This window comes from Metallosphaera javensis (ex Hofmann et al. 2022) (assembly GCF_022064045.1).
Lineage (GTDB): Archaea > Thermoproteota > Thermoprotei_A > Sulfolobales > Sulfolobaceae > Metallosphaera > Metallosphaera javensis.
On record NZ_JAKNCW010000002.1, the window covers coordinates 166,211 to 221,900 of the forward strand.

Here is a 55,690-nt window from a genome sequence, read left to right on the forward strand (position 1 = left end):
GAGGCAACCAGAGGCGATATAGAGGGGGTTTACAGGCTGTATCAGTCTCTCACTCCAGAGGACCTGTACATGCGCTTTTTCTCATTTCACAGGGTCTCTCACGAGGAGATAGAACAGCTCTTCAGCAGGCAGGATCATATCACGCTATTGGCAGAGATAGACGGTGAGGTGGTTGGAGAGGCCACCCTCTATGACGACGGAGAGTTCTCTGTTGCGGTCAAGCCCAATCAGAGGAGAGGGGGTATTGGGACTGAGCTGGTAGCTGAGCTGATAAGGAGGGCAAAGAAAATGGGTATCCATAGGGTTAGATTTTACACCCTTCCCGAGAACTATCCAATGATAAGGATAGGGAAAAAGCTGGGTTTCAAGCTGGAGTACGACGAGGATCAGGTTAAGGGAGTTCTGGAATTGAATTAAAGGAGTAGGTTTTCCCGTATGGGAAGTTTAATCTATTCTCCACAACCATTATGGGAAACCGCTACATTCTCGAGACCTTGTCGGCTAGTTGTGTATTTCAGGTTAAAGGCTCCCTAAATCCTAACAACATGGGTAGCCGTTCTAGAGAACGGTCCTAGCTTGATAATTCATCCTGAAGAACTACCAGTCATACGGACAGGAGTAGTCCATTATCCCTAACTTCTTTCTGGCCAGACTACAAAGGGGACAAATATTCACCTGGTCGGCCTCATGAAGCTTGTTTGTGTAATGCCTCACCATTTCCATGAACTCCTCGTCCTTCTCTAAGATCGCCTTGCATTCTCCCTCAGCCCTCTTTCCCTTCAGGTAGTAACTAACTTCAGCGGGAGTTAAACCCAAGAGTGAGGCTGCATGGGACTGGGACTCGCCTTGGTTAACCAGTTCCTTAACCAGAAGTGCCTTGATTGCTGGGATCACATCCCTCATAGCAGTCTCGCAGGGAATCACGAGTTTTCTTGACTCATTTTTCATTATGATAATATATCTTTAACACTCTTTAAAGTTTTGAGCTAACCTGAGAGAAGATCACAGGACGCAAGTTGGCTCAATGATAAGGTGAAGGTTTTCAATTTTTAAGAATAAAATTCAAAGAAAAGTTTAATTCTCTTTACCTTCTTTAGATCATTCAAAATCTAGATTACCATATCCTCAATCTTTTAAAACTGGTAATGTCTTTCTCTAAAAAGAGTTCATTTCCTTATCGAAGTGATCAAAATACCTTTAGACCAAAAAGAAAATTTTATATAGATTTTCTAGAAAATATACTTGAATTATATGGCTCAAAATCCAGATCCGAGATTTAATTACTTCAGATATGCAACGATTGTATCGTACTTCTTTTCCTCGACAGCTGCTGTCGTCTTCATGACGTTAGCCATTATCAGAGCTACTTTCGAGGCCAGCTTACGTCTATGACGTATCGGGTTCCTTTGAGGTACCAAATATCCTGTTGCTGGCACTGTAAGTTGGGACTCCCATATTTTCAGTAATGTTTGATGCAGTTGTAATCTTGGGAATTCAGCTCATGCTTAACAGAATCTATGCGATGAATATTGTGAAGTCAGTGTTGGTCATCGTTCTAATGGGAGTAATCTTTGCCTCAGTTCTTGGGCATAAACCAGATAACCCGTTTGATGCAGCAACAGAATTGCCCTTTATGGGGAGTGGAGTTGTGGCCATGATTTTCAATGCTGTTGCCATTGTGACCTCTTTGGGAATGAGAAATATTGAGAGGAAGATGTATGGATGATTATCAGGCCCACAATTCAGTGGAGTTACACGCCTTCCCTGAAAGCCCCTTACATTTACTGGAAAGATGTAATAGTGGTGCTTGAGAATCCTGCTAAGGTTTTTGTGGTTGACGCTTGGAGAGATCAGCTGGGGAGATATAAGCCCCCATCCCAAGTGTCTATCTTTAAGTTTTCATATAGAATTGGTCAAGTAGATGATGAGAACACTAAGTACCTTGAATGTATTGCAGGAACCCTTCAGACGAAGTTGAAGCCTCTGATTCAACGTAAATATGACTGTAAGGACGTGGTGGTAATGCTATGATAGATATCGAGGATTTTTTGAAGTGCATGGGAAAGATCGTGGAAATGAGAAAGATCTCAGATCTAGAATGGGCCTTCAAGTTAAGGGAAGCCATAATGTTATCCGGGACCCTCAAGGTTAATCCTGGGATAGTTACGGAAATAGAGTTTAGATTTAGGAGCCCGGACGGAATAGGCAGGATAAAGATAACCAAGGGCACTATTCTAGAGGCAAGTTATGAGGGAATCCTTTCCCTACAGCTTAAGCCAAGAATCAGGGAGTGTTCCAAGATTCTCGTGGGGAAAGAGACCGTTTAAAACTTTAAGACTGATCTTAACTCATTCACTTTCCTTGTGACAAGTTCAACCATTTCGTTGAATACCCTTTCTCCCAGCTCCCTGCTGGGCTCAACCCTGTCTGCCACAACTCCGTCGCTTCCTCCCTTTTCGGAGGTGAATAACGTGAACGTGAGCGGAGAGAAGACGGTTTTTGTGGGAATCCTGTCCTGTCTCACCAGTTCAGGTCTGAGAAACATCAGCAAGGAGCTCTCTACGTTCCCCGCGTGAAGGTCTTGATATCTGGAGAAGAGGTCGATTTCGCGAAGATCAGCCAGCATCACCAGGGGTTGAGATTGCCTGAAGTTAATTCTTCTGACCGCGACCTTAAGCAGTTGAGTGTTACCTCCGTGACCGTTTACCAGAATAATTCCCTTCACGTTCAGCCTCACAGCAGATTCTAGGATATCGCTGATCATGTTGATGAAGTTCACGTCGTCAAGGGATACATGGGGAAGACTACCATGTTCTATGGAACAGCCGTAATAGACGGTGGGAAATAGAAGGAGTCCTTCCACCTGGGCTACCCTCTGCGCCACCGCTTCAGCTATTATGGAGTCTGTTCCCAAGGGAAGATGGGGACCATGTTGTTCTAGGCTTCCCACAGGTATTATTCCCAGGTTAGGTGAGAGATCATCCTTTGTGAGCTCTAGGACGTTCATGGGGAAATATTAGGAGTGAAGAAAATAATATTTAGTTGACGATATCATGAATGATGATGAGCTTCCAGGCTCAGTGAACTGTGATGCTTTGGTTGCAAGAGCTGAGGTTTACACTTTTGTTCCTGGTCCGAAGTTATCTCCTTTCAATCAACCTTCTTATCATTTCCCTGACGTCTCCTCTAGTTTCCGCGTATATTAGTTTCTCATACCTTATTCCAAATCCATTTCCGTTGCTCTCAAATCTGTAGCCTGTACAACTCTCGCAGTAACCCCTCACTATCTTCACAAACTCAAGGTCACTTACACTGAACCTTACGTCCCCTAAACTTTCAATCGTGCTAGGTTCAGTGGTGAAGCCCAATCTCTCAAGGAACTCATGAATTGCTGCCCTGACCAGCCTGTGGCTATCTATTCCGTGATCTCTCAGGAATAGTGGAAACTCCCAATCCCTCTTTACCATCTCAGCTACCCTAGCCAACTCCTCCTTCAGTGCAGGCTCCTCAAATTGCTTGAGACATTCCCTCCTTACCCTTTCCACGTACCCCCTGTCACCAACCCACGACAGGAAGTACGCCTTCCCAATTTCTTCCATACAGTTCAAGGTCTTATCACCACCATCATCATTTTCCATTCTTCATCCCTGTACAGGTACGTAAGCATGGCGAAATTGTCCGGGTATCTGACCTTCTCCACCTGTATAAGGTCTCTCTTCAGATTCCTCATGAGCCAGGCCTGAGACCACTTGTAGGACCCCCTCGCGTTCAGGAATAGTAGGCCCTTTCCTCCCAGGAATGAGAGGAGCTTAGGATATTTGTTTACATCTATCATGGCATCGGGAGAAAAACCCAGGTACTTCACCTGCCTCAGGGGAATAACGTCAAGGAACTTAACGTCGAATTTTTTCTCCAGAACTGCATAGGCCATGGTCTCTCCCAGGGTCGCCGATACGTCACCCGAATAGTACTTTCCTCCCCATCTTCTCCCTTCCAGGTAATCTATAATCCCCGACACGAGTCTGCTGGAAAGGAGAGATGCCATAATGATTCTTCCGGGATCAAGCTCCACTATTTCGCTTGGCATGTTCTGAATCAGCGTATCTATCAGGGCTGAGGACACCACGTCCATATCTTCATCGCTATCGTTGCTGGAGTGAGGGATGACCTCGGAGGGGAGATCAGCCCATGATATTTTCAACTGCATATGATTTAATTTAGAAGTCATTTTTAAGCTATAGAACAGGGTAGAAGGGGAGAAGTCATTTTAATTTCCACGAGGATCATACCCCATGAAGGAAATAATTTATTCCGAGAACTCTCCAAAACCCATAGGTCCCTATTCTCAGGCTGTCCTAACTGATAGGATTCTTTTCGTATCAGGTCAGATTCCTCTGGATCCAAAGACAAATGAGCTGGTTAAGGGAGGAATTGAGGAACAGACCAGGCAGGTCATGGAGAACCTCAAGGGAATCCTCTCCTCCGCCGGAATGACCCTAGATAACGTAACCATGAGTTTCGTTTTCCTCAAGAATCTTCAGGATTTCCCTAAGTTCAACGAGGTGTACGCCAAATATTTCAAGGAAAAACCTCCAGCGAGGGTAACTGTTCAGGTAGGAGATCTACCCAGGGGATCCCTAGTAGAAATAGCAGTTATTGCGTACAAATTTTAGTTCAAGAAAAAACTTTCTTTAGTAGCTGTTCCATGTGGGGACAATTTACATCAAACAGCTCGTGGTTCCCGTGTTCTATGCAGGAGCCCGCAACGGGCTTACCCTCCAAGAACACGATGGACGCTTCGTCGTCCTCCACTATGGAATAGGCAATACCTTCAAAGACCTTTCTGTATAGCATTTGCCATCACTTAAAATAGATAGTGTGAATTACACCTTTTTAAGCATTTCTACAATAAGCTCACTCCTCCTCGCTTACCAAGTTGAGCTGTATGGCCTGTTCTGTCATCTCAGCCAGTCTTTCAATTCCTGGAAGGTTCGAATCCAACTGAAGCCCTTTATAGAACATATCCCTGTGGAACGGGATAATCACTTTCCTCTCAACCGGGACTTCCTCTACCTCTCCCTTGACCATGTTTATGACTAGGGCAGTTAGTCTGAAGTAACGTGTATCAGGAACCCACGTTTTCAAAAGAGCAGGAACCTCATTCATGTGTTTAAGGGTAAGTCTGAGGGCAACTCCCGGGGTTGTGACGAAAATGCTGTTACAATGGGCGTCTCCAGTAGCTAACCAGAAAGCCTTATACTCGAGTTCACACAGCTCATCCAAGTTGGGAGGATTATCGGTTATCACAATGTCACTACCCTTGAGTATATCCCTGTATAGGGGAGCTATCTGTTCGGGGGTAGGAATAGTTCTGGGAAAGAATCTTGTCAGGCTCAATACTTGAAGATTTCCTCGTCTAGTCAGGAAATTACCCTCCCTACCTTCGGTCAGGGCATTTATCAGACCATCGTTGAGTCCATGAAGTCTTCCTATAGTATTTGTATTATCCCTGTCGACAAGGGTTACTTTATACCTTTCAGCCAACTTTTTAGCTAGCAGATAAGCAATAGTCGATTTTCCAACTCCACCTTTAAATCCCAAAACTGAAAATCGGATCATAAACAACTAGCCAAGTCTTTTTCTATCTTATCTTCATTCTTTTTCTAGTTTATAAGATTGCATAATGATTAACGTTGTTAATTTTTCTTTGGAGTTTATAAAGGAGACACAGTTATTATTCGTGAATTTTATTTAAAATAAATTAGCTTGACGATCTCGTGTTTAAATAACCTTGAGTCCATTACCTGTAAGCACTATCACTGGATCGGATACCTCATATTTCCTAGCTCCTGCCAAAGCTACGGCGGAGCTATATTCTGCCAGTATACCCTTCTTGGAGAGGTACTTCCACGAGTCAATTATTTCGTTTTCTTTCACAATAACGCAATCTCCTGTCTCACGAAGAACCCTAATCATCTCGTCCAGAAGCACAGGATTTGTTGATACTAAAGCGTCAGCGATGGAGGTTACCCTGCTCGGTGGAGTATAACTTATTCCCTTAAACTTGGAGCACACCGGGCTAACCTCTTCTGTCTGAACGGCAATCAACTTGGGCATCTTGTCAATCATCCCTTCCCCCAAGAGGTGTCTGAACCCCTCATATACACCCAGCAGAAGGGTACCGGCGGAAGTGGGTAGAAACACTTCTCCGGGAGCCTTCCATCCTCTATCCCTGGCTATCTCATATGCTAGCGATCTAATTCCATCTCTAAACTCAGGCTGAAGTACATGGGACGCGTAATAGGCTCCAGAGTTCTCTGCAGCCTTGGATACGTCGTCTCTTGTGCCCTCCACCCTTATCACTTCAGCTCCGTAGGATTCGATCTGTTTTAGCTTTCCTCCCCTTGCGGTTGAAGGCACGAAAACCTTTACCTTCATTCCAGCCATGGCTCCATATGCAGCTATGGAAGCTCCGGCATTACCTGAGGAATCCTCGGAGATCTCCCTTATCCCTAGTTGAGAGAGGTAGGAAACTAGGGTAACTGATCCCCTGTCCTTATACGAGCCCGTGGGGTTAAGGAAGTCCAGCTTGTACGTGAATCCATCCACAGAGATGGAGGGCGTGTTCCACTCTCCCAGGGAAACCCATCTCTCGACATAAGGGAAGTTCTCCCTGAGATTCTTGGAGAAAGGGATGTCCACTTCAACCTTGAAAACTCCACCACACTTGCATCTTACCTCTGTGCCTTCTCTTTCTCTTCCACATCTCGTGCATCTAACTTTCATGGTGTTATTGGAGTTCTCCAAAGTTTAATGACTTATCTACGCACATGGTCGGACCGCACTCGTTATTAACCGTGAAGACCAGATTGTTTCATGGATCTAGATTATCTTTTCAGGCCGAGGACCATTGCAGTGGTGGGGGCTTCACGAAATAGGGAGAAGGTCGGAAATGTGATCTTTAGAAACGTATCCTCCACTTTCCGCGGTAAGGTCTATCCTGTTAACAACAAATCTGAGACCATAGAGGGAGTTCAGTCTTACAAATCATTAAAGGATATTCAGGATGATGTAGATCTTGCCATCATTTCCGTTCCCAGGGAGTCAGTTCCAGAGGTTATGGAGGAGGCTGGGGAAAAGGGTGTCAAGGCTGGAATTGTCATAACCTCAGGGTTTAGGGAAGTGGGGCCAGAAGGAGAGAAACTGGAAAGGGAAGTGACATCCATTGCGAGTAAGTATGGGATAAGATTTCTTGGACCAAACACGATGGGACTTCTAACTCCCGATTATAACGGCACGTTTGCCTTCGCTGATGTTAGACGAGGCGAGATCGCGCTTGTGGTACAAAGCGGTGGTATAGGCGCCTACATGCTTAACTGGGCGCAGAAATCCCGGACAGGGGTAAGTTTTCTGGTAAGTTTAGGAAACCAGACAGACGTGAAGGAGTACGAGGTCATTGATTATCTATCCAGGGATCCCGAGACCAAGGCCATTTTCGTGTATATTGAGGGTGTATCCGATGGCGAAAAGTTCCTCGAGATCATACCAGAGGCCACATCTAGGAAACCGGTTATCTTCATAAAGGGCGGAGCCTCGGCTCAGAGTGCGGAGGCAGTTAAGACCCACACGGGAAGCTTGGCCGGTTCCTACGACGTTTTCAAAGCCGCAATCAGGACCGTGGGCGGAATTTTCGTTGAGAACCTCAAGGACTTCCTGAACCTCTCCAAGTTGGTCAATTCCTCCGAACCCATCAGGGATGAGATCCTTGTGGTGACCAACTCAGGTGGTCACGGCGTATTAACCTCGGACGCCATGGGGAGAGCAGGACTTTCACTGGTGAGGATCCCCGAAAGGCTCAGCGCAGAGTTGAGGAAGGTCCTTCCGCCCCAAAGCATTCCCAAGAATCCTCTGGACCTGTCCGGAGATGCTGGTAGGGATAGGTACCTCAACTCCCTTAAGATAGTCTCAGACCTAGACTGTACTAAACTGGTGATAGTGGAGTCCCTACCTTTCATCAGTTGTACTGAAGTGGCCAAGGTTCTCCTTAATTTCAAGGGGAAGGGAATCATAGGAGTGACAATGGGCTATGACGAGGATTCAGCCTCAAGGATACTGGAATCTGCCTCCATTCCTGTGTTTACTTTCCCTGAGGAGGCCGTTAATGCCATAAGCAAGCTGGTCAGGAGACCCTCTCCCAGGAAGAAGGTCAGGGTAACCCAACCCATAAACTCGGCTCAGGAACTTAGCAAAGGGAAAAGCTTCCTGAGCGATTACGAGGGTCTAAAACTCATGGAACTTTATGGTGTGAAGACACCCAGATGGGGTATTGCAAGCACAGCGGAGGAGGCACAAAGGTATGCTGACTCGATCGGTTACCCGGTGGTCATGAAGATTTCCACGGACCAGCCTGTGCATAAGACAGAACTGAAGGGAGTTTACATGAATGTGGAGAAAGACATGGTTAAGGAAAAGTTCGAACTCCTTTCCAAGATTTCCAAGAGAGTCATGATACAGGAGCAACTAACGGGACTGGAAGCCTATGTGGGTGGAATTAGAGACCCAGTGTTTGGTCACACGGTGTTAGTAGGAGTGGGAGGGATATACGTTGAGGTCCTCAAGAGCGTCAGTTACGGCATAGCACCTGTGTACGAAGACGAGGCCCTTGAAATGCTACGAGAAAGTAGGCTTCTTGACATGATAAGGGCAAGGAAAAGGGGTTACGATGAGGGTTCAGTTATAAGGACAGTATCCAACGTGTCGAGGCTAATTCTGGACCTGAACGTGAAGGAGATGGACATTAACCCTCTCATAGTGAACGAAAAGGGCGCATTTGCGGTGGATGTGAGGGTAACGTTTTAGATCAATTCACACTTCACGCATAGGCTAACTTGAAAATCGGATCGGGTTAGTTTTCTCACTAGATCATGCAGGGAGGTAACCCGAATATCTCCCTAGACCTGGAACAGAGGAGGCAAAATGTGGTCTCTTCCACTCTCTCCCCTGAAATTATTCTGCTCGCAACCCCATCTATCATGTCTGATATCTCTGGATCACTGAGAAGAGTTTTTAGCTTCATCTCATCCTTCACCCTTTTCTCGTAGGAGGTGGCGGACAAACCAATGAGCTTTGCGGCTCTCTTAACTGGAACCTTTCTGTCCACTAACCTCCTCATAATTGCGACCCTGAGGTAAGGAACCACAGTGTTAAATGCCTGTTCACATGGCGTTTCCCACTTCATGAATTCAATTATCTCTTTCAGCAAAGTTATACATTTGGTATATGATATTCAGGTTGATAGTATTAACCCTGTTAATATACTGCTCATTCTAAGTTCAGGACATCTCAGAGTAAGGGGTTAACTTTCCTAAGGAAAATTCCTATCAAGGTGATCTCTTTCTTGGCAATAGAGTTCTTCCGATCCGCTGAAAAAAAAAGCGCCCTTCAAATTCATAACTTTAACTTTAACAACCTTTACCACTTTTGTCTAAAGCTCTAGACAAAGATGTACATTTTTATATATAAGTGCATATTTTCATATTGTTCTGAACATTAACATATATACATTTTTTAATCAAGTTATCCCATAAGGATTTTAGTGAGAAAGAAATGAACAAGATAGCAAATAAAATAAGATTCCCAGACGGAAGGGAAGTTGATATTCAAGACGTCATTGGGTTTCTGTATGGGCTTTCAAGAAGCGATGTCGAGGTTTTGCACGTGTTAACATGCAAGGGAGAAAAAATGTCCACTGAGGAATTAGCAGAGACCTTGAAAGTAACTAAGGCCTCCATAAGCAAGTCCATCAATAACCTGCTTTACAAAGGATTAATAAATAGGGAGAAAGTGACGGAGGACGAGAAGAGAAAGGGAAGGCCAGCGTATATGTATTGGGTGAACAGGGAAGAACTATACGAAAGAGTTATTGCCGATATGATAAGCTTGGCCAATGCCATGAAAAACGACTTTAAGGCACACGTTCAGCTAGCAGTAGTACCAGCCTGAGATTGACCTGAACTCTTTTCCTCTGTCTTCTCCTCTTTCTTCTCTTCTTTTGTCTGCTTTTCCTCCTTCTTTTCTTGTTTCTCCTTCTTGGGCTTAATTATCCTGTTTTTCCTGATCTCGAACTGATAGGAGATTCCCTGCCCCTTATACTCGGCAAGTATCTTATCCCTGTCTTCACTCCATTTGACCTCTGTACCGGTTAATGATCTGATGTAGTCCTTCGCGAATTTGAGATGTCTATATTTTCGTTTAAATGTGGTTATCTTTCCATTGATCTCAATTTTTCCCTCGAGTTCATATTTTACGACTTTCATGGATTCAGTTTATTGTCACAAACATTAAAAGTCACCTTTTCGGATAGAGATTATGACACCAATTTCTGGAATTACTGAAACAGGAATCATATCACTGATAGTGGCATTTGTGCTCGGATTACTTATAGGGTTCCTTATAAAGAATGTTATCAAGGTTGGAATAATTATCCTGGCAATCATCATCATATTAATAGCCGTCGGGGCAATAACTCCCACGTCTGTGGAACATGCGCTGATGAGTCTTGGTCAAACGGCAACTCAGGCAGAGTCCAAAGTATCCGCATATCTGGATCTGCTTCCTTACAATTCCATCGCGTTCATTATAGGTTTGGTAATTGGTTTGGTAAAAGGTTGATTGTTTTCTTTTAAAGCTCAGAGATAGATAATATCTGAAATTATGCAAAGTTTATTTAAAAATGACATCAAAAATACTCAAATTTAATACCGACGGCCATTCTCCCCTGCCTCGAGATCAATCAAGAGCGTAATCTTTAAAATTACATTTTGCAAAGAAGTCAGTAAGCGGGGGTCTTTCAACACTCATGATTATTTTCTCGCTGTTGGTGAAGGACGATGATGGCTGATATCAAGGCCAAGGGGGGAAATGAGCAGGTTGAGCCGGAGCTGTTAGAGGTGATAATATCCTCTTTCGGCGTTAATTCGACCCCCAAGAAGATCCCCATGAAAGCGGTTTCGAATCTAGGGAAAATGCTTTCGCTGATTTTACCTAAGAATGTTCAGAAAATTGTGATAGTAGTGTCGAGAGAATATCTGGGCTCAGAGAAGGGCTTTCTTGAATCGGGTAAGAAAGCCCTTCCTAACGCAAGTATTAACGTGTTATTTAGTTATAAGCTGGATAACGATTCCTTGCTGATCTATTTTAAGTAACTCGGTATGTCATGATACTTTTGTGCAAGAACTTTAGGCTTTGGATTCGAGCAAGAAAGTTAGGCTAGGAGTGGATTGACCGTCTATTTCCATGGAGGTGAGCACATATACCAATCCGGATAAAGGTGAACTGTGATATCAGAACATCAATTCAAGGAGATCTGCGGGAGAGTTAGGGCACTTCTGTACTTTGGATCCTACACTAGGGAGGATTACGTAGAGGGGGTTTCGGACATCAACGTAATTGCCATCACTGATGATAAGAGTGTTCTCATGGAGCTTGCATCCATGGACCTTTCTCCTGTGGTAATGAATGAGGAGACTCTACACGTGCTATGCCGTGAAGGAGATCCATTATGTTACTATGTTCTGAATGACTCCAAGTTAATATGTGGTTCCCTTCCCAATTTCACCTTTAATTTCACCAAAGAGACATGCAGTAAGCTCCTCCGTTACTCGAGGACACAGGTGAAGCTGAGCCTTGAGGGTGTAGCGAGAGGAGACGAGATATCATCTGTTAATAATCTCTACAGAGGTATAAGGTCCTTCATAAGGTCCAAGTGTTGTGCGAAAGGGAATATTCCCCTATCCGATGGGGAGGTGATGGAGTGCTGTAAAACAATCAGGAACGATGAGCTTTGCGAGCTTTTCAGCAGAGTTAGAGACCTTCGGAAGAATAGGGAACCAGTAACGTATTGGACGATCAGAAGGTTCATGAGAGTGGTGGAGGGAGAGATAGGAAGCAGAGAAGATTGATTATTCCCCATGGTCTACAGTTGTCCATGGAATTGGCCGAGAGAATATTCAGAATGGGCGAGGCAGTTCACGGCGGACCTGTAGAGTCCAGAATAATGGAAACCCTTGAGGAGTTGTTTCCAGATAGCAGGTCTATTCCCGTTAACACCAAGTTCTGGGATGTTAGATATACGGAGGCCCTTGTGAACGGTGAGAGGATACCTTCTGTGGCTATGCCCTATACCTCAGGATGCGTTAAGGGGAGAGTGGGGAGGGAGGTGGGTCTATTTTCAATGACTCCACATCCCTTCGAGCTGAAGGACTTACCACTTTCTCAGTATGAGGGGGTAATAATTGTGGAGGATGGTAAGCTGAGAAGAATAACCCTCCCGCAGGGCTCACCTCCCACCCTTTTCACGTCGAGAAAGGTAGAGGGTTTTGTTGAATTCTGTTCTGATACCAGGCTGGTGGAGGTCAGTTCCAGAAATATTGAGGTCACAGTGAGTCAAGGAGATTCCTTCTTGGTTCTAGGCGCCCATGTGGATCATTGGTTGACAGGATTTCACGATAATATTTTATCCGTTCAGCTCTTGGTGGAGCTTAAGAGGGATCTGGAGAGACTGGACCTGAAACACGGGGTTAAGCTGGTTTTCTTCAGTTCAGAGGAGGGACCCAGATGCTGTACCGGTTCGTCCCAATATCCCGTGGATGACGTGTTTGCCATGATCTCACTTGATGCGATCTATCCTTCCAGGGTTGTATTCTCTGGAACACCTGACCTTTGGTTTTTGTCTAGACATTTTCCTGTAAAGAGGGTGGAAATGCCCACCCCCTTTTCCGATCATTATCCCTTTGTGCAGAGAGGAATTCCGGGTCTGGTCCTTTACAACGACGATATGATAGGGGTGTATCACTCAGACGCCGATATTCCAACTCCCTTGGATTCCAAGTACCTAGAGGTGCTGAGGAAGAGCTTGGTTAACGCGTTGAGGGAACTGGATTCCATGCCTACCGAGAAGCTCAATGAAGAGTTTTTCAGACATGCTAGGCAAGCTGGTTACACAGGAGATAGAAGAGAAGGAGCATTGATCCCAGATCCTCAGACCCTCACCACTAGGTTTAGACGAGTCTAGCCATATTCCATTACATTTTCCAAAAAGGTTGATTATCTTTATAAGTCAGAAATTTCATATATGATTATCAATGAGTATAGCGGTTTTCAAAGATTTATCTATGTACAAGAGAAGAGCAGAACACTATCTAGGATTCAGGGAGTACCTGGAGGATATACCGCTTAATACCAGTGATGATGTTTTCGGCACGGTGATATATCTTAAGGTTCCCGAAGCCGAGGACGTGATCAGGGCAAGTGAGTTAGCTAGGTCAGAGATAACGGATATGTTAGCAAAGAGATTGCAGGATTTCATGAAAGAAGGAAAACTGGAATTGGCTGAACAGGTGTCTCAAGTGCTGGAATCGGCTAGGGAGATAGATAGGCTAGAGGAGGTATTCAAGACGGTAACAGTTGCGTATGTATTATCTCTGATTCGGAACGAAAAAGTGAATCTAGAGGTTGATCTGAAATCTTCAGCCCTGGACTTGATGGAGGCTGTGGAGAAGCTATTCCTTATGTCAATTCCGTTCCTCTCGGAAGTAGGAGATCTGGGAAAAGCAGTGGATAATTTGAGGTCCAGTGTGGAGATGTTAAAGGCTAAGGTCAGGAAGATCAATTTCCAAGAGTGGAGTATCTGAGGCTGTATTCCTTAAAAGTCCTTTAACATAAAGAACATTTCGTGATTTACGCTCACCAGTCCATTCTCAAGTCCCTGGGAAGCATGATACTTAACTACTCACGGGAGAACGTCAAGGAGAATGGTTATGATCTGAGGATTTGTGGGGAAAGGTATTGGAGGGTGAAGGGAGGATCCCAGTTACCTGAGGTTAAGTCGGAGCTTGAGGAGATTAACTTCTTGGACTATGCTGACCTGGAAGCCGGTAACACTTACCTCTTTGAGAGCTGTGAGGAGGTGAACATGCCCTCCGACACCATTGCCATAATGACCTTGAGAAGCACGCTGGCAAGAAATGGCTTCATTGCGCCCCCAACGGTAATCGATGCAGGTTATCAAGGAAAGATTATCATAGCGATAAGCACCTTGAGAGGAGGAAAGTTAAGGAAGGGTATGGGTGTCATTCACCTCATTTTCTCCAGGCTGGATTCACCTACGGAAAAGGTATATCAGGGTAAATATCAAGGTGGAAAGCTCATTTAGTCGGAAAACCCCCTCACTTTCCGTCTAGCCATTCACGCTTCTGAAAATCCTTAACTCTCACTTAACTTGCAGTTGATCCTGTCAAGTCCATACATGAGGGGACCCATTGTGGGGTCCTTATCTATCTTTACCGTCTTAATTCTCCACTTCAGCAAGGCCTTCTCAAATTCCTTGGCGTAAGTTTTAGATCTGAACATTCCTCCCACCACATACACGGAGCTGGATCCAACTTCCCTGGCAACCCGTGAGGCTATCTCACCCAATTCGCTGGCAGCCCTGCTCAGAATGGAGCTGGCCACGCTATCTCCCTTCCTTGAAGCCTTATCCACTATCTTGGATACAGAGGCAACCCTCTCCACCCTATGACCCTTGTGATAGACCCAGTAAATCAGGTCATCCACATCCCTTATCCTCAGTGATTTTGTCAGAGCCTTGGTCATTTCCGTTTCCTTTTCCACTCCCTGGAGAACCTTTGTGAGGTATCTCAACGCCTCCCTTCCAACCCAGTACGCTGACCCTGTGTCCGAGAGGAACCATCCCGCACCCTCCGCTCTAACCTTTTTATTCCCATCGATTCCGAGGATCACGCTACCTGTTCCAGAGATAGTTATGACCCCTTTTCCACCCCTCGTCTCGCTGTATAACAAGAAGAAGGAATCGTTATCCATTATGACCTCTTTTCCCAACCCGTGAAGGTTTTCCCAGAGTACCTCATAGTCGTACTTGGAATCTAGACCCGCCAGTCCCATTACAACGAGGTCAGGTCTAGCCCCCCTTGTACTCTCCATGATTGCCTCCCTTATTCTCTGGGTTGCTTTCCTTATTCCTACGTTGTGAAAGTTGGATCCCTCAGTTTCATGTTCCGCTATTATCTTTCCGGCACCGTTCACACATTCCACGGCAATGGCCTTTGTCTTTGTCCCTCCACCATCAACTCCTACAACTATCATGAGTATAACAGAGTTTTCCAGGTTTAAACTTTAAGGGATAACACATTCTTCAACATCATTGATCGAGGTTGTAAGATGACATTAATCTTGAGAACATTTTTCAATTGATGGTCTTAAATATCTACCATGAAAATCAGCCTCCATCACGAGTCCGTAATTAAGGAGAGAAGGGGTAACACATCGGTCACCTATGACAAGGGCTCCACCTGGAGTGTAACGAGGTACTTAACGGACTCTGGATGGAGCAACACTGGAAAGGATCGAAAACCCGATCCCATCTGCGGTTCCTTTGTTCACCCCTCAGTTGCCAAGTGGGATAGGGCAAGGGAATTACTTGACAGGATCCAGCTGGGAGATAGAATAGAAATCAGGAAGGTGAGGAGGGAGATAATCTGGGATGACTACTCCTGCATCGAGGAAAAGCTGGTGAACTACGTCACGGTTAACGGAAGGGATTTCGCGTTCACAGGCGATCCAATGGATATACCCAGCGTCCTGGAATTTCTTAAGGAAGAGAGTGGGTTCAGGCACACTGTGTTCTTCGCGGAAAAGGGGAGAGTTCTCCTAGATCCAGAGGCCACCTCCCATCTGCTGAAATCTTTAATGGCCATGCTCATGGCAGACTCGCCTCTTCTGAACAAGGATGAGAGAGGCCTTCCTGACATAACCCTGTATGATGATCCCCTAATTGCGTACTCTCACGCCTATTATACCTTTGATGACGAGGGAGTGAAGACAGAGAGAAAGGAACTCGTGGGAAATGGACAGGTGTTAAACTACCTGGGAACTCTTTACACGGGCGCGCCAGGTAACGGTAGAGGAATGTACCCCAAGCCCGACTTTTTTAACGCCGTGCTGAAACCGGGCGACTGGAAACTCAGGGAATTGATGGAGGAGTCAAAAAATGCCTTGATGGTACTCGGTGCTACCCAATCGGAGATTGTGAAGAAGAGCATAAGGATCAGGCCCAGAAGGGTTATTCAGCTGGGTGGTGGAGAGATACTTGTTAGAGAAATTGCAATTCCCTTCTCAGAACTCAGCACCCTTGATGCTATCACATCCGATACCAGGCTCGTGTACCTGGATGAGGATCACGGGGCAGTGGCGCCATTCGTGAGGATGACCGCCAGATTGCTCATCTAGCTACTGTACCTGATGCCAACCGGGAACCTGCGGGTTAATCACGGAATCCCATCTATCATACGGCTTGATATCCAGAACAGGGGTCCCGTTAAAGGCATTGAGTCCCCTAACCTTGACCCTGTTCCCCTTGACCTCCAGGATCTCCACAACCGATATACCAATGGGATTGGGTCTATTGGGACTCCTCGTTGCAAATACTCCCACCTTCACTCCTCCCCGAACCTTAATGAGACCATTGAAATGAGAAAGGTGAAGATGATATATAATTATCCCGTGAGAAAACTGCTCTAGTCCAGTCAGACCCTCAGCTAGTTCAGGTCGCACAACCACAAAACACTCCTTTCCTCTGGAGGGTTCACCCTCCACCTCTACGAAACCTATGGGTTCGTATGTTATCAAAGTTCCTCCACTACTTTAGCCAGTCCCTTCTTATCCCTCAATGGAATGCCTGTTCCTCCTCTAGAAACAGCCACAATTTCTGCTACAATGCTCAGCGCGATCTCATTCTCCTCCTCACCATTAAGATCCAGGCCAGCGGGTATCCTCAAGGTGAGGAGTTTCTCCTTTGGAATCCCTGCCTGCAACAATCTCTTCAGGATTACCTTTGCTCTCCTCACGCTCATCACTGCGGACACTTCCTTAGCGCCTCCCAGGATGGCCTTCATTAATGCCCAGGTATCATAAACGTGTTTTGTCGCGACCAAAACGTACTTGTCCTTCACGAGCTCGTCTGGGATCTGGAACGTGTTTCCCCTGATTACCTGATCCGCCTCGTAATCCCCATCCTCAGCGAATGGATCCACTATGATTACCCTGTACCCCAGCATCTTCAACATCCTAGAGACCGTGGGCGCAACGCCCAGGGACTTGCCCTTGCATTTGCTCTCATCAACCTTCACAGTGTCCCTATCGCAGAAAACAGGTTCCTCCATCTCAGCTTCACGGCTTGATGAGAAGATAAGAACGTCCATGGGTATCACAAAAAAGATGGTTATCTCAAAAATATAAACGTGTGCCTAATATGTTTCAGGAATCCATTTTTTACAATTATTCTCCAGTAGAGATGGATAAACTCTTTACATTTGAGGAACGTTTATAGCTGGTGTACTAACTATAGTATACTATGAGTGAAGTAGTTTCTGTGAGGGTCAAAAGGGAGATACTCAAGGAGATAGACGAGCTAGTAGCTTCGGGGACATTCAGTTCGAGAAATGAGGCACTCAACTTCATCATTTCAGAGGGACTTAAGGAAGTCAACGAGTGGAGAAGGATTCTAAACAAGTCCAAGGAGATTGGCACTCAGCTCATAAACAAGAGACTTGAGGACTTCTTGCAAGAAAGGGATAGATATTGAAATATTTTGATACTAGCGTTATTGTCTTGTCTATTCTCAATGATCCTAGAAGGGATAAGGCTCTGAGGGAACTGGAGGGAGGCGGTATAACATCAGAGCTGGGTTTCGTGGAATTGGTGAGTTACCTTTCAAGAAATGTGCCTGACCCTCTACCCAGTGCGGTAAACATTCTTTACAGGTTTAACATATCCGTGAGGAGTCTAAGCGGGATTAGGAACTCGCCCATGGGTAACCTGTCCGAGGTCGTTCACTACGCGTTGAGAATAGCTGAGGAAGTTAAATTGAGAACCCTTGATCTCCTCCATGTGAGCTACGCAGTTCTCCTTGGGTCCAGGGAACTTGTGACGGCAGACAGGGAATTCCAGAAGGCTGAGAATTTTCTGTCCAGGCACGGGGTTCAGGTGAAGATTCTGGAATGACGCTGGGCGCTACTCTGATCCCTCGTGATCTTCACATGATCAAGAGCTCATGGAAGTTAATCTAACTGTCTCAATTATCCTCTCAAGGGCATGCTCGGTCCCCTGAGAGAAATGCTCCCTGTTTCTCCCCTCAAAGGGCTTCATGTAGAGAGGCATCTCAACTCTCCATGTTGAGGTAACAGCGGAGTCCTGAACGTCTATCCTGTTTGTTCCTTTTAGAATTCCACTGAGAAAGTGAAGAATCACGGAGTGGTCTAGGATCTCTATCCTCACTCTGGAGGTTGATGGAAATGCAAACCTCACCTCACCCTCAAACATGTTATCAGCTACCTTGTTCACGTGAAGTTCTCGTATACCTTTCCAGTAATTGGGCATGGAGTTGACATCCTTAACTATCTCCCAAATTCTTTCGCGAAGATTCGGTGGAAACTCCTTTACGATCCTGAACTCAATCATTACCTAAATAGAGTTCTATCAAGTAATAAATGGCTACTCCGCATTTCTCATTTTCCTCGTAACCTCGCTGGCTATCTCCTTTGTGTTACCTCCACTTGACATTTTCCTGGTGAGCTCCTCTGCAACTTCCTGGAGGTCTTGCCTTCTAGTCTGCTCCGCTATTTCCCTGAGTCTATCCAGTTTCTTTGTGGCCTCGACCAGATTTCTTGCCTCCAAATCCCTGGAGTAGTTCTGAAGAGTTTGCAAGTACTCGTACTCCATGATCAGGTCCCTGTCTATCCCAGAGACGAACTCCTGCTGGTTTCGTGCCTTACTTAAGGAGAACTCAAGGGTTCTGTTCTGATCACCGTTCTCGTCCCTGTATCTAACCTTAAGCGTCATGAACTTCCCTGAATACTCCCTGGGGATAACCGTTTCCCCGAAGATTTTCACCACCCCCTCAACGGCGTTTATCCTTACGGGTAGGGAGTCATAGTTCAGCAGTTTCACAGGTGATTCGGACACCAGATCAACTACCACATCACTCGCAGCCACTTGAGACTTAGCCAATCTGGGCATCTTCTCCGGAATTTCCGCGGGATCGGTGATGTGATAAAAGAAGCCTCTTCCCCTTTCAGAGACCTGAGAGAGTATTTCCTCACTGTAATCATCCCCTATCCCAAAGGAAATTATCTGCACGTTATCAGGGACAGACAATCCCTGGTATACGGGAAGACATCTGTTCAGGTCAAACTTTCTCGATAGACCGGGCATGCATCCCATGTCAGAGGGTACGCCATCTGTGAGAAGAATGACGTAGGTCGGTCCCCCAAATTTTCTCGCCAGATTAAATGCCTCCTGCAATGCCTTATACAGGGCTGTCCCACTCCCTACCTTTATCTCCTCAAGTTCCCTTCCCAACGGGGAAGGATGTTCATGCTCCTTCAAAAGTGAGACCTTCTCATTGAAAGTCAGTAGGGAGAAGTAACTCTCCTTGGGCAGGTTTTCAACCAGTAACTTAGCCCCCTCCTTAGCCATCTCCAGCTTTTCACCCTTCATGGAGTAGCTTCGGTCAATCAGAACAACGTAGTGAAGGTTCTTGGCCTCAAACTTTGATTCGGGTACCAAAACTATTCTAAACATGGCCCTAATCTCCTGGATAAAGCTCTTGCCATGGCTAACGTTAAAGAGTACTGAAAGCCCCATGGGACAAATTAGTTATTACAGCGTTTAAACTTTCCTATATTTATCTCAAAACTGTGATATTAGATGTTGGAGCCCCCCATGGCGTCGTCAAACTTGCATAAATTTGTTTTATGGCCTCGTGAGTTTGTATTGAACTCCTTGAACCTTAAAAAATGCCAATATGACGACACTATGGAGCCCCCTGACAGCGCCATATGAGACAGATAAAGCTGTATAGAATGGAAAAGTTGTTAATTTTCTAAGAAAACTTTAAATAAAGAGAAAGGTTTTTAGGTCAACTAACCAACCGCTTCAAAATGAGAGCAAGGTCACTGGTAATAATCTCGTTAATACTCATCGTGGCTGGAATATATCTTTCCTTTCTGGCGACACAAAGTCAGCGCGTCTCGCTGGTTTCCTACGGCGAGGGCAATTGTGCGCTACCACCAAGTAACTGGCAGGATCAGTACTGGGCTGTGATGAGTAAAGGGCCTCCCACCGCGACGGTGATACTGAACGGAAGTAAAACAATTGTGCTGAAGCAGGTAGAGAACATATCACTAAACTCCTCATCATTTTATGTGTACGTGATTCACGGATATGTAGAGGAATTAGCTCCCTTGTCCTTGCCTGGTATACTCTTGGTATTCGTGGGTTCAGCCATGGGATTTAGGGGAACCGTCCTGCTTGTCCAGGAGAGGGCCATCGGAGATTTAGCCAATTCTAGGGGTGCAGGATCCCTCTCCGCTTATGTTATTAAGAGATTTTTATCATTCCTGATCTCAATCCTCATCATATCCATTATAACCGCTATCCTGGAGATCCTTCATGGAGAGAACCTGTTCAAGGTAATCCTTGAGCTTCTAACTTTCAATTTCGGTTTAAGCAGACATTACGGTCTAAGTGTGGATTCCCTTCTTGTGTCTGCACTTCCTTACACAAGCATTCTATCGGGGATATCTTTCTCCCTATCCATTTACTTGGGCTCATTCATGGCGGTTAGAAGCATTGCCCAAGAGGGTTTGGTGGCCAAGGTTGTGAGGAGGTGGAAGTACATAGGTAACGCCTTGGCTTCCTGGATCATTGCCCTCTCGCTTATCTATGCGTTCCACCTGAGGGTGGAGAACGGTGTTAACATAGTTTTCCCCGTTATAGCCCTCTTTTTCCCCTTCATCGGAACCTACGCGAACAGGTTGGTTTTGCCCTATGGTGTAAATGATCCTTTGAAGGCCAAGGGACTCTCAAAGACAATATTGGTTTATAGGCATATGCTGGGAAGTGCCTCCGTAGTTGCGTTATCCACGATTTCTGCAGCCTTCGTGGACATGCTGGTGGCTGAATTTCTTGTTGAGTCCATATTTTACTGGCCAGGTCTAGGATTCCTTCTCAGGGTGGGTGCAGTTTACGGTGACTTTAAGGTGGTCGAGGGGGTCCTCATTTTCTATTCCACCATCGTTTTGCTCTCTGGACTTGTGGGAGATATCTTTTATGGATATGTTGATCCCAGGGTGAGAAGATGAGATGGGCCTTGCTGGGGTTCCTCATTTACTTTGGATGGGCCTTAGTTTTCACCTTCATTCAGCTACCTAGCGGTTCCCCGCTTCTTCCTCCATCTCACCAGTACCCGCTGGGCACCTACGTGAATGGTGGTAACATGATTAACGTTAATGCTAGAGCTGTGGTGGATACACTCCTCTTTGGTATTATGGTAGCGCTCATAGAGGTTGGTCTGGGGGTTTCATACGGGGTCCTGGCCGGTAGCTCATGTGGTAGCCTCAGGTCTCTGATGATGAGGGTATCCGACGGCATAACCTCACTTCCGAGGGTGCCCATTCTCATGGCCATCATCATACTTTTTGCCACACCGGAGGTGACCTTTGTAAAGGCGAATTTCTTCCTGACTGCCCTGGTTGTGGGGCTAACGGGATGGTCTGTGATATCGAGACAGGTCTCGGAAGCGGTGTGTAAGGGAAATCCACTTTTCAAGATCCCGGAAATCTCCATTTACCAGAGGCTGAGAAGTTCCTGGGGAATAGGCAAGGCCCTGTCAAAACGCTTTTTCCTGCCTTCAGTGGTTGATGGGATAGCCGTGTATACCGCACTGGGAGTGATAGCTGGAGTTGGGGATCCCAACTTTCCTACACTGACAACACTCTTGAATAGCTCGCGTCTCTTTGACTTCTGGTGGCTGTTTCTTCCCCCAGCAGGTTTCAGGGCAATTCTCCTGATTCTCATCTTCCTGGTTTCAGATTCAATGGTGAGATAAATGCTGGAGTATGACTGCGTTACAGTGAAAGGGCTGAAATGCTTCAGTGCCAAGCTGGATAAGAAGTCTGTGGGAATTCTGGGAGAGAAGGACAGCGGAAAGGAGGCCATCATTCCTGCAACATTAGGTCTCTTAGATAACGTCTCCGGTTCCATCCTCCTTGATGGCATTGATCTGCTGAAATCGAGGGACCTTCTTCATAAGGTCAGATGGGAGAGGATATCAGCAGTGTTTTATGATCCCGGTACCATGTTCAATCCTCTGTACACGGTTGGATCCCACTTTGCCGAGATTGTGGTTTCCCATGAGATTGGAAACAGCGAGTATGGAGTTGAAGTTGGACTGGAGTATCTGAAGCTCATGGGACTCAACTCTGACGTAATGGAAAAGTTGCCCTATCAACTCACTCCTTTACAGCTGAAAAAGGTCGCCATAGCTCTCGCAGTGTTTCTGGAACCGGATTACGTGATATTTGACGATCTCGAATTCGGACTGGGAGATATTGGACGGGCCACTCTGATGAATTCAATCATAGATCTGATGGGTTCCGTCAGAAGCTCCTTCATGTTCTTGGAAAACAATCCAGGAATTCTCTCCAGGCTTGCGGATCACGTGATGGTGCTGTATCGTGGGGAAGTGGAGGAGGAGGGTCCTGAGGTCCTGCAGTCACCCTTACATCCCTACACCATAGATCTAATTAACGGGGAAATTGAGGAGGAGAAGGTAGAAGGAAAGGGTTGCCCCTATTCAGGGATCTGCAAACACTCCACTCCCAAGTGCTTTCAGAACGTGAACTGGGTTTCAATGGGTAACCATAGGGTCAGGTGTATTGCCTATGCCTGCGGGATATAACCCTATTCCTTTACGAGTAGTGGTGGTACAATGATACAGCTAAAGAATGGTCCAATACCCTTGATAAAGGACATTACCTGCATTCTTGGAGAGTGGGATGAGTACAAGGCTAGGCTTTCCCAATCCCTGAAAAGGGGAGATCTGGAAGTTCAGTATATCGATCCATCCACCGGAGAGTACATGTCGAGGAAGGATGGTATAAGGTCCACCTACCTTATTCCACGTCACCTCGAGAGGGGTAGAATAAAGGCAAAGGACCTACTTTCGGCTTGGCTAAAGAGCAGTAAGAGGGTTCAGGAAATAATGTTCCTTCTGGGAATTCCCGACGACTCTCTGGATGACCTGAGCGATCTAAACCTGGTCAAGGTTTACCTCTCTCCTCTCTTCATGGAGAAAACGCGTTTCGTCATTGTTGAGGATATTTTCCAGGAGGTGGAGGAACAGGGGAGGCTCAAGGTAGAGAAACTCCTAGTCAAAATCATTAGATCAAGGGGGCTGGACGCGTTGCTGTTCGTTAGCTCTGTTGACCTTATTTCACCTTGTAGCTCTGTTACCGTGATGTATGAGGACGAAGTGGTTGAGCGGGGTACTCGTCTGCTTCATCCCTACTCCATGGTGTTGGCAAATTCCGTGATTCGCCTTGGTAGGAAGGGAGAGAAGGTTAGCGTGGTCGAAGTTGGAGAGGGAAGCATGAGCGGATGCAGGTTTCATGATTACTGTGAGGTTATGAGGAGAAAGAGGGATCTACAGAGGCTGTGTAGACTGCAAAAGCCACCCATGGTTCAGATGGAGGACGCAGAGGTGAAGTGCTGGGACTACGCCAGGAGGACCTGATAATGGTCTTTCTTGTAGAGTATCCTGTAGAAAATGTTATTTTTAGTCTAGTTCCACTCTCTCTGAATGGACTTTCCATTAGCCGAGAGGTTCTTCAAGGAATATAACAATGACAGGGATAGGAACTACTTGATTTCTGCACCTACCGGTAGCGGGAAGACTCACATTGCTAAGAGAGTTCTAGTTGAGAGTAAAGGGATTTCCGTGTACGTTTCTCCTTTGAAGGCTCTATCCAGGGAAGTATATCTCTCCATCAAGGATAAAACCAGGGCAGTGATGGTGGATTCTGACGTTTATGAAGAGGATCTCAGGAAGATAAGCGGAGACGTTCTCCTCACCACCTATGAGAAGTTTGACAGCGCCATACGTCACAACTACTCCTGGCTCAATAACGTCTCGAAGATCATAATAGATGAGGTCCATAACGTGGAAAGCGATAGGGGGTTAGCGCTGGAAAACCTAGTGCTCTGGGCAAAATCCAGGAAGGTTCCCCTGATAGCCCTGAGTGCCACCCTTAGTGAACCTGAGAGATACGTGAGGTGGCTCGACGCTAGGCTCATTTCCCACGACAAGAGGACCGTTCCCCTTCATGAATGCGTTGCCTTTCCCTACGTTCTCAGGTGTGGAGAATGGGAGGAGAACCTGAAGCCGTCCAGGCTAACACGTCCCAGGTTTGAGCTACTGGTTCTGGTTCTCCAAAGGATTGTCTCCATGGGCAAGAACGCCCTGGTTTTCGTGAAGAGCAGGAGGTCTGCTGAGACTCTCGCTCTGGAGCTTCAGAAAAGGGATTTCAAGGCTAATCACTACCATAGCGGGCTATCCCACGACGAGAGAAGGAAGGTGCTGGATATGTTGATGGAGGGAAACCTCAACGTCGTGGTGTCCACCACTGCCCTGGGTCAGGGAGTAAACCTGCCAGTTTATGCTGTCGTCTTTTACGAACTTAAGTTGCCAGATGTTGACGAGAGGGGAGAATTCAAGGGATGGAAAGACGTCTCTCCTGCAGAGTTCAAGCAGATGGCAGGAAGGGCAGGAAGGCCCAGGTATGACAAGGAGGGAATGGCCATAATCATTGCCAATTCCGAGAAATTTGCAGTTCAACTGGAGGAGAAATATTATCGTGGAAGAACAAAGGCAGAGGTAATCAAACCGGATCTTGACACACTCTCTCTGGCCTTCGTTTCGTGGAATGACGGGGTGGATATAGACGATCTTGGAAGGTCATTAAACTCAACGTTCAATTTCAGAGGGATCGAGAATAGTGTAATCGAGTCCTCTGTGTTAAGGCTCAGGGAAATGAAACTTGTTACCACTGATCAAGGGGTGACGGTGACCCCTCTGGGAAGAGCCGTGGCCGTGAGTTATATTGACGTTAAGGCCCTCTCGGGTTTCCCCATAGAGGACAAGGGAGCAGACCTGCTGACCGTCATTGCGAGTTCATCGGCGGTTGCCCAGTCCCTCAGGGGTTGTAAGGAAGGGAAGGAACTGCTCACCAGATGGATGAGCGGGAACAGTCTGGATGGTGTATGCGAAAAGCTGACCTCCAAGGATCTGGGGGAGGTCATTTCAAACGCCAAGTGGATCTCCTTCGCCATGTTCCGCGTTTTGAGGGCGCTGGGAGATGACAGGTTTCGTAAGGCTCTAGAAATTCATGACAGCCTGAAATACGGTGTTCCTCCGGATGGCGTGAAACTTGCCAAGTCAGGGTTAACCAGGGACGCCGTGGTGCACGTTCTGTCCCTGGGAATAAAGGATCTGCGCGAGCTCTGCATGAAGGTGGGCTACAGGGAACTCAGGGATGAGCTCAGGAGGTCCAACGTCCAGATAGAGTTGATGTGCAGGGAGGTTTACTCCAACGATCCCTTGACCTTTGACGTTAGGAGGGCAATTCAGGAGTACCGTCAAAAGGAATTTAGCCTCAAGGAAGTCTCCTCCAGATTTGGAGGGGATGTTCTAAGGGAGATGGTGAAATTACATCTGCTAAGAAAGAGGGGAGAGAGATACGTGATAAGGGATCTGGAACAGGTATTTACGGGATAAGTTAAATCCTCGAGCACAAAATATTACTTTATGATAGAATAAGCTTTTAAGAATTGAATTTAACGTTGAGTGGGGATGGTCAGATGGAACAATCCTAGAGGGAGTCAATTTGGCATATCAGTATCCCAATAACTACAGGGTATTCGAGAACGTCACTCTCAGGACTGAGGAGAATCAACTCACTGCCATAGTGGGGCCCTCAGGAGTTGGGAAATCCACTCTGCTCAGGATTCTGGGAGGATTTATCAAGCCCTCCGAGGGAGAGGTCAGATTAATGGGGAAAAAGGTTCTCCATCCCACCCCGCGAATAGCTCTCATTCACCAGTCGATTGCCACCTTTCCCTGGTTAACTGCCCTGGAGAACGTTAAACTCGGCCTTAAGTATAGGAAGCTTCCCAAGGAGGAGGAGGAAAAGATAGCCAGAAAGATGCTTGAGCTTGTGGGACTTCAGGGCTTTGAGGACTTTTATCCTAAACAGATGAGCGGGGGAATGAGGCAGAGGGTGGCTATAGCCAGAGCCTTGGCGGCAGATCCTTACGTTCTGCTCATGGACGAGCCCTTCGCTCACTTGGATGAGCTCACCGCTGAAGGTCTCAGGCAGGAAATTTACTCCACCATTTTCAACGATGATACCTCGCTCAAGACAGCGGTAATGGTTTCTCACAACATGAACGAGGTTGTGGAGTTATCTGACAAGGTTTATGTTCTAAACGGAAGTCCCGCCACCATAGCTGGTGAGGTAATCATAGATTTAGAGAGGCCCAGAAATCCTAAGGATCCTAGATTTCAGGAGTATCTGGACACGTTGTATAAGCTTCTGACCCCGGTCAAGAAACGGGTGAAAGAGAGTTGATTTTTCCCCTCCTGGCGTTGCTGGCTGTTGGTGTCACAGTGGGAAGAGTTTTCATCACCATCATCCTCTCCATTGTAACGGGATGGCTTCTGGGCTACTTGGCCTTGAGAAACAGGGCCTTTGAGAACGTGTACATCTCGGTCTCAGAGGTCCTGGAATCCGTCCCCGTTATTTCCTTCTTCCCTGTAGTGTTGATTTTCTTTGTTACAGACATAGGAGGATTCCTGGGCACTGAGCTGGCAGTGATATTTCTTGTGTTCACTGCAGTTGTGTGGAACATATGGATGGGGATTTACCAGGCCTTCAAGACAGTTCCAGAGAACCTGAATGAGGTTGCTGAAAACATGAGACTGGGTTTCCTGGGAAAGATGTCCAAGCTCTACATTCCTTTTTCCATACCCAGAATTGCCGCCAATCTGATTCCCAGCTTCGCGGATGCAATGTTCTACATCACGGTAAGTGAGGTCTTCAGTGTTGGAAACAGTAACTATGCAGTTTTTGGGATCGGATCCCTTATCTCCAGGTTGACCACTTCGGGACTTTACAACCAGGCTCTCTACGCTCTGGGAATTCTAGCAGTGGTGGTAGTTTTCATAACCGTGGCGTTAAGGGAGTTCGCTTCATTCTCGGTTCAGAGATACGGTCTTGATACAGAATCCTCCAACATGGCCGTGAGAAGGGGAAGGTTCAGGGTCAGATACTCCGCCAAGATAAGTAATGCCATAGCTCCCGTGGCCAAGTTGGCCAGATACGTGACTAGGAGTAAACCTATTCCTGCAGATATTGACGAGGATGAGGAGAGAGTGCGCCATTGGGGAAATCTGGGTAAGATTATTGCGGTTCTTTTCTTGATAGGAATTTCCTACTCCGTCTTTACCGTGGTCAAGTCTGTACCCCCTGAGACGTGGAACTCACTGGTCTCCTCAACTCCTTACGACTTGGTATTAATAGGAATAGATTACCTCAGGGTGGGAATAATAGCGGTAATATCCTTGATAATAGCTATCTTTGTTGGATACTGGCTTTCCATTCACGAGAGAACAGAGAGGGTAATTATACCAGTTATACAGACTCTGGCATCTTTTCCCGCCCCTGCATACTTCCCCCTCCTGTATGGGGCGACATACCCCGTTCTGAGGTCTTTTCTGGGAGGTTTCACCAACGAATTTTATGTTCTATTGTTGGGCTTTATTTCCACTTTCTACTACGTGTTCTACAGTTACTGGATGGGTATCAAGAACATGCCCAAGGAGTACTGGGAAGTCATGGATAATCTGAACCTCACGTTCTGGCAGAGGCTGAGAAGGGTGGTAATTCCCTCGGCAATGCCATACATCGTTGCTGGCCTGACCAGCACCGTGAACAGCGCCTGGGGAGGTCTGGCGATAGGAGAGTACTGGCCAGACATATATGACGGGAGAACACTTCAGGTTCATCAAGGTTTAATGAAAGAGCTCGCACTTGCAGATAGTCAGGGGAACCTCGCGCTGGTGGGATGGCTTTCAATTCTGTTTGCGATAGTGGTGGTGATCTATTCCCTTTTCTTCACCAGAAAGCTCATGGACTTGGCCAGGCAGAAGTACGTTGCGGAAGAGGGTATATATGCTGCATAGTCCTCATCTCAAGTCCAGCTTACACTTTTAACGTTGGCCATCATCTACTACTCACCAGTGATGAGGAATCCGGGATCCGATCTGTGAGGGCCCATACGCGAACTCTGAGGGAATGACTAAGAAAGTTATAATTATAAAATATCAGCATGTATAATTTTCCTAAAGTTTAAATGATAAAAATTTTAAGAGAGAGTTTGCAATAGGTTTCGATTACACATGACTGCAACTTTCGAAAAACCGGACATGTCAAAGTTAGTTGAAGAGTTAAGAAACCTGAAGGCCAAGGCCTATATGGGCGGAGGGGAGGAAAGAATACAGGCTCAACATGCCAAGGGTAAGCTGACTGCCAGGGAGAGATTGAACCTGTTATTTGACGAGGGAACCTTCAATGAGGTCATGACCTTTGCCACAACCAAGGCTACGGAATTCGGACTAGATAAAAACAAGGTTTATGGAGATGGAGTAGTCACGGGTTGGGGCCAGGTCGAAGGCAGGACAGTGTTTGCGTTTGCCCAGGACTTCACGTCAATTGGTGGAACCCTTGGAGAGACCCATGCATCCAAGATAGCGAAGGTGTACGAGCTTGCGTTAAAGGTTGGAGCGCCAGTGGTCGGGATAAACGATTCAGGAGGAGCTAGGATTCAGGAAGGAGCCGTTGCCCTGGAGGGTTACGGTACAGTCTTTAAGGCCAATGTCATGGCATCTGGCGTGATACCACAGATAACCATCATGGCCGGTCCAGCTGCCGGTGGCGCTGTGTATTCCCCTGCTCTCACCGACTTTATCATCATGATCAAGGGCGATGCGTACTACATGTTCGTAACAGGTCCGGAGATAACAAAGGTGGTGCTGGGAGAGGATGTTTCCTTCCAGGACCTTGGTGGGGCCGTGATCCACGCCACTAAATCAGGAGTTGTCCATTTCATTGCCGAGAATGAACAGGATTCCATTAACATAACAAAGAGGCTGCTTTCCTACTTGCCCTCCAATAACATGGAGGAACCTCCCTTCATGGATACTGGGGACCCGGCAGATAGGGAGATGAAAGATGTGGAGAGCGTGGTTCCCACGGACACGGTTAAGCCCTTTGACATCAGGGAAGTGATATACAGAACCGTGGATAACGGTGAGTTCATGGAAGTTCAGAAACACTGGGCCCAGAACATGGTAGTTGGATTCGGGAGGGTGGCCGGGAATGTGGTTGGAATAGTTGCCAACAATTCAGCTCATCTTGGAGCGGCAATAGACATAGATGCCTCAGATAAGGCAGCCCGATTCATAAGGTTCTGTGACGCCTTCAATATCCCTCTAATAAGCCTGGTTGACACACCCGGTTACATGCCAGGGACAGATCAGGAGTACAAGGGAATAATTAGGCACGGTGCAAAGATGTTGTACGCGTTCGCTGAGGCTACTGTTCCTAAGGTCACCGTGGTAGTTAGAAGGTCCTATGGAGGGGCTCACATAGCCATGAGCATCAAGAGCCTTGGTGCCGACCTCATATATGCGTGGCCCTCCGCTGAGATCGCAGTCACCGGGCCTGAGGGTGCTGTAAGAATCCTGTACAGAAGGGAGATACAGAACAGTAAGTCCCCTGACGATCTGATCAAGGAGAGGATAGCGGAGTACAAGAAGTTATTCGCCAACCCCTACTGGGCAGCAGAGAAGGGATTGATTGATGACGTCATAGAGCCGAAGGACACCAGAAAGGTGATAGCTTCAGCACTCAAGATGTTGAAGAACAAGAGGGAGTTCAGGTATCCAAAGAAGCATGGAAATATTCCCCTCTAAGGCCTTCTTTTCTTCACCAGTAATCTATTTCCATCATATCTGGTATCTTGGGCTAAAGCTCTTAACACCAATTCCAGTTTTTTCAAGGTATCCCTATCTCCCTGGAACGCAAGTTCTTCCCCGTCCTTTGCCCTAAAGAACTCCTCCAATAACTCTTGCAGCGTCCTTGACAACTTTCTCACCTATCTTCTCACCGAGAATTGCCTTAACCTTTTCAGGATTCATTACCAGATCCTCCGGTTTCGTGAGACCGTTCTGGTACAGTAGTCTTCCCCTCTTCCTTCCAATTCCCGGCACTCTCACCAGATCCAGCAGATCTTCCTTCACGCCGTCCGATACCCTCCTGTTGAGCAGGAACATGATATCAGCGTGGGATTCCCACCCCAAGGCCTTACTCACCTGATAACCCGAGTAAGTGAGCCATTCCATGGTCTCCACTATGGATCTTAGATCTCCAGAACCTATCCCATACTTTGATAGAATGGCGTCCTCTTCAACTTCCTCAATCCAATCATGAACAATTAGAGCAATCTTAAGGGCGGAGAAATACTGGAACTCTTCGTCCTCGTCATCTGGCACCTCAGTGAATGTAGGGCATGGCGACCATTCAAGGAGATCATCCTCCTCAGGCTTGCTCACGTTGGCTATGGGTCCGTCTGGTGTCAGGGCTAGCATATGAATGTAGGGAATATCACAGCTTTCTGCCTCGCTCATGGATAGGATGTCCTTGATCAGCTTTGCAGTGAAGGGGTTGATGTAAAGGTCCGCAACCCTTCTCCCGAACTTGGTCAACTTCACTCCTTCGGTGAAGAATCCGTTTTCCCTCAACCAGTTGAGTCCAGCTTCAAGGTAGGACTTCACAAGCTCCTTGTCCAGAAAGGTCTCCTGCGCCATGTTTCTAACCTGATCTTCTGTTGTTCCCTCTTCCGACGCCAAGCCCAGCAAAAAGGAATAGAACGCAGATTCGTTACCTAGCTTGGACTCCAGGGGTTCTGGTGGAGATAGGATGTACTTTTTCGCTATCCTCTCTGAATCCTTTCTGTTTCTCACCACTATCACCGCCTCGCCCTCACTGTCGTAACCAGGCCTTCCAGCTCTTCCGCTCATCTGTTTGTACTCCATAACCGAGATCTCCTCCTGAAAGCCCAGGATCTTTCTGTTGAACCTGTAAATGTCTCCCACTACCACAGCTCTGGCCGGTAAGTTAACACCTGCAGCCAGCGTTGGAGTTGCCGTAATCACCTTGATCACCCTTTTCCTAAACCCCTCTTCAATCAAATCCCTCAGTCCCTTTGATAGACCGGCATGATGGAACGCCACTCCCTTGCTCAATAGCTCCGCTAGAGTTGTCTTTTCGTCTGAACCCGCATCTTCAACTTCCCTCAATCTGGAGATCAGTTCTTCTATCTCCTTTCTTTTGAGCGGAAGATTCAACTCGGCTATCTTCCTTGCGGTGGTTTCTGCCATCTTCCTTGAGTTTCTGAATACAAGGACCTGACCACCATCCTCTACAACCCTCTTGGTGTAGGCGAGAATTCCGTCATTTCCCTTCAGCTGGATGATGGTCCCATCTGAATAGGAAACCATTATCTTTCTGTCATTCACAAGTACGCCTTCCCTCAGTGGGACTGGTCTCCAGTTGGTCTTCACAGGGATGGCGTTGAGCCACTCCGCGATGGCGTCAGCGTTGCTCACTGTGGCGCTTAACCCCAGAAGGTTCCTTTTCTTTGCCCTCACTGCCACGCTTTCCACCACTGGGCCCCTCTTTCCGTCATTCAGGTAGTGAAACTCATCAAGAACGAAATAGTCGGACTCCTTTAACCACGAGGGATTGTGTCTCCAGAGGGAGTCCAGCTTTTCGTACGTTGTGACCACAATATCATATTTACTGAGAAAGGCGTCATCAGTATCGTAATCCCCTGAGGTCATTCCTACCCTGTAACCCAGCGCCTCCCAGTCCTTGAACGTGTTATACTTCTCAGATGTTAGCGCCCTCAGGGGAGTAACGTAGATGGCTCTTCTTCCCCCGTTGAGAAGATGGGAGATCATTCCAAGCTCAGCTATGAGTGTTTTCCCTGAACCGGTGGGTGAAGTCAGGAGTAGTCTCTTACCTTGTAACAAACCCTTTTCAACAGCCTCGCATTGCACGGGATTTAGGGTTACTATTCCTCTCCTCTTCAGCACGTCCCTGACCCTGACATCCATAGGAAGTTCCTCAACACCAATAATTTTCATTAATGGACAAAATCCATTCCACCCTTTATTATATTGCGGAAATCATGGTCCTTCCAGAAGCTTGGCTATCAGAACATCTTAATAACGAATTCCTTTTATGGAATCTTCATGATATAATGAAATAATTTCTCAATTATCACGTTAAGCTATTTTTATTTGCCTGTTACAAGAAGATTTTAAAATCTCTATGGTAATAACATTTTCCCTGAATGTCAAAGGGATCTCAGGAACAGCTAAATGAGGAACCTAAAAGGGTCATAGGAATCCTAGACCTTATATTTCTCTCCTTGGGAGGTCAATCTCCATTTCTCAGCGTGTTAACCTACGGTTTGTACGCATTTCTGCTTGTGGGTACCGGGGCGTCCCTGGCCATTATCCTGGGGACAATCCTAGTCCTGGTTAACGGTCTTTCAGTTTATGTTTTATCTAGAAAATTTACCAAAACTGGAGGATATTATACCTACGCATACTACACATTGACCAAGAGGCTGGGATTCGAAACAGGCTGGTTATATCTTCTCTACTCCTCGATGTATGGTGCTGCATATGTGCTGGGAGCTTCCTACATATTGTCCACTATAATTCCCGTACCCTCCGTGGTTATTGCTTCGGTCATTCTGACAATTTCCAGTGTTTTTGCCATTCTAGGAATAAAACCCACAGCAAAATATGCTATAGTTGCGAGCCTTATTGAAATTAGTATGATGGCAGCTCTGGCAGTATTGTTTATGGCCTCTACCCATTTCTATCTCTATAATCCAATTCCGTCGAATCTTAACCTTAGCACACTAGCCCTAGCAATCCTGTTTGGGTCCTCCATACCAACCGGCTACGGCTCCATCACTCCTCTGTCTGGTGAGGTCAAGAACCCTGAGAAGAGCGTTCCAAGGGCAATAGTGACAGTTATCCTTTTGGGCGGTCTCCTTGCGGCCTTTGATGTATACGGAATAACAGATCACGTCATTTATTTCCATCTAGTAGCAAATCAGCTAAATTTGGTTCAACTCATTGAAGATAGATTTGGATTGATAACTCTCGTTTTTGTTCTTTTTGCTGCTGCCAACGATGGGATATTGGCCACCCTAACTTACATGATGGCCACATCCAGAACCATTTTCGCAATGTCTAGAGGAGGATTCTTACCAGAGCTCCTTGGAAAGCTAGAATCGGGAAGAGGACCAATTAACGCTGTCCTGGTCACAGTGGCCACTTTTGTGGCAATAGTTCTAGGCGGAATCCTGCTTACAGGCTTTAACGCATTTTTAGCGTTCACAATAGCAGGTCTGGTTTCATTGCTGGCCAACATTTTCGTTCATTTGGCGTCAGATTTCTCGTTATTCAGAATTTCTATCACTAAGGTTAACAAGAGAGTTAACTGGCTTGTGCTCTCCCTAGGGGGTATATTGTTTTCATCCTATGAGCTGTTCCAATCCATCAAAACCTCCTCACCGATAATCGTTTACTTCTTTATGGGAACCATAATCCTGGGTTTCTTGGCAGCCGAAATTATAGAGATGAGCGAAGCGAGTAAGGACGAGGAGGATCATGAGGAAAGCAATGGACAACATAATGGACAGGCCAATCATCATGAGAAGTCAAACGAGTATGGGAAAATCAAAGCGAGAAAGTCGGAGGATGAGAAGGTAACCTAGTAGTCTTAGTGATGTATGTGATGTCCTCCGTGACCGTGATGCTCTCCATGTGTGGGTTCATGGGTTTCCATTAGTTCTCCTTTGATTAGTTTATCAAGTGCGTCTTCAACCCTGCCCTCCGCTATGTATATTTTTGCCTTTCCTTCCAGGAATCTGACACCTGGAGGCCCTATCTCAGCCACCACAAAGGCCGTCACTCCCTTATCCAGAGCTGATCTAAGCATATATATTCCCCTAGCAGCGGTAGCCTTGAGTGCTGGATTCTCGTACTCCTCGATCAGCCTTATCTTTTCATCAACTTCGTATATCCTCACCGTGAGTCCCTCTCCAGGTCCATCTATCATGCCATTAGTTACAGGTACAGCGACCTTCATGAAACCACCTTCATTAATCTCTCACTGAGTCTTTTAATTCTATCTGAAATCATGCTTAGTTTCCCTGGATCGTTCCTCTTTAGATCCTCTAGGTAGTCCACGTAAAATTCTATCTCCTCAATTATCTCCTCGGGGGATGAGGGCTCACGTCTCATGCTCTCCTTAAAGCTGGACATCACGGCCATCCTCTGCCGTATTATCTCTATTTCATCTTTGCCTATTTCGGTTAATTCATATTTTCCATCTTCTCTCCTCCTTATGAATCCCTCCTGAGACATTTTTGCCAGCATAGGATAAAGGGAGCCGGGCGAGGGTCTCCACCAACCCTTGGTCATTTCCTCTATTTCCTTCATTATCTCAATTCCGTTCTTGGGCGACTCATTCAACGAGAAGAGTATTACGAACCTTAACCCTCTCCTACCTCCCCTATGACCAAATCCGTGGTGAAACATTGTGTATCTAAATACCGATATCGGATTACAGATATAAATCTTTCTGAGCTCTAAGATGTGGTAAAGGCATTGAAAAAGACCCACGGTATCAGTGATTTCCAGAGAACCATCGAGTGAATATTTGAGGCCAAGTCGAGATGATATCTGGCTTTTGTCAAGGATGCAGATTCTAAGCTATTTTGACAATGTTTTTAAACATCTCGGATGGGATCACTATTATGAACAAGTCTCTAGTTATAGGAGTAATAGCCATTTTGGTGATAGCCGTCGTAGTGATTGGGTTCATGCAGTTATCTGTTCCACATAACACTGTTCAGCAGGCTAAAGTTAATCTTGCCTCAGCGCCCAGCAGTACTGTTCTTCTCTCTCCAGTTCAGGCTCAAGTGTCAACTGGAGTGTCGGGTTACACGGTTGGAGCATGGATGGAGTTAAGTAACTTATCCGGACTGGCTCCAATGAACACTATAACCTCACAGTATCTGGGCAATTTCTCACAAATGGTTGGAACCACCTTCGCGGAGGTTCTAGTTCATAACAGCACTTCCACGGCTATAACTTTCGTATCCAAGGTCACTTCGTCCAATGTTACACAGGACTTTAGAAAACTTGCATTGATCTTAGTTGCAGGTTACAATTTCAACGTAAATAAGAGTGGTAACTTGGAATATGTGTATGGTAACATTTCAAAGTATGGTATAGCGCTTGGCTACAACGGAGAATACCTAGTTGGAGTTATGGTGACAGGTGTAAGTGATCCTTCTCAGGCCTCACTTAACCTATTTATGAACCAGTATCAGGATGCCGTAAATTCTCAATCAGCAGTGGTGCAACCACCCTCCATTTTTGGTAGCGTGAACGAAATGAAGTTGACCTACTGGTCATACATCAACTACACCGCTTTAAACTCCCTTAATCTTTCCACAGGTCTAGGAAACGGATTCATGAGCAATTTCCACGGCATGAAGTTCTCAAACCTTAACATGAGTAATGCGCAGTCAAAGTATCAGCAACTGTTCCATCAATGGAAGCTCAACGTAAGTGCTGGATATCTGGCCATTTACGCTAACAGCTCCTCAATACTTGCGGTTCAAGTGACTCAGTTCAACACGCCATCGCAAGCTCAAGCTCAGTATAACATGACTCTCTCCTTCTATGAAAACATGAAGGAATACACGGGAATGAATTCCGTGATAACTCAAGGAAACTTTAATGGTGCTCCGTACTTCATCGCCAATCCATACCCTATTAACAATAACACACTGGTGCTGGAGTCGGTATCAGGTCAGTATCTAGTTATGGAAACCAATTATGCTCATGTAGCCAGCCAGTCCCTGCTTCTCTCATATCTTCAAAACCTTTTAGGCCAACTATAACTTCTCCAAAGTTACCTATTTTTGATCCTTTTTAGGTCTAAATCAAGAATTGATTTGATATTTTCAAAAAGTTAATATATTGTTCCCGATGCATTAAATGCATGAAACTCGGTTTATTATTGGCCCTGGTCGTTGCTCTTTCACCCATTATTCCACTGCAGGTTAGCTCTTACGCAACCTACTATGGTCCACAGTATCAGGGAACATTCCAGGAGATATTGCCTCCCAGTTCCCAGGTATGCGTGTCGGTTTTCATACCTCCTAAGAACATGAACTACCTATACTTACTGGTCCAGGAGATAGGGAACCATCAGATACATCCCCTGAACAGGTCAGAGCTCATATCCATGTTTGGAAATGTGCAGAAGGAGAGAGAGGTGATAAGTTACCTGAAAAGCCACGGTTTTACAGTGGTGTATAGCAGTCCCTTCTCTGTGATGGCAGTTTCCAATGCCTCTACCGTGGAGGAAGTTTTCCACACTTCCCTCTCCCTGTACAAGAGCGGGACTTTACTATACTATAGACCAGAAACTACACCTATAATTCCCAGCCCTCTAAGCAATTCCCTGATTATGGGCCTCTCAAATTACAGTTTGATTAAGCCTGATCTGGTGGTTCTGGGAAACCTCAGTAATGGACAGCTAAGATTGTCCTCTCCTTCTCCGGGATATTATGGATTCCAGTTCTCAGCAACTTACTACACAGGGAGAGAAATCTCACAGGCTTACAACGTGATACCTGGAGGGAAGAACGTTACAGTGGCCATAATTGACGCCTACGGAGATCCAGAGCTTACGCAGGACGTTAAGGCCTTTGACGCGCAGAACAACCTTCCTCCCATAAATCTCACCATCTTACCGGTGGGACCATATCACCCCATCTATGGAATCTTCACCGGATGGGATATAGAGACAGCCCTGGACGTGGAAACTGTTCACTCCATGGCTCCCTATGCCCACGTCATGGACGTGGTAGCATCTAACCCTGGATCAGCACTATTTGAAGCGGTTGACCTTGTGGTATCGCAGGACTTAGCTCAGGTGGTGTCCATGAGCTGGGGCCTCCCCGAGAACTTGATTGGTGCCTCAGGCTTTTACGCCTACTTCCAGGGCAGTACGCCCAATTACCCGTATCTAGACTATTATTTTGCCCTGGGGACCGCTGAGGGTATTTCGTTCTTCGCATCCTCTGGGGATAATGGTGCTTTTGGTGGGACCTTAACAAGTTACGGTGGTGTCAATTTTCCTGCCTCCTCTCCCTTTGTTACTGCCGTGGGAGGCACTTCCCTTTACGTGAATGCCACATCTGGTTCCATCGAGAACAAGAACGCCAACGTAAGTTATGGATATGAGACTGCATGGGGAGTTCTTCCCCAATACTTTGAACCTGGGATTACTAGCGTCGCGTCGGGAGGAGGTGTTAGTTCACTGTTCCCTGCACCCTGGTATCAGATTCAATATCTCAATGCCTCAACCAGGGAAGTTCCAGACGTAAGTGCAGATGCCAACCCGTATACGGGTATTGTCATCTACGCTGAGGGGGTGGAGGAGGTGATCGGAGGTACAAGCCTTGCCTCCCCCATATGGGCAGGTGTGACTGCCGACCTTGACTCCCAGTTAAATCAGTCGTTGGGACTTCTCAATCCCATGCTCTACTGGATTTACTCAAATTCCACCCTGTATACACAGGCTTTCCATCAGGTGACGGTTGGCTTCAATGGCGTTTACTCTGCGAAGCCAGGCTATAACATGGTTACGGGCCTGGGAACGCCCAACTATCCTGGGCTGCTGAACGCCGTGAAGCAGTATCTAAAGCAGCCCCAACTCAAGATTTCAGTCTCAACCTTCTCGGGAAACCAGAGCTATCCGTGGTATCCATATAACTCCACGGTGAAGATCGTGTCGTATATCACAAATCAGAGCGGGGACATAGTCGGTTCTGGCAATTTCACGGCATATATCTACACGGTCAATGGCCTCCTCATGAAAGTACCTCTGCAGTTTAACGGAACGTATTGGAATGGAATGTTCACGGTGAGTGGAGGACCACCCAACATCTGGTCCATAGTGGTTAGGGGATCCTCCGGCGGTGTTGAGGGCGTGGCTCAGGTGGACATAGATGTGGGGGACTCTGTGGTAATATCCCAGCCAGTTCCCTTCCCCTATTCACTCCCCATACCTCCCAATGAACCTGTTCCAGTTCAAGTGCAGGTGACAGCACCAAATGGAACACCGCTTTCCAACATGTCCGTTACCGGATATCTGGTGAAGAATGGGAAAACTCTGCTGAACTTTACCCTGTTACAGTCGCAGATGCCTGGTATCTATAACGGCCAGTTTTCCCTGCTTCCCAATATGCCACAGGGAACTTATCTTCTGGTCATAAACACCACAGGAGGAACAACGTACACATACCTAACGTTCGGCGACGCAGTTTACGGCACTGTCTATCCTTCTATCATAACGGGATTGCCAGGAGTTGCTCCTGGAGAGAATGTAACCTTCTTCGCGGAGACCATAAGCAGTTTCGGATTAGGCCTATTCACCTCTAATGTCACAGCTTATGTGTATCAAGGAGACAAGCTGGTGGCACAGGTCCCCATGGTTTCGGCCCCAGACACGGTGCAGTACGGTATTTTCCTGCTGTTTGGTCTGAAGGAGGCCAACTTCACCGTTCCGTATAATTTCACCCCGGGAATTTACAGGGTTGTATATCATTCCGTTGTCAATACGTCCGTGGGCCTAGAGTACGGAAACTTCACCACGTGGTTCTATGTAAGTCCCTCGATCAAGACCACCATCCTGATGCCAACCTATCTCTATCAGGGAGAGAATGTGCCAATAAAGGTGAAAATAACATACCAGAACGGAAGCCCTGTCACACAGGGGATGTTCACCCTGACCCTGATGCCCGCTGGCACAACGTTCGAATCTCTCCTGAATGAGGTGAATTACGAGGTACCCCTCCAGTATAATGCCACCCTTGGGATGTGGGTGGGTAACTTCACTGTCCCCTACTTCTCTGGCAATGCACAATTCAGGGGAAGTCAGCCCGGAGTAATTTCAGGCCCATGGATTGGAGTGGTTCAGGGTACCACAGCCCTGGGCTATCCCGGCTTTTCCAGCGAGAATCTATACGTTGCAGATCAGACCTACATGGGTCCTCTCACCATTGGCGAAAACTCCTCCCTGCCCTACGCGGTACACGACGGAAATGGATATACCCTGTATCAGGTATACTCGCCTGACCTCACAGTGAAGGGTGTTTCACTGAACCTTGTGGGCTCTACTGTAAACAACTTGACGGCTATCGACTCCAACGTTACGGTCTCGTCATCTCAAGTAGGGCATATAAATGCCCTGAACTCCACCCTGACTGTTGTTGGCTCCACAATTCGTGGTTCCGGTGTGGCCTTAACGCTGAGTAACTCCAACGTCAGCCTTATCTCATCCTTGGTAAACTCAACCTATGCCTTTAACGTGAGTGGTGGTAACGTGGTACTACAGGGCACCACAATACTGTCACCGCACCTCTCTCTCACTCCTCCCCCCAGAGTCCTGGAGGTCACCAGCAACGTTACCTCTTCCTTCCAGGTGATCAATGTGACCATCTCGCCCTTCCTGAAGCCAGTATCGGTATACTTGAACGGAGAGGCCCAGAACTTTACCTATACCGCAAGCAACGGATCGGTGACACTTCACATCCCATTCCACGCCTCCTCTTTACCTTCCGGAACATATCACTTCGTGGCGGTTCTGAAGAATGGGCTGGAGTACAACGTCTCCTTTAACGTGGACAATCTTTACCCTGAGGCTGTACTTCATCAGCAGATAACATACCTCGAGGTGGGCATAATAGCCCTTGCTGTTGTGGTAGTCATATTATTTATCCTTATCCTGAGGGTGAGAAAATGAAGTCTTGGTTCCTCTTAACCATTCTGATCCTGGGACTTCTCCCAGGGATAGGTGTGATTGCCCAGTCATCTCCGCAACTCCACAGCGTAACCCTCTACAACGTAACCTCCATGCAGGGTCTGGATCCCAAGTACTATTCTTTCGAGGCAGTCGGATATCTTCCGCCGAACGAGACCCCTGTCCTGGTCACCGTGGCGAAGAACCTAGTTTTTAACGACACCGCTTTCAAACCCTACTACCTCAGCGTTCACATCCCCAACGGATCCTACAGTTTCATCCTAATGAATGTGAGCGTGAAGGAGGTCAATGGTACACAGTTTGACCGCCCATTCTACATCTTTGTGGATGGGATACCGGTGTTCTGGGGATCCACACAGGAGATTCAGAACTCCAGTGCCTCCGTGGATCTGACCATGTTTGAGAACCTCCTGCACGGAAACGTGACCTTCGAGCCAGTGCTGGTTAACTTATACGACGCAAAGGTCAACATAACCGGTCTCTACGTGGTCAACATAACTCTGGCCCTCTACCCTGGAAAGGCTCCGGGGAACCTCCCCAACGAGTTCATACCGCTCTTCGTCAACGGGACGTTCAATTACAACTACTCCTATGTGATCCTTAATCCCAACCAGGATAGTTACACCTCTCCCGTGACCATACCAAACGGTACGTACAGGATGACAGCGTTCCTTTACGAGGAGGGAGGAGGTCTTGACGAGTTCTGGTACATCAATGAGCCGGCTACCAGGGATATACTGATGTATTATAACGGCCTGCTGACATCAGTGATACCTCCCTATGAGACAATATACACTGGAGGGATAGATCTGTTCTGGTGGAAGCCACTGCCAAGCATTAACACCCTGGCCTTCCATACCCCATATCAGATTGACCTCACTCCCTTGCTGGCAATGGGAACCAAAGCCAACATCACAGTGTCGATCACAAACTTGGCAACTGCCAAGGAGCTCACGGGAAGTCCCTCTTTCGACTGGGACCTCTCCGGGTTCCTGGCCCTCTGGGTAAATCAGAGCAACCCAATGATCTCTGGAAAGATGGTACAGGCCTATTCCAGGTTCTTGGATTCCTCACCCATATTTGCGGGCGGTTTCTCAGGGGTTCATTATCAGGAGGGCGGAAGCTACACATTGACTTATTCCTCAATTCTGACATTCCTTCATGGAGATGAGATAGCAACAGTATCGCAGAGCGGAAAGTTCTATGCCTCCCAAACCTTCAATAATATCTATCAATTCGCCTACCTGGATGAGACGTTCAAGGAAGTAGCGAACGAGTCCGGGTTTTACACCTCATCCATGTATTTGGCGGGAAACTATCCTGTAACGATGCAGATCTCAGCCTTTGCCACACCAATATCCTCTCCCAATAAAATTCCCTTCAACCTCTCATATGCTCAGAATGGATCCGTGGAGTTAGGGGCTTACTACTCCTACTTCTTCAACCTGAATGGTTACACCACAAGGCAATCCCTCCAAGAAAACCTGACAGCGCAGGGTGGTTTCTCGGGTATAATCGAGGTGATAAACAGTTACAGGGGCGCGGTTCTAGTGAAGCTCACGTCTAACAACGCCCTGACGCAGAAGAGTCTTACCTTCACCTACGAGGAACCCGGGGTAACGGCGTTCAAGGAGAACTTTCTAGCAGAGGCCGGCCAGAATAACTCGGTTAACGCCACAGGGTACTATCTGAAGATACAGAGAAGTTTCACGCCCCTGTCAGGAACGTTGTCTGGAGATCCTCCCTATCACGAGGCGATCAAGGTCACTGAAGATCGTCTGGTGGCATTTCATCAAAGTATTCTGGTGGGACCTCTTCGCTTTGCTCTTCTTCCACGTCCCTACCCTTTTTTGTAGATTGATAGTTCCTCTTGCTTTTTTCCTCAATCTGAATGTACTCCTTCGCTGACTCGTTTAGAACGTAACTTAACCTTTGATAAAGGAGTGCTGCCTCAGCGGTACTCAACTGAAATCCTACCCTGTTCTTTCCGTCATCTATGACTAGAAGCAGTTTACCCTCCTGCGGAAATCCCTTATCGTTCATCACCGGGGAGTCCACCAGTAACTCCAGCGTCTTGGGCTTTCCCTCCTTGTTGAATCTAGGGATTCTGAGAACTCGCTTCATGACTAACAATTAAAATGCAGACACTTTAATCCTTTTGGGGAGTCAAAGTTCCCTTTCCGTGAAGTTGGGGTGCTCCTTTCGAGGGCGGAATGGACCCCCTTTGGGATGAGAACTTGCCCGACCGATTGGTGACGACGAGGGTTTAGCTGATGTCCATCTCGTTCCTATACACCTTGGATAACCTGTCAGCCTCCCTCAACACCTTGGGGTAACCCATCCTGCTGAGCTGGATCACGTCATCCAGACTCACCAGGTTACCAGGACTGTAGTAGTACTTTCCCACCTTGACCCCAACCCTCTCCCCGTTCAGGGTTACGTAGTTCACTCCGCCTTCCTCAACTATCTCACCCACGAGTCTGGATTTAGCCACTCCCACAGTGGGAGTTTCCAGAAGAACGCCCAGCACAGTGGCAATGCCACTCCTTCTTGGGTGGGCTATACCATGTCCGTCCACTAGCAGGAGATCGGGTTTGACGTCCTCCAGTGCTTTTACCATGAGGGGAGCTTCCCTCATGAAGAGTAATCCGGGGATGTAGGGGAAACTCACCCTTCCCTTGACCTTCTTGATAATTTGAGTTTCACCGTCACAGACCACCACTGCAACTCCCATCTCTCCTTTATATGCGACGTCCACACCGCACATCTCTCTTGGCTCCCTCTCCAGTTTCACCAGGTTGACCTGTTTGGCTATCATGTTCTGAACCAGATAGAGAAAGTTCACCAGGTAGTCCTGTTCCAGTTTCAAGGGTTGGTCAACCCGTGAAGAAACATGAACTGTTGCATGGTCTGCACGGCCCCTGGCCTGTATCTCCTTACCTCCTGCACAGCCTGCTCTGGACTCATTCCCTCCCTCACAATCAGGTAGCCCGCAAGGACCGTGCCTGTTCTTCCCATACCGGCCACGCAATGAACCAGGTTGTTACCGCTGTCCAGCCATCTCACAATCTCATCAAATTGTTCCTTCGTGGGGGCATAACCATCTGGGACCGGGACATGGAGGAACTGCAGACCTTCCTCCTTGAGTCGGGAAAAATAATACTCAGGGTTCCCCCACGTATCCTCAATCTCCCAATCCTCAGTTAACACCAGGACTTTCCTGACCCCCTTCCTCTTCCACTCTCGGATCTCCTCCAGATGGGAGGGCATGTGGGATCCGCCCAATCTGTTTCTCCTCACCCAGTACAACCTTTCACCTCAGCTGATCCGCTGTTCTTCATCTACTTTTTACATACCTCAAGAAAGTTTTTAAGTACCTGAGTCCCATGCTCGGTATGTTTAACCTCAGGGTGAAACTGCACGGTGAAGATAGCGTTGTCTGAGTTAACCATGGACTGTACCCTGGTGGTCTCGCTACTTGCAAGAACTCTGAACCCCGGAGGAGGGAACTTCACCTCGTCGTTGTGACTCTCCCATGCATTGAACTCCGAGGGAATACCTCTTAGGATGGTGTCATGGTCCTCCACCTTGATCCTGACCAGCCCGAACTCCGGAGTGTTAGCCCTATCCACGACTCCTCCCAGGACGTGAGCTATGAGCTGATGCCCCAGACAAATACCCAGCTTCGGAACGCTGAGCTCCCTAACGAAGAGGGGCGAGTTCCCCATCCTATGTAATTCCTCCTTCACGGATTGGGGACCTCCGCTGAAGATCAGGCAGTCATATCCCTTCACCCTCTCCAGGGATAGGGAAGGATCCACGGTTTCAATATCCCCTCCCAGATACTTCACGTTCTTCAGGATGAGGTGATTGTACTGACCACCGAAGTATATTAGTCCTATCTTCACATTTTACCTGATGTGGAAGGGATTTTAAGCTCATGTTCCTCCCAGTTCCTGTCCAAAAGTCATTTTACTTCTTTGGGGAATTGGGTCAAATGAAAGCTCTGGTAATAGGGGCTGGACATAACGGGCTTATCGCCTCTTACTACCTTAGGAAGCTGGGTCTGGATGTGACGGTTCTTGAGGCCTCCCACAGAACGGGCGGAATGACCGAGAGTGCCGTGGAGGGCAAGGCAGTAATAAGCAGGGCCTCCTATGTTCTTGGGGTGATGCCCGAATCCCTGAGACAGGAATTCGGGATACCCGTCATAGAGAACGATATATTTCAGACCATTGAATATGATGGAAAATTGATCCCCTTCTACAGGGATCCCAGGAAGAGAAGGGAGATTCTAAATAGATATTTCCCTAGGTTCTCGGAGTTCGAGGATAAACTCCTCAAAATGAAGGAGATCATGTCGAGATTCACCTTCACTTCAAGACCTCCCTCAAGGGAAAAGGTACTTGAGGTAGCGGAATCGGAGGGAGTCCCTGAGATAGTGAGGGAAACCTCTCATCACTTCCTGAATGAGTATCTTCCAAGAGATGTGCACAGATACTTCATTTATCCTTCCATGGAGGACTCTCCGGCTTACGTTGTGGCCTATTTTTATAACGACTGGTCACTTGTTCCAGGGGGAATGGGGACAGTTGCCAGTTACATAGAGAAGAAGGCCAGATCCCTGGGGGTCGAGATTGTAACTAGGAGTAAGGTTGATCAGATCTTGGTTAAAAACGGTAAGGTAACTGGAGTGAGGGTAGGGAAGAAAGAGATAAAGGCAGACCTCGTTGTGTCAGCTATCAGCCCCGTCAGCACTTTCTCCATGACTGAACCCTTGAGCGACCTGAAACTGGATCCAGGAAGGGGAGGATGGGTTAAGTATAACGTGGTGTTTAGGGAAGGGGTAAAGGTCAAGGAGGAACTCAAGCCTTACTTACAGGGCATAATAGATCTGGAGGTTGGAGAGATTGTCATGCCGTCAGCCGTGGACAATACGCGCGGGGCCCCCGTTCTTGAGTTCATGGGTGACAGGGAAGAGGTTCTCTCCATGTTCTCTGGAGAGATAATTTACGAGGAGAAAATAAACGCGGAATATGCGTTAAAGCACTATCATGCACCTGCAGGAAATCTCAACCACTTACCCATGAGATACCCCTATCTCTTTGACGGGAGGCCAATGAAGGGATGGGGATACAGGACTCCCGTGAAGGGCCTCTACCTTTCAGGGGCTGGCACCTACCCGGGTGGTCAGGTCACGGGCATTCCCGGTTACAATGTGGCGTTGGCCGTGGAGGAGGACCTTCGACAGGGTTTTTAATTCCTGGACTCATCTCCCCCTATGGAGAATAAGATAAAGGAGTGGTTAACTGGACTGGGAATGAAGGTCTGGACTCCTGACGGTGCCAAGGAGTACTTTCATGTTAGCGTATCCCCTCCTCAGGGTGCTCCAGTGGTGGATGTGGTACGTCCCACAAACATGACTCCCTTCTACATTGTGGGAATGGGTATAGCAGTGCATCAGACCCACCAGGACATGCTCAGGAAAATGAGCACCTCCACCAGGAAAGCTTTCATTGACGAGATAAAGTATTACCTCATGGAGATGGAAGTCGACGTGGCGTTTCTACCGCCAGGTCAGGAGATTCCACAGCTGATAAATGTAAGCAAGGTGATCTATGAAGACGGCCTGAGGGCCAACGACTTTCTTGAGGCCTTCTACTCGGTGAGGAATGCCGGAACCTACGTGATTCTGAGGTTCCTGGATGCCTTTGGGGCTGGGGAAACAAAGCCCAGCACCATGTATGGGTGAGATCATGGATCCAGTGAAGGTATTCAGGTCTCTGGGACTTAACGTGAAGGAAGTTCCACAGGCGAAGGAGTTTCTCCATCTGGCCATCTCTCCTCAACAGGGTGGACCCCAGCTGGAGCTCATTAAACCGGATAAGGACTCAAGGGTATACGTCCTGGGAATGGCTGTTGGAATTCACCAGTATCATCAATCCCAGCTCAGGTCACTTCCTCCCAATGAAAGAAAGGAATTCCTCAATGGGTTGAGATACAGGCTGTTAAGGATGAAGGTTGATGTTGGTTTCACTCCGCCAGACGATGAGATCCCTCAACTGATATTCGTGAGCAGGGTAATGCTGGATGAGGACCTTACAGAGAACGACGTGATGAACACCATGTACAAGGTGAGGAACGCGGGTACTCTAGTTATTTTCATGTTCGCTGACAGATTTGGCGTGCCCCAGCCCACGAGCAAGTACATGTAGAAGGAGAAAGGAAAGGGAGGCCACTACAAAGGATATGAGAGAGGGAAGCACTAGTCCGGCGAAGTAGTCTTGAAGGGCAAGGTCCAGAATGAGCCCGTAGACAAAGAGAGAGGCCTTTACGTCGTACTTGAAGGTAACCCTTCTTCTCCATGTAAAATAGATTAGAAGGGAGATGGCGTACCACGACACGAAGTTGGAGATGGGTACGCCAAAATACTGACCCGGTGTAATCCAGTGCCAGTCAAACCTGGAGAACAGGGGATCAACAGTGAGATCTATCATCACCATGATCCAGGAGGAAATGAAGGGATTTCCCGATGGAAGGTACGAGAAGTAAGCCAGAGTGGACCAGAGGAAGGGAATGATAAGCGGTACCCCTAGGATTTCATATCCCAAACCCGACGTGTAATAGTATTTACCGAAGGGGAAACCAGTATGTACCCCCAGGAACTCGAAGAGGTATCCGATCAGAAATCCTATAATGAAGAAGAGCACGGAGCCCTTTCTCAGCTTTGTGTAGGAGTGATAAAAATATACGGATATCAGGACAAGAATGGGTATACCTAGATTGAATCCCGGAAGGTTAGTTAGCTGGGGAATGGTGGCCAGGAAAAGGTAAACTAGATAGGCATAGGCAACTATCCATATCCTTTCCATGACAGTGTATTTCCAGGACGGGATAAAGTATCTTGAGGAGCCTACACGGTCTTAGGTCTCTCCTCCTTTCTCTCCTCCCTTTCTTTCAAAAGCGCGTAATAGAGAATTCCACCAAGGGTCTGCGCCACTCCTCCTATCTCAAGGGGTAGGGCAAAGCTCTCCTCAAGCAGGTATCCGCTCGCTCCAGAGCTCATCTGTGAGAGTCGTGTGGCCACTCCCTGAAGGCTGGATGCGGTACCGAAGTCGTCCTCTGATACTCCTCTCACGTTCACTGCGGTCCTGTTGGGCATACCGACACCGGCGTTAAATCCCCTGATCACGTAGAGTGCCCCCGCCAGTGGTAGAAAGGGAGACACTGCCATGGCTATGAGAAATCCCCCGTTCATTATCCTGGTTAGCGACGCCAGCCTAAGCGCATTCCCAGATATCCTAGTGGCCACATAGGAACCCAAAGACGTGCTCAGCGAGGCGCCTGTGAATATGGCCCCAATCACAAGGGGCGAGGCATGGAAGCGCAGGCTAAACCAGAGGGGTAGAAGTGGAATAGCCAATCCAACTCCAGCCCCGGAGAGCGTGTTTGAGGCTATTATTTTGGACACATACTTAAGACTCCCCTTCCTCATGAACCTGCTACCCTTTCTCTCACCCTTACGTTCCTCCACCCTTAGGATACACAGGGCGGAAGCGAAGAGTAGTCCCGACGCGACGGCAAAAAGGAAACGGAAGTCATTCACGTTTCCAAAGGGTAAATAGTCATGGAAACTTAGCAGAATTCCCCCTCCTGCTCCAGCCAAGGCTGAGACTGAGGTCAACCTTCCCATCCTCTTTACCCTTTCCTGATCCTCCCTCCAGTTCCTCGCGATCAGAGCAGTCAACCCAGGAGAGAAGGCCCCTCTGGCTCCTCCAGCAGTACCTCCCAAACCTGTAACTATGGCAGATGGTATCACGATCACTGGATTCCTAGTGGAGATGAGAAGGATGAGGGCAATGGCCGGTACAAGGTCCCCAAGAATCAGTGACTTCTTGTAGCCTATCCTATCACCCAGCATGCCCAAGGAGAGGGAGAACCCAGCTATGTACCCCGTCATTCCCAGGAATACCAGACCAATTATCACCGGTGAAAGTCCTAGGGTTGAGAGGTAAAGGGAGCTAGATATTGTCACGAACATTATCCCTACGCTTCTAAGGGCCCTGGAGAGAAGGAGCCAGTTAAAGGAATCCAAAAAATCACCAAGATCCTTATTCCTGTTCCACTTTATTTCTTAGTGTTCCAATCCCCTCAATAATTGCCTCCATGACATCTCCCGGTTTGAGGTACTTTCCCTTTGCGAACCCAACTCCAGGCGGAGTACCTGTGGAGATTATATCACCCGGGGAAAGGGTAATTCCCCGGGAGGCCCAGCTCACCAGTTGCTGGACATTGAAGATAAGATCTCTAGTGTTGCCGTTCTGTTCAATGTTACCGTTAACCTTCAAGGTCATGGAGAGGGAGTTGGGGTCTCCGATCTCATCCCTGGTTACAATCACTGGTCCCACAGGTGTTGTCCTATCCATGGCCTTACCCCAAACCCAGTTCTGGCCATAGGGGTTCAGCGTCTTAGGCCATCCCTCTGGAAACTGCCAATCTCTCACCGAAACGTCATTAAACACTGTGAATCCGAAAACGTAATCCAGGGCACGTTCAGGCTCTATATACTTCCCAGGTTTGCCTATAACTATGCCCAGTTCCACCTCCCAGTCCAGTTTTTCCGTGACCTTTGGTCTTATGACAGGCATCTCGTGCCCCACGAGGGAACTTGCGAATTTTGTGAAGAAATATGGTTTGGGTGGCGGTGCTGTCCCCGCTTCCTGACCATGAGCCCTGTAGTTAACTGCTGGGCACAAAATCTTCTCTGGATAGGGTACAGGAGGTGACCATTCCAGCGTACCCGTGAGTTCAGCCTCCTTAGGCCACTCCCTTTCCAGTTCATGAAGGACATTCATTACAGGTTTCCCAAGCATGATTAATTTCTTCATATCAAGGAGAAAACCTGGCGCCTCCTTAGTTCCGTACACCAGCTTGTAGGCCTCATAGAGATCGAGCCTCCTTGAATCTCTCTCCAGGCCTATCCTAGTTTCGCCAAATTTTAGAAAGGTGAAGAGCCTCATATCCGCTCTTAATTGGGGAAGGAAAAAAGCCTTACTTGAATTTCCGCTTTAGAGATTTGTCTCCCGTCTATTTGGCTACTTCCATTAATGTCTTGAATATCTCGTTGAAGTCAGCCTTGGCCATTTCCACGAAAACGCCGTATTGACCCATCACGCAGACTGCATAGTCGCCAGCTGCCACTGCCCATCCGTGAAATGGAGACCACTTCATTCCAGAAAACTTAGTGAAACCCTCAGCCTGCATCCTCCCCATCATGGTGTTCGCTGCACACATCATAGCTACCATCTCCGCCATATCCTTTGGTAGATTTCCCTTGTACTCCACTAGTTTCCCGTCCATGGTGTATTTACCTGCTGCCACTGCTCCCTTCAATTTCATTAGCCTTTCCAGCTTTTCCGACTCGGACATGTTTATCTACTTTATATTGTATCAATCATATATATAAGATTGATGATTAAACATTTCAAATTGCAAAGTAAACTAAAATAAATGATGTTCATCATTCCAACTTATTCTGTAATTATAGTTCACTTTAACAGGGTTTAATTTGGACCATATAAAAGTCACGATTTAAATATTGCAATATTTAGTAAATTAACATCACCATATCTTAACACTTGTATAAAAGAGTAGACGCAGAGATTTTAGTATGCCAACCCTGGAAACGCCCTACTCTGTACTTAATGAGGTGGCGAGAGATGTGTTAAGGAGAAGCGGAAAATCTGTGAAGGCGGAGATAGAACTGGTACCGTTTACTCCATCCGTTCTAGGATTTGTGAGAGCAGGTCAGAACGTCATTTATGTGAACACCGTGCCTCTTAGTGGGATCCCTCAGTCCGATCTGTTTGAGTATCTTTACGTGGTAATCCTGCATGAATATCTTCATCTTCTGGGGATAGCCGATGAGAGGGAGGTGAGGAGAGTAACTCTGGAGATTGTGGACGAGAAGTTCGGTGAGGGAAGCTTCGCGCACAACCTGTCACTGAATCTGGCTGACCCCAGGGACGTAATGCTCATGGAATCCTGGAAAATGGGAAAGCCTCACACTTACATGTAATTGAGATTCTTCATATGTAGAGCAGAAAATTAATACCATTTCTTCAATCTGTGTATAACCTTGAAACCGTTGAGAACTTACGCTGTACTGAAGAGTCTGGCCAACAACCTATCTCAACCCTTCATCACGTTCACCGCGGCCTCGTCTGGAGTTGTGAACGAGTATCTGGGTATAATTAGCTCAGCCTCCACCGTGCTAACTTCAGTCTCTGAGTTCATAACTGCCCTCTTCAGGGTGAGGGCGCTCAACATGTTGATTTTGGGAAATCTCATCTCAGGAATTGCCTGGATTATCATGTCTCTTTTACCCTTCACTGGCCCTTATATTACCTTAACCTACTGCGTGGCGGAGTTGGGTCTTGGAATGTCATTAATGGGATGGAACCTAGTGATGGAGAAGCTGAGTTCCACATCTAGGGGAGAGGTCCTGACACAATACACGGCCTATGCCAATGTTGGAGGGCTCATTGCAACTCTTGGTGCAGGGATATTCGCGGGATCGTCGTTACAACTCATCAAGGTTCCCTTCATTCTAAGCGGGGTAATCACCCTGTTCACGATCCTAGTGTTGAGGCAATCTGACGTTGATTATGAAGATCCTGCAAGGAGATTTCACGTTCCCAGGAGCATGTGGGGTTTCCTCTCACTCACCACCGTATTCACCTTTTTCTGGTCCTTTGCCTGGCCCCTTTTCCCTCTGGCACAGATATACATCTTTCACATGAATTACGTGAATATTGCGATCATCTCGGTAATTGGAGGAATCTCCTCCCTTATCATGAGGAGATGGGTGGCGAGACTAATAACCAGAAACAGGAGGATAGCCATGTTCCTGGGAAGGGCACTCCTCACTGTTTTTCCCTTATCCTATGTCCTATCTCCAAGCGTATACTACATTTATCTGGCTGAGGTTGTTGCGGGCTTCACGAGCATGGTGGGGTCAACTGCGTACATAAGTTACCTGTATGATAGCTCCTCCAAGGAGGATATGAAGGTGGCCCTAGCTTTCTACTCTGTTCTGCAAGGTTTGGGGGCCCTCGCTGGGTCAGTGTTATCAAGTTTCATACTGAACCTTCTTATTCCCTTTCTGGGGCTAGTGACGGATATTAGGGCCCTGTTACTAACGTCGGCCGTCCTGAGATTGATCACCTCCTTCTGGTATCTAAAGCTGAGGGAAGTTAGGTCGTGATCCTGGTGGTCCCTTCGCTACCTAGAAATCTCAACAACCTCAAAGAAAATTTTAAAGGGTGTCCCCTTGAATTTTATCAGGGGAAATGGGAAAAGTTAAATGCGTTAATTGTGGAGAGATGAATCCAGACGTTCTTACACACTGCAAGAGATGTGGTGCAACTCTCCCCAACAGGTTCGGCGCACTTCAGGTGAAGATATGTCCCAAATGTGCCAGGTCAAATCCAGCCAATAGAACCACCTGCCTCTACTGTAACGCGCCCCTGATGTGAACGGATCAATAATATTAACCCTCGAAGTCGCTTACTTTTTGTGAGTATTTCCGAGACGTTTGCTGAGAAACTTAGGGACTCCCTCGGTTTCACGCCCTACCCATATCAGGAAAGGGTAGTCACTGACGTCCTTAACACCCTGGAAAAAAGCAGGTTCGTAGTGGTCTCAATGCCCACAGGCTCTGGAAAGACGCTTGTGGAGCTTATGCTGGCTGACCATCTCAGAAGGAAGGGAATGAGGGTACTGGTCCTGGAGCCAACCAGGCTTCTGTGCGATCAGATGTATCATAACTTCTGGGTTAAGGTCTTCGACAGCGTTGGGGAGGAGTATGAGGGAAATTGCGCCAGCTTCGAGGAGGGAAAGGAGCTCGTGGTTTCAACGCCCTTTACTTCCTCCAAGTGCATGCCTAGGGTAGATGCAGTTATCGTGGATGAGGTCCATCATGCCTTCGGCGATCCCAGGTACATGTCAGGTTTGCTTTCCATGAGGCCAAAGATCGTGATAGGCTTCACTGCCCTCCTTCCAAGCTCCAAAAGGTACAGTATGGACTCCAGGTTTGTGGAAACCTTTGGTATGCCCTCTCTCTTAGCTTACGATTTCAGGAAGCTGTCGGAGATCGATCCATCCTTCACCCTTCCAAAGGCTATAGCAGACGTTTTTGACGCCGAGATGGACGGGGTAGAAAACGTGGCATACGATGCCCTATTGAAGGGGAAGGTGGCCGGCGATGAAAGGGCCCTGAGTTTCCTCAGGTTCACTCTTTACAGTCATGGAAAGATGGCCTTCTGCGAGAGCCTCGAGAATCTCAGGGATAAGGTGTCAGATAACGTGGCTTTGAGGACGTTGTGCAGTACCGAGGGTTTGGGCCACAAGGCCCGTAGCATCAAGGAGATTTTGGAGGCCTACGATGTTGAGGAGCACAGACCGGTTCTGATCTTCACAGCGAGGCGTTCAACTGCCCACGAGTTCGAGGTGTTGCTCCACAACATGGGCATAACCCGGGTCAAGACTTTAACCGGGGAGTTAAACAAGGAGGAACGCCTGCAGATCGTAAATGAGGCAAAAAACGGTGATGTAGACGTGATCATATCAACCCACGTTGGAGAGGAAGGGATAGATATTCCAGAGGCCAGACTCCTGATAATGACTGACGTACCAAAGAGCCCTCTCAGGTTCTATCAGAGACTGGGCAGGTTGATAAGGAAGAGCGAGTCCAAGGGGGTTAAGTACCTTGTTGTGACCCTGACCCCAAAGACTCCTGAGTATGACGACCTGGATGAGGCGCTGAGATCCCTTCACAAGGAGGGAGTGGACGTAAGTTACATCGTGGAACGAAAATCGGGGAAGGGGTCCACATCGAGGATACTGGACCAGGTGAAGGCGGAGAACGGTGAGGTACCTCTCATGAGGCTTCTGGAAATGGAATACGATCTGAAGAACTACATGATGGTCAGGGGAAAATCCAGCGTGGTTCAATTCCTTAACGCCAAGGAGCAGGACATTCCCTATTCCGACTTTGTGGACAGGGCAATCACTGATGGAGACCTCCTTTACTACTATGACGTGGAGGGGATGGGAAATCTATTCGCTAGGATATTGCTTTCCAAGTACTGTCAGCTATGTTACGGTTCCCAGTGCCAGGGCCTGTGCGATCTGGAGACAATGGAACTGGGAAGAAGCAAACAGTATAAACTGACGAGGAAGGACCTTTTGAGATACTTTATGGTTATCTTCACAGCTGATAAGCTCAGGGATGTGGAGAAGAAAATGGAGATCAGGTTTGATAACCCCGGTTTTGGCTTCTCCCTTCAGAGTAACGTGAATGAAAAGAACAATTCAATCAACTTCGTGATCCAGCTCAACGCCTCCATAAACGGTATAACGGTGTATCCCAAGATCACCCTAGCCTATTACGGAGTGAAAAAGGAGATGAAGGAGTTTCTAAAAAAGAATGTTATGGCCATCTGCAACGTAGCTGGGAGGATCTATTTCTCCTATTTCACTTCCCTATCTGCTCCTTGAGCTCCTGGAAGGCCTTTTTCACTTCCTCCACTGAGGCCTCGTCCTCCAGCGTGGTCACATCCCCCACAGGGGAGTTTGTGGCAACTGCCTTGATAACTCTCCTCATTATCTTACCGCTTCTGGTCTTGGGTAGCTTTGACACGAAGTGGATTTCCCTGAACACGGCTATGGGTCCGAAGTTCTCCCTCACGAACTTCACTATTTCCTCCTTGAGCTTCGCACTTGGTTCAACACCAGATCTAAGGATAACGAATGCCTCAGCCACCTCACCCCTGACCGGATCCGGAACGCCCACCACAGCGGCCTCAGCCACGGCGGGATGCTGAACCAGTGCAGATTCCAGTTCGTATGTTCCTATCCTGTGCCCAGCAATTTTCATAACCTCATCAGCCCTTCCCAGTATCCAGAAATATCCGTCCCTGTCCTTTATGGCATAATCCCCTGCATAGAAAACGTTGGGGAACTTGCTCCAGTAAACCTTCACGTATCTCTCTGGATCCTTGTTGATGGTGAGGGGCATTCCTGGCCACGGTTTGGTGATCACCAGGTAACCCTTCTGCTCCTCCGGCATGGGTTTCCCATCCTCGTCAAACACGTTAGCCTCCACCCCCAGAACTGGAGGACCGTTGGTCCCAGGTTTCATTGGTACCAGGTAACCTCCAGGTGTATGGGATATCATGATTCCTCCAGTTTCGGTCATCCACCACGTGCTCCCGAAGGGAACCTGACCTCTTCCAACAAGCTTGTGGAACCATCTCCACGCCTCAGGGTTAATAGGCTCTCCCACTGAGTGAATGAGCCTTACACTGCTAACGTCGTGCTTCTTTATCCATTGCTCTCCCTGCTTCATGAAAGTCCTTATCGCCGTTGGGGAGGTGTAGAGTATTGAGACCTGATGCCTCTCCACAATTGATGCCCACCTGTCGGGCTCAGGGAAGTCCATGGCCCCCTCGTACATCACCTCTGTAGCTCCTTCCTGAAGTGGTCCAAAGACTATGTACGAGTGCCCCGTGACCCAGCCAATGTCCGCTGTGCACCAGAAAACGTCAGTGTCCCTGATATCAAACACCAGCTTCATTGTGTTGTGCAGAAGGGTCATGTATCCCCCAGTATCATGGACTATTCCCTTGGGCTTGCCTGTTGTTCCTGAGGTGTAAAGTATGTAGAGAGGATCCTCGCTTTTCATCCTCTCGGGTTCCACATATGCGTTCGCTGGGACCTTGGCCATGACCTCGTGCAGGTACGCATCCCTCCCCTGTTTCATGCTGATCTCTATCCCTGTCCTTCTCACCACAAGAACGTTCTTCACCGTGGTGGCGGTCTCAAGGGCCTTGTCCACAATCTCCTTTAGGGGGACAACCTTACCTCTTCTCCAACCGCCGTCTGCGGTGATCAACAATTTTGCGTCAGCGTCGTTCATTCTGTCAGCTACCGCCTGTGCACTGAAACCTGAGAAGACTACAGTGAAGGCGACACCCAACCTAGCGGCGGCCAGCATGAAGATCGGGAGTTCGGGAATCATGGGAAGGTAAATCCCTATTGTATCACCCCTCTTGAGCCCGTAAACCTCCTTGAGAAGGTATGCTGCCCTGTTCACCTCACGATAGAGATCAAGGTAAGTTAGCTTCCTCACTTCTTTGGGACCGTTCTCCCAGGGCTCGCCCTCCCATATTATGGCAACCTTGTTTCTCCTCCAGGAGTGGGCATGTCTGTCCACTGCTAGGTAAGAAGCGTTGAGCTCTCCACCAACGAACCACTTATAGAAGGGCGGACGTGAGTCATCAAGCACCTTTTCCCATGGTTTGAACCAGTCCAGTTCCCTTGCAACAGACTCCCAGTACTCCTGATTGTTCTCCACCGTCCTCTTGTGGATCCTCAGATATTCCTCGGGAGTTACCAGCCTGTGCTTGAGTAGCTCCGGTGTTATTTTCTCATGAAAAGGTAGACCTGATTCATTTTCCGACTGAGACATACAAATACCTTTGGAAATTTATATTATAAATTTGCTGTAGTATGGAAGACTTAGAAAAGATTTAAATTTTCTAGATGAGAAGATGGGAGGAATCTACATGACAGAACAAAAAAGAGCAAATCCCGCACCCCTAGGTCTCTCAGGTTTCGCTCTAACCACCCTCGTTTTAAGTACGTATAACGCAGGTCTGCTT

At 47.4% G+C, this 55,690-nt stretch carries 63 protein-coding genes (2 of these 63 cut by a window edge); 36 read left to right on the plus strand and 27 right to left on the minus strand.

Going from position 1 to position 55,690, the window contains the following annotated elements:
• Positions 1-417, plus strand: the 3' portion of a protein-coding gene (locus L3N51_RS02670; protein ID WP_238025309.1) for a GNAT family N-acetyltransferase. The gene continues 36 nt to the left of window position 1, outside the view; only the last 417 of its 453 coding nucleotides appear in the window; its start codon lies off the left edge, out of view; its stop codon occupies positions 415-417.
• Between the two features lie 180 nt (positions 418-597).
• On the opposite strand, the gene L3N51_RS02675 is transcribed toward L3N51_RS02670, so the two are convergent.
• Entirely contained in the window at positions 598-948 is a 351-nt protein-coding gene (locus L3N51_RS02675) for a transcriptional regulator (RefSeq protein ID WP_238025310.1), read from the minus strand.
• Positions 949-1,465: 517 nt separating this feature from the next.
• On the opposite strand from L3N51_RS02675, the gene L3N51_RS02680 reads away from it, so the two are divergent.
• Genes L3N51_RS02680 through L3N51_RS02690 form a run of 3 tightly spaced genes read left to right on the plus strand, consistent with a single transcriptional unit; the run spans position 1,466 to position 2,327 of the window.
• The gene (locus L3N51_RS02680; protein WP_238025311.1) at positions 1,466-1,726 is read left to right on the plus strand and encodes a hypothetical protein; all 261 of its coding nucleotides are present in this window, start codon (positions 1,466-1,468) and stop codon (positions 1,724-1,726) included.
• Positions 1,723-2,031, plus strand: coding sequence for a hypothetical protein (locus L3N51_RS02685; RefSeq protein ID WP_238025312.1), 309 nt, complete (start codon positions 1,723-1,725; stop codon positions 2,029-2,031). Before L3N51_RS02680 ends, L3N51_RS02685 begins: the two co-directional genes overlap by 4 nt.
• A complete protein-coding gene (locus tag L3N51_RS02690; RefSeq protein ID WP_238025313.1) occupies positions 2,028-2,327 on the plus strand; it encodes a hypothetical protein in 300 nt (99 codons plus the stop codon). Before L3N51_RS02685 ends, L3N51_RS02690 begins: the two co-directional genes overlap by 4 nt.
• On the opposite strand, the gene L3N51_RS02695 is transcribed toward L3N51_RS02690, so the two are convergent.
• From L3N51_RS02695 to L3N51_RS02705, 3 genes are all read right to left on the minus strand, one after another.
• Positions 2,324-3,007 carry a creatininase family protein gene (locus tag L3N51_RS02695; protein WP_238025314.1) on the minus strand — a complete coding sequence of 228 codons (684 nt, stop codon included), beginning with the start codon at positions 3,005-3,007 and terminating at the stop codon, positions 2,324-2,326. The two genes, L3N51_RS02690 and L3N51_RS02695, sit on opposite strands and share 4 nt — an antisense overlap.
• A gap of 133 nt (positions 3,008-3,140) precedes the next feature.
• Positions 3,141-3,599, minus strand: coding sequence for a hypothetical protein (locus L3N51_RS02700; protein ID WP_238025378.1), 459 nt, complete (start codon positions 3,597-3,599; stop codon positions 3,141-3,143).
• Between the two features lie 5 nt (positions 3,600-3,604).
• The gene (locus L3N51_RS02705) at positions 3,605-4,207 is read right to left on the minus strand and encodes a hypothetical protein (protein WP_238025315.1); all 603 of its coding nucleotides are present in this window, start codon (positions 4,205-4,207) and stop codon (positions 3,605-3,607) included.
• Between the two features lie 85 nt (positions 4,208-4,292).
• Here L3N51_RS02705 and L3N51_RS02710 point away from each other — a divergent pair, with 85 nt between their 5' ends.
• Positions 4,293-4,673 carry a RidA family protein gene (locus L3N51_RS02710; RefSeq protein ID WP_238025316.1) on the plus strand — a complete coding sequence of 127 codons (381 nt, stop codon included), beginning with the start codon at positions 4,293-4,295 and terminating at the stop codon, positions 4,671-4,673.
• A 1-nt stretch (position 4,674) separates the two neighbouring features.
• On the opposite strand, the gene L3N51_RS02715 is transcribed toward L3N51_RS02710, so the two are convergent.
• The 3 genes from L3N51_RS02715 to L3N51_RS02725 form a co-directional block, all read right to left on the minus strand.
• A complete protein-coding gene (locus L3N51_RS02715) occupies positions 4,675-4,854 on the minus strand; it encodes a hypothetical protein (RefSeq protein WP_012021347.1) in 180 nt (59 codons plus the stop codon).
• A gap of 60 nt (positions 4,855-4,914) precedes the next feature.
• Positions 4,915-5,619, minus strand: a complete 705-nt coding sequence (locus L3N51_RS02720; RefSeq protein ID WP_238025317.1) for a ParA family protein — start codon at positions 5,617-5,619, stop codon at positions 4,915-4,917.
• Positions 5,620-5,781: 162 nt separating this feature from the next.
• Complete coding sequence (locus L3N51_RS02725; protein WP_238025318.1) at positions 5,782-6,786, minus strand: pyridoxal-phosphate dependent enzyme; 1,005 nt, start codon at positions 6,784-6,786, stop codon at positions 5,782-5,784.
• A gap of 90 nt (positions 6,787-6,876) precedes the next feature.
• On the opposite strand from L3N51_RS02725, the gene L3N51_RS02730 reads away from it, so the two are divergent.
• Positions 6,877-8,859: an acetate--CoA ligase family protein gene (locus L3N51_RS02730; RefSeq protein WP_238025319.1), complete on the plus strand. Its 1,983-nt coding sequence runs from the start codon at positions 6,877-6,879 to the stop codon at positions 8,857-8,859.
• A 58-nt stretch (positions 8,860-8,917) separates the two neighbouring features.
• Here L3N51_RS02730 and L3N51_RS02735 read toward each other — a convergent pair whose 3' ends face one another.
• Positions 8,918-9,238: a transcriptional regulator gene (locus L3N51_RS02735; RefSeq protein WP_238025320.1), complete on the minus strand. Its 321-nt coding sequence runs from the start codon at positions 9,236-9,238 to the stop codon at positions 8,918-8,920.
• A gap of 377 nt (positions 9,239-9,615) precedes the next feature.
• On the opposite strand from L3N51_RS02735, the gene L3N51_RS02740 reads away from it, so the two are divergent.
• A complete protein-coding gene (locus L3N51_RS02740; protein WP_238025379.1) occupies positions 9,616-10,002 on the plus strand; it encodes a MarR family transcriptional regulator in 387 nt (128 codons plus the stop codon).
• Here L3N51_RS02740 and L3N51_RS02745 read toward each other — a convergent pair.
• Complete coding sequence (locus L3N51_RS02745) at positions 9,978-10,316, minus strand: hypothetical protein (protein WP_238025321.1); 339 nt, start codon at positions 10,314-10,316, stop codon at positions 9,978-9,980. The two genes, L3N51_RS02740 and L3N51_RS02745, sit on opposite strands and share 25 nt — an antisense overlap.
• A 52-nt stretch (positions 10,317-10,368) precedes the next feature.
• Here L3N51_RS02745 and L3N51_RS02750 point away from each other — a divergent pair, with 52 nt between their 5' ends.
• The 6 genes from L3N51_RS02750 to L3N51_RS02775 all read left to right on the plus strand — a co-directional run bounded on the left by L3N51_RS02750 (position 10,369) and on the right by L3N51_RS02775 (position 14,212).
• Entirely contained in the window at positions 10,369-10,671 is a 303-nt protein-coding gene (locus L3N51_RS02750) for a hypothetical protein (RefSeq protein WP_238025322.1), read from the plus strand.
• Between the two features lie 218 nt (positions 10,672-10,889).
• On the plus strand, positions 10,890-11,204 hold the full coding sequence (locus L3N51_RS02755) for a DUF4898 domain-containing protein (RefSeq protein WP_238025323.1): 315 nt from the start codon (positions 10,890-10,892) through the stop codon (positions 11,202-11,204).
• Between the two features lie 132 nt (positions 11,205-11,336).
• The gene (locus L3N51_RS02760; RefSeq protein WP_238025324.1) at positions 11,337-11,960 is read left to right on the plus strand and encodes a hypothetical protein; all 624 of its coding nucleotides are present in this window, start codon (positions 11,337-11,339) and stop codon (positions 11,958-11,960) included.
• A complete protein-coding gene (locus L3N51_RS02765) occupies positions 11,900-13,072 on the plus strand; it encodes a M28 family peptidase (RefSeq protein WP_238025325.1) in 1,173 nt (390 codons plus the stop codon). The genes L3N51_RS02760 and L3N51_RS02765 overlap by 61 nt, the downstream gene beginning before the upstream one ends.
• Before the next feature lie 100 nt (positions 13,073-13,172).
• Entirely contained in the window at positions 13,173-13,691 is a 519-nt protein-coding gene (locus tag L3N51_RS02770) for a hypothetical protein (protein ID WP_238025326.1), read from the plus strand.
• A 41-nt stretch (positions 13,692-13,732) separates the two neighbouring features.
• Positions 13,733-14,212: a dCTP deaminase gene (locus tag L3N51_RS02775; RefSeq protein WP_238025327.1), complete on the plus strand. Its 480-nt coding sequence runs from the start codon at positions 13,733-13,735 to the stop codon at positions 14,210-14,212.
• 50 nt (positions 14,213-14,262) lie between these two features.
• Here L3N51_RS02775 and L3N51_RS02780 read toward each other — a convergent pair whose 3' ends face one another.
• Positions 14,263-15,162, minus strand: coding sequence for a BadF/BadG/BcrA/BcrD ATPase family protein (locus L3N51_RS02780; RefSeq protein ID WP_238025328.1), 900 nt, complete (start codon positions 15,160-15,162; stop codon positions 14,263-14,265).
• A gap of 126 nt (positions 15,163-15,288) precedes the next feature.
• Between L3N51_RS02780 and L3N51_RS02785 the strand changes: the two genes are divergently transcribed.
• Positions 15,289-16,305 (plus strand): metallopeptidase TldD-related protein, encoded by a 1,017-nt coding sequence (locus L3N51_RS02785; protein ID WP_238025329.1) that lies wholly within the window; start codon positions 15,289-15,291, stop codon positions 16,303-16,305.
• Here L3N51_RS02785 and tsaA read toward each other — a convergent pair whose 3' ends face one another.
• Together tsaA and L3N51_RS02795 are read right to left on the minus strand one after the other, a co-directional pair.
• Positions 16,306-16,704: a tRNA (N6-threonylcarbamoyladenosine(37)-N6)-methyltransferase TrmO gene (gene tsaA / locus L3N51_RS02790; protein WP_255776021.1), complete on the minus strand. Its 399-nt coding sequence runs from the start codon at positions 16,702-16,704 to the stop codon at positions 16,306-16,308.
• Positions 16,701-17,276, minus strand: coding sequence for an XdhC family protein (locus L3N51_RS02795; RefSeq protein ID WP_238025381.1), 576 nt, complete (start codon positions 17,274-17,276; stop codon positions 16,701-16,703). The genes tsaA and L3N51_RS02795 overlap by 4 nt, the downstream gene beginning before the upstream one ends.
• A gap of 152 nt (positions 17,277-17,428) precedes the next feature.
• On the opposite strand from L3N51_RS02795, the gene L3N51_RS02800 reads away from it, so the two are divergent.
• Complete coding sequence (locus L3N51_RS02800) at positions 17,429-17,659, plus strand: ribbon-helix-helix domain-containing protein (RefSeq protein WP_238025330.1); 231 nt, start codon at positions 17,429-17,431, stop codon at positions 17,657-17,659.
• Entirely contained in the window at positions 17,656-18,078 is a 423-nt protein-coding gene (locus L3N51_RS02805) for a type II toxin-antitoxin system VapC family toxin (protein WP_255776022.1), read from the plus strand. The genes L3N51_RS02800 and L3N51_RS02805 overlap by 4 nt, the downstream gene beginning before the upstream one ends.
• A gap of 39 nt (positions 18,079-18,117) precedes the next feature.
• Here the strand turns inward: L3N51_RS02805 and L3N51_RS02810 are convergent, their stop codons facing one another.
• Positions 18,118-18,534, minus strand: coding sequence for an SRPBCC family protein (locus tag L3N51_RS02810; protein WP_238025332.1), 417 nt, complete (start codon positions 18,532-18,534; stop codon positions 18,118-18,120).
• A 33-nt stretch (positions 18,535-18,567) separates the two neighbouring features.
• Positions 18,568-19,719, minus strand: coding sequence for a VWA domain-containing protein (locus tag L3N51_RS02815; protein ID WP_238025333.1), 1,152 nt, complete (start codon positions 19,717-19,719; stop codon positions 18,568-18,570).
• Between the two features lie 296 nt (positions 19,720-20,015).
• Between L3N51_RS02815 and L3N51_RS02820 the strand changes: the two genes are divergently transcribed.
• The 8 genes from L3N51_RS02820 to L3N51_RS02855 all read left to right on the plus strand — a co-directional run bounded on the left by L3N51_RS02820 (position 20,016) and on the right by L3N51_RS02855 (position 29,947).
• Positions 20,016-21,218, plus strand: a complete 1,203-nt coding sequence (locus tag L3N51_RS02820) for an ABC transporter permease (protein WP_238025334.1) — start codon at positions 20,016-20,018, stop codon at positions 21,216-21,218.
• Positions 21,215-21,964, plus strand: a complete 750-nt coding sequence (locus L3N51_RS02825; RefSeq protein ID WP_238025335.1) for a peptide ABC transporter permease — start codon at positions 21,215-21,217, stop codon at positions 21,962-21,964. Before L3N51_RS02820 ends, L3N51_RS02825 begins: the two co-directional genes overlap by 4 nt.
• Positions 21,965-22,816: an ATP-binding cassette domain-containing protein gene (locus L3N51_RS02830; RefSeq protein ID WP_238025336.1), complete on the plus strand. Its 852-nt coding sequence runs from the start codon at positions 21,965-21,967 to the stop codon at positions 22,814-22,816.
• A gap of 30 nt (positions 22,817-22,846) precedes the next feature.
• Positions 22,847-23,650: a hypothetical protein gene (locus tag L3N51_RS02835; protein WP_238025337.1), complete on the plus strand. Its 804-nt coding sequence runs from the start codon at positions 22,847-22,849 to the stop codon at positions 23,648-23,650.
• A gap of 66 nt (positions 23,651-23,716) precedes the next feature.
• Entirely contained in the window at positions 23,717-25,690 is a 1,974-nt protein-coding gene (locus tag L3N51_RS02840) for a DEAD/DEAH box helicase (protein WP_238025338.1), read from the plus strand.
• Between the two features lie 109 nt (positions 25,691-25,799).
• A complete protein-coding gene (locus L3N51_RS02845) occupies positions 25,800-26,543 on the plus strand; it encodes an ABC transporter ATP-binding protein (protein ID WP_238025339.1) in 744 nt (247 codons plus the stop codon).
• Positions 26,540-28,156 (plus strand): ABC transporter permease, encoded by a 1,617-nt coding sequence (locus tag L3N51_RS02850; RefSeq protein ID WP_238025340.1) that lies wholly within the window; start codon positions 26,540-26,542, stop codon positions 28,154-28,156. Before L3N51_RS02845 ends, L3N51_RS02850 begins: the two co-directional genes overlap by 4 nt.
• Positions 28,157-28,372: 216 nt before the next feature.
• The gene (locus L3N51_RS02855) at positions 28,373-29,947 is read left to right on the plus strand and encodes an acyl-CoA carboxylase subunit beta (protein WP_238025341.1); all 1,575 of its coding nucleotides are present in this window, start codon (positions 28,373-28,375) and stop codon (positions 29,945-29,947) included.
• Here the strand turns inward: L3N51_RS02855 and L3N51_RS02860 are convergent.
• Positions 29,944-30,120 carry a hypothetical protein gene (locus tag L3N51_RS02860; protein WP_238025342.1) on the minus strand — a complete coding sequence of 59 codons (177 nt, stop codon included), beginning with the start codon at positions 30,118-30,120 and terminating at the stop codon, positions 29,944-29,946. The genes L3N51_RS02855 and L3N51_RS02860 overlap by 4 nt on opposite strands.
• Entirely contained in the window at positions 30,080-32,182 is a 2,103-nt protein-coding gene (gene hel308, locus L3N51_RS02865; RefSeq protein WP_238025343.1) for an ATP-dependent DNA helicase Hel308, read from the minus strand. The genes L3N51_RS02860 and hel308 overlap by 41 nt, the downstream gene beginning before the upstream one ends.
• A gap of 209 nt (positions 32,183-32,391) precedes the next feature.
• Here hel308 and L3N51_RS02870 point away from each other — a divergent pair, with 209 nt between their 5' ends.
• Complete coding sequence (locus tag L3N51_RS02870; protein ID WP_238025344.1) at positions 32,392-33,834, plus strand: APC family permease; 1,443 nt, start codon at positions 32,392-32,394, stop codon at positions 33,832-33,834.
• A 5-nt stretch (positions 33,835-33,839) separates the two neighbouring features.
• Here the strand turns inward: L3N51_RS02870 and L3N51_RS02875 are convergent, their stop codons facing one another.
• Positions 33,840-34,208 carry a NifB/NifX family molybdenum-iron cluster-binding protein gene (locus L3N51_RS02875; protein ID WP_238025345.1) on the minus strand — a complete coding sequence of 123 codons (369 nt, stop codon included), beginning with the start codon at positions 34,206-34,208 and terminating at the stop codon, positions 33,840-33,842.
• Positions 34,205-34,660, minus strand: coding sequence for a PadR family transcriptional regulator (locus tag L3N51_RS02880; RefSeq protein ID WP_238025346.1), 456 nt, complete (start codon positions 34,658-34,660; stop codon positions 34,205-34,207). Before L3N51_RS02880 ends, L3N51_RS02875 begins: the two co-directional genes overlap by 4 nt.
• 218 nt (positions 34,661-34,878) lie before the next feature.
• Between L3N51_RS02880 and L3N51_RS02885 the strand changes: the two genes are divergently transcribed.
• From L3N51_RS02885 to L3N51_RS02895, 3 genes are all read left to right on the plus strand, one after another.
• Positions 34,879-36,033: a hypothetical protein gene (locus L3N51_RS02885; RefSeq protein ID WP_238025347.1), complete on the plus strand. Its 1,155-nt coding sequence runs from the start codon at positions 34,879-34,881 to the stop codon at positions 36,031-36,033.
• A gap of 101 nt (positions 36,034-36,134) precedes the next feature.
• Positions 36,135-39,947: a S53 family peptidase gene (locus L3N51_RS02890; protein ID WP_238025348.1), complete on the plus strand. Its 3,813-nt coding sequence runs from the start codon at positions 36,135-36,137 to the stop codon at positions 39,945-39,947.
• The gene (locus L3N51_RS02895; RefSeq protein WP_238025349.1) at positions 39,944-41,821 is read left to right on the plus strand and encodes a peptide-N4-asparagine amidase; all 1,878 of its coding nucleotides are present in this window, start codon (positions 39,944-39,946) and stop codon (positions 41,819-41,821) included. Before L3N51_RS02890 ends, L3N51_RS02895 begins: the two co-directional genes overlap by 4 nt.
• Here L3N51_RS02895 and L3N51_RS02900 read toward each other — a convergent pair.
• From L3N51_RS02900 to L3N51_RS02915, 4 genes are all read right to left on the minus strand, one after another.
• A complete protein-coding gene (locus tag L3N51_RS02900) occupies positions 41,730-42,089 on the minus strand; it encodes a hypothetical protein (RefSeq protein WP_238025350.1) in 360 nt (119 codons plus the stop codon). The genes L3N51_RS02895 and L3N51_RS02900 overlap by 92 nt on opposite strands.
• A 142-nt stretch (positions 42,090-42,231) precedes the next feature.
• Positions 42,232-42,783 (minus strand): endonuclease V, encoded by a 552-nt coding sequence (locus tag L3N51_RS02905; RefSeq protein ID WP_238025382.1) that lies wholly within the window; start codon positions 42,781-42,783, stop codon positions 42,232-42,234.
• Between the two features lie 47 nt (positions 42,784-42,830).
• Complete coding sequence (locus L3N51_RS02910; RefSeq protein ID WP_238025351.1) at positions 42,831-43,274, minus strand: protein-tyrosine phosphatase family protein; 444 nt, start codon at positions 43,272-43,274, stop codon at positions 42,831-42,833.
• A gap of 32 nt (positions 43,275-43,306) precedes the next feature.
• The gene (locus L3N51_RS02915; RefSeq protein ID WP_238025352.1) at positions 43,307-43,873 is read right to left on the minus strand and encodes a GMP synthase subunit A; all 567 of its coding nucleotides are present in this window, start codon (positions 43,871-43,873) and stop codon (positions 43,307-43,309) included.
• Positions 43,874-43,962: 89 nt separating this feature from the next.
• On the opposite strand from L3N51_RS02915, the gene L3N51_RS02920 reads away from it, so the two are divergent.
• From L3N51_RS02920 to L3N51_RS02930, 3 genes are read left to right on the plus strand one after another with little or no spacing between them, the layout of a single operon-like run.
• Positions 43,963-45,225 carry a phytoene desaturase family protein gene (locus L3N51_RS02920; RefSeq protein ID WP_238025353.1) on the plus strand — a complete coding sequence of 421 codons (1,263 nt, stop codon included), beginning with the start codon at positions 43,963-43,965 and terminating at the stop codon, positions 45,223-45,225.
• 21 nt (positions 45,226-45,246) lie between these two features.
• On the plus strand, positions 45,247-45,717 hold the full coding sequence (locus L3N51_RS02925) for a DUF2299 domain-containing protein (protein WP_238025354.1): 471 nt from the start codon (positions 45,247-45,249) through the stop codon (positions 45,715-45,717).
• 4 nt (positions 45,718-45,721) lie between these two features.
• The gene (locus L3N51_RS02930; protein ID WP_238025355.1) at positions 45,722-46,180 is read left to right on the plus strand and encodes a DUF2299 domain-containing protein; all 459 of its coding nucleotides are present in this window, start codon (positions 45,722-45,724) and stop codon (positions 46,178-46,180) included.
• Here L3N51_RS02930 and L3N51_RS02935 read toward each other — a convergent pair.
• The 4 genes from L3N51_RS02935 to L3N51_RS02950 form a co-directional block, all read right to left on the minus strand.
• Complete coding sequence (locus tag L3N51_RS02935) at positions 46,118-46,837, minus strand: carotenoid biosynthesis protein (protein ID WP_238025356.1); 720 nt, start codon at positions 46,835-46,837, stop codon at positions 46,118-46,120. The genes L3N51_RS02930 and L3N51_RS02935 overlap by 63 nt on opposite strands.
• 41 nt (positions 46,838-46,878) lie before the next feature.
• Positions 46,879-48,060, minus strand: coding sequence for an MFS transporter (locus L3N51_RS02940; RefSeq protein ID WP_342765742.1), 1,182 nt, complete (start codon positions 48,058-48,060; stop codon positions 46,879-46,881).
• A 16-nt stretch (positions 48,061-48,076) separates the two neighbouring features.
• The gene (locus tag L3N51_RS02945) at positions 48,077-48,985 is read right to left on the minus strand and encodes a fumarylacetoacetate hydrolase family protein (RefSeq protein WP_238025357.1); all 909 of its coding nucleotides are present in this window, start codon (positions 48,983-48,985) and stop codon (positions 48,077-48,079) included.
• A 67-nt stretch (positions 48,986-49,052) separates the two neighbouring features.
• Positions 49,053-49,394, minus strand: a complete 342-nt coding sequence (locus L3N51_RS02950; RefSeq protein WP_238025358.1) for a DUF2173 family protein — start codon at positions 49,392-49,394, stop codon at positions 49,053-49,055.
• Positions 49,395-49,635: 241 nt separating this feature from the next.
• Here L3N51_RS02950 and L3N51_RS02955 point away from each other — a divergent pair, with 241 nt between their 5' ends.
• From L3N51_RS02955 to L3N51_RS12660, 4 genes are all read left to right on the plus strand, one after another.
• Entirely contained in the window at positions 49,636-50,043 is a 408-nt protein-coding gene (locus L3N51_RS02955; RefSeq protein WP_238025359.1) for a hypothetical protein, read from the plus strand.
• A gap of 60 nt (positions 50,044-50,103) precedes the next feature.
• Positions 50,104-51,231: an MFS transporter gene (locus L3N51_RS02960; RefSeq protein ID WP_238025360.1), complete on the plus strand. Its 1,128-nt coding sequence runs from the start codon at positions 50,104-50,106 to the stop codon at positions 51,229-51,231.
• An 85-nt stretch (positions 51,232-51,316) separates the two neighbouring features.
• On the plus strand, positions 51,317-51,502 hold the full coding sequence (locus tag L3N51_RS02965) for a double zinc ribbon domain-containing protein (RefSeq protein WP_238025361.1): 186 nt from the start codon (positions 51,317-51,319) through the stop codon (positions 51,500-51,502).
• 40 nt (positions 51,503-51,542) lie between these two features.
• Entirely contained in the window at positions 51,543-53,525 is a 1,983-nt protein-coding gene (locus L3N51_RS12660; RefSeq protein ID WP_238025362.1) for a DEAD/DEAH box helicase, read from the plus strand.
• Here L3N51_RS12660 and acs read toward each other — a convergent pair.
• Positions 53,503-55,497 (minus strand): acetate--CoA ligase, encoded by a 1,995-nt coding sequence (gene acs, locus L3N51_RS02975; protein ID WP_238025363.1) that lies wholly within the window; start codon positions 55,495-55,497, stop codon positions 53,503-53,505. The genes L3N51_RS12660 and acs overlap by 23 nt on opposite strands.
• Before the next feature lie 97 nt (positions 55,498-55,594).
• On the opposite strand from acs, the gene L3N51_RS02980 reads away from it, so the two are divergent.
• Positions 55,595-55,690, plus strand: partial view of an acetate uptake transporter gene (locus L3N51_RS02980; protein WP_238025364.1) — the 5' portion only. Its footprint extends 465 nt past the window's final position; only the first 96 of its 561 coding nucleotides appear in the window; it begins with the start codon at positions 55,595-55,597; its stop codon lies off the right edge, out of view.

Coding starts and splice junctions, on each gene's coding strand:
- L3N51_RS02675 (WP_238025310.1), bottom strand. CDS start 948: ATGAAAAATGAGTCAAGAAAACTCGTGATTCCCTGCGAGACTGCTATG.
- L3N51_RS02680 (WP_238025311.1), top strand. CDS start 1,466: ATGTTTGATGCAGTTGTAATCTTGGGAATTCAGCTCATGCTTAACAGA.
- L3N51_RS02685 (WP_238025312.1), top strand. CDS start 1,723: ATGATTATCAGGCCCACAATTCAGTGGAGTTACACGCCTTCCCTGAAA.
- L3N51_RS02690 (WP_238025313.1), top strand. CDS start 2,028: ATGATAGATATCGAGGATTTTTTGAAGTGCATGGGAAAGATCGTGGAA.
- L3N51_RS02695 (WP_238025314.1), bottom strand. CDS start 3,007: ATGAACGTCCTAGAGCTCACAAAGGATGATCTCTCACCTAACCTGGGA.
- L3N51_RS02700 (WP_238025378.1), bottom strand. CDS start 3,599: ATGGAAGAAATTGGGAAGGCGTACTTCCTGTCGTGGGTTGGTGACAGG.
- L3N51_RS02705 (WP_238025315.1), bottom strand. CDS start 4,207: ATGCAGTTGAAAATATCATGGGCTGATCTCCCCTCCGAGGTCATCCCT.
- L3N51_RS02710 (WP_238025316.1), top strand. CDS start 4,293: ATGAAGGAAATAATTTATTCCGAGAACTCTCCAAAACCCATAGGTCCC.
- L3N51_RS02715 (WP_012021347.1), bottom strand. CDS start 4,854: ATGCTATACAGAAAGGTCTTTGAAGGTATTGCCTATTCCATAGTGGAG.
- L3N51_RS02720 (WP_238025317.1), bottom strand. CDS start 5,619: ATGATCCGATTTTCAGTTTTGGGATTTAAAGGTGGAGTTGGAAAATCG.
- L3N51_RS02725 (WP_238025318.1), bottom strand. CDS start 6,786: ATGAAAGTTAGATGCACGAGATGTGGAAGAGAAAGAGAAGGCACAGAG.
- L3N51_RS02730 (WP_238025319.1), top strand. CDS start 6,877: ATGGATCTAGATTATCTTTTCAGGCCGAGGACCATTGCAGTGGTGGGG.
- L3N51_RS02735 (WP_238025320.1), bottom strand. CDS start 9,238: ATGAAGTGGGAAACGCCATGTGAACAGGCATTTAACACTGTGGTTCCT.
- L3N51_RS02745 (WP_238025321.1), bottom strand. CDS start 10,316: ATGAAAGTCGTAAAATATGAACTCGAGGGAAAAATTGAGATCAATGGA.
- L3N51_RS02750 (WP_238025322.1), top strand. CDS start 10,369: ATGACACCAATTTCTGGAATTACTGAAACAGGAATCATATCACTGATA.
- L3N51_RS02755 (WP_238025323.1), top strand. CDS start 10,890: ATGATGGCTGATATCAAGGCCAAGGGGGGAAATGAGCAGGTTGAGCCG.
- L3N51_RS02770 (WP_238025326.1), top strand. CDS start 13,173: ATGTACAAGAGAAGAGCAGAACACTATCTAGGATTCAGGGAGTACCTG.
- L3N51_RS02780 (WP_238025328.1), bottom strand. CDS start 15,162: ATGATAGTTGTAGGAGTTGATGGTGGAGGGACAAAGACAAAGGCCATT.
- L3N51_RS02785 (WP_238025329.1), top strand. CDS start 15,289: ATGAAAATCAGCCTCCATCACGAGTCCGTAATTAAGGAGAGAAGGGGT.
- L3N51_RS02795 (WP_238025381.1), bottom strand. CDS start 17,276: ATGGACGTTCTTATCTTCTCATCAAGCCGTGAAGCTGAGATGGAGGAA.
- L3N51_RS02800 (WP_238025330.1), top strand. CDS start 17,429: ATGAGTGAAGTAGTTTCTGTGAGGGTCAAAAGGGAGATACTCAAGGAG.
- L3N51_RS02810 (WP_238025332.1), bottom strand. CDS start 18,534: ATGATTGAGTTCAGGATCGTAAAGGAGTTTCCACCGAATCTTCGCGAA.
- L3N51_RS02815 (WP_238025333.1), bottom strand. CDS start 19,719: ATGGGGCTTTCAGTACTCTTTAACGTTAGCCATGGCAAGAGCTTTATC.
- L3N51_RS02820 (WP_238025334.1), top strand. CDS start 20,016: ATGAGAGCAAGGTCACTGGTAATAATCTCGTTAATACTCATCGTGGCT.
- L3N51_RS02825 (WP_238025335.1), top strand. CDS start 21,215: ATGAGATGGGCCTTGCTGGGGTTCCTCATTTACTTTGGATGGGCCTTA.
- L3N51_RS02830 (WP_238025336.1), top strand. CDS start 21,965: ATGCTGGAGTATGACTGCGTTACAGTGAAAGGGCTGAAATGCTTCAGT.
- L3N51_RS02835 (WP_238025337.1), top strand. CDS start 22,847: ATGATACAGCTAAAGAATGGTCCAATACCCTTGATAAAGGACATTACC.
- L3N51_RS02840 (WP_238025338.1), top strand. CDS start 23,717: ATGGACTTTCCATTAGCCGAGAGGTTCTTCAAGGAATATAACAATGAC.
- L3N51_RS02855 (WP_238025341.1), top strand. CDS start 28,373: ATGACTGCAACTTTCGAAAAACCGGACATGTCAAAGTTAGTTGAAGAG.
- hel308 (WP_238025343.1), bottom strand. CDS start 32,182: ATGAAAATTATTGGTGTTGAGGAACTTCCTATGGATGTCAGGGTCAGG.
- L3N51_RS02870 (WP_238025344.1), top strand. CDS start 32,392: ATGTCAAAGGGATCTCAGGAACAGCTAAATGAGGAACCTAAAAGGGTC.
- L3N51_RS02875 (WP_238025345.1), bottom strand. CDS start 34,208: ATGAAGGTCGCTGTACCTGTAACTAATGGCATGATAGATGGACCTGGA.
- L3N51_RS02880 (WP_238025346.1), bottom strand. CDS start 34,660: ATGTTTCACCACGGATTTGGTCATAGGGGAGGTAGGAGAGGGTTAAGG.
- L3N51_RS02885 (WP_238025347.1), top strand. CDS start 34,879: ATGAACAAGTCTCTAGTTATAGGAGTAATAGCCATTTTGGTGATAGCC.
- L3N51_RS02890 (WP_238025348.1), top strand. CDS start 36,135: ATGAAACTCGGTTTATTATTGGCCCTGGTCGTTGCTCTTTCACCCATT.
- L3N51_RS02895 (WP_238025349.1), top strand. CDS start 39,944: ATGAAGTCTTGGTTCCTCTTAACCATTCTGATCCTGGGACTTCTCCCA.
- L3N51_RS02900 (WP_238025350.1), bottom strand. CDS start 42,089: ATGAAGCGAGTTCTCAGAATCCCTAGATTCAACAAGGAGGGAAAGCCC.
- L3N51_RS02905 (WP_238025382.1), bottom strand. CDS start 42,783: ATGATAGCCAAACAGGTCAACCTGGTGAAACTGGAGAGGGAGCCAAGA.
- L3N51_RS02920 (WP_238025353.1), top strand. CDS start 43,963: ATGAAAGCTCTGGTAATAGGGGCTGGACATAACGGGCTTATCGCCTCT.
- L3N51_RS02925 (WP_238025354.1), top strand. CDS start 45,247: ATGGAGAATAAGATAAAGGAGTGGTTAACTGGACTGGGAATGAAGGTC.
- L3N51_RS02930 (WP_238025355.1), top strand. CDS start 45,722: ATGGATCCAGTGAAGGTATTCAGGTCTCTGGGACTTAACGTGAAGGAA.
- L3N51_RS02935 (WP_238025356.1), bottom strand. CDS start 46,837: ATGGAAAGGATATGGATAGTTGCCTATGCCTATCTAGTTTACCTTTTC.
- L3N51_RS02945 (WP_238025357.1), bottom strand. CDS start 48,985: ATGAGGCTCTTCACCTTTCTAAAATTTGGCGAAACTAGGATAGGCCTG.
- L3N51_RS02950 (WP_238025358.1), bottom strand. CDS start 49,394: ATGTCCGAGTCGGAAAAGCTGGAAAGGCTAATGAAATTGAAGGGAGCA.
- L3N51_RS02955 (WP_238025359.1), top strand. CDS start 49,636: ATGCCAACCCTGGAAACGCCCTACTCTGTACTTAATGAGGTGGCGAGA.
- L3N51_RS02965 (WP_238025361.1), top strand. CDS start 51,317: ATGGGAAAAGTTAAATGCGTTAATTGTGGAGAGATGAATCCAGACGTT.
- acs (WP_238025363.1), bottom strand. CDS start 55,497: ATGTCTCAGTCGGAAAATGAATCAGGTCTACCTTTTCATGAGAAAATA.